Annotated in this window: 32 protein-coding genes and 1 tRNA gene; 15 read left to right on the forward strand and 18 right to left on the reverse strand. The window is 60.2% G+C overall.

From position 1 onward, the window contains the following. The first annotated feature begins 227 nt into the window (after positions 1-227). A complete protein-coding gene (locus BFP93_RS15195) occupies positions 228-662 on the forward strand; it encodes a YkgJ family cysteine cluster protein (protein ID WP_065893725.1) in 435 nt (144 codons plus the stop codon). 192 nt (positions 663-854) lie between these two features. Here the strand turns inward: BFP93_RS15195 and typA are convergent, their stop codons facing one another. Continuing rightward, positions 855-2,675, reverse strand: coding sequence for a translational GTPase TypA (gene typA / locus BFP93_RS15200; protein ID WP_017478180.1), 1,821 nt, complete (start codon positions 2,673-2,675; stop codon positions 855-857). A gap of 139 nt (positions 2,676-2,814) precedes the next feature. Next, positions 2,815-4,269, reverse strand: coding sequence for a tRNA uracil 4-sulfurtransferase ThiI (gene thiI / locus BFP93_RS15205; protein ID WP_065893726.1), 1,455 nt, complete (start codon positions 4,267-4,269; stop codon positions 2,815-2,817). A gap of 333 nt (positions 4,270-4,602) precedes the next feature. Here thiI and glnA point away from each other — a divergent pair, with 333 nt between their 5' ends. Then, positions 4,603-6,009 (forward strand): glutamate--ammonia ligase, encoded by a 1,407-nt coding sequence (glnA, locus tag BFP93_RS15210; protein ID WP_024072899.1) that lies wholly within the window; start codon positions 4,603-4,605, stop codon positions 6,007-6,009. Positions 6,010-6,082: 73 nt separating this feature from the next. Here glnA and BFP93_RS15215 read toward each other — a convergent pair whose 3' ends face one another. Next, the gene (locus tag BFP93_RS15215) at positions 6,083-6,319 is read right to left on the reverse strand and encodes a DUF6124 family protein (RefSeq protein ID WP_065893727.1); all 237 of its coding nucleotides are present in this window, start codon (positions 6,317-6,319) and stop codon (positions 6,083-6,085) included. A 422-nt stretch (positions 6,320-6,741) separates the two neighbouring features. Here BFP93_RS15215 and BFP93_RS15220 point away from each other — a divergent pair, with 422 nt between their 5' ends. The 3 genes from BFP93_RS15220 (at position 6,742) to ntrC (ending at position 10,161) form a co-directional block, all read left to right on the forward strand. Next, positions 6,742-7,278 carry a chorismate mutase gene (locus tag BFP93_RS15220; RefSeq protein ID WP_065893728.1) on the forward strand — a complete coding sequence of 179 codons (537 nt, stop codon included), beginning with the start codon at positions 6,742-6,744 and terminating at the stop codon, positions 7,276-7,278. 364 nt (positions 7,279-7,642) lie between these two features. Further along, entirely contained in the window at positions 7,643-8,728 is a 1,086-nt protein-coding gene (glnL, locus tag BFP93_RS15225; protein WP_057724492.1) for a nitrogen regulation protein NR(II), read from the forward strand. Continuing rightward, positions 8,725-10,161, forward strand: a complete 1,437-nt coding sequence (gene ntrC / locus BFP93_RS15230) for a nitrogen regulation protein NR(I) (protein WP_065885751.1) — start codon at positions 8,725-8,727, stop codon at positions 10,159-10,161. Before glnL ends, ntrC begins: the two co-directional genes overlap by 4 nt. Positions 10,162-10,612: 451 nt before the next feature. Here ntrC and BFP93_RS15235 read toward each other — a convergent pair whose 3' ends face one another. Continuing rightward, on the reverse strand, positions 10,613-11,053 hold the full coding sequence (locus tag BFP93_RS15235; protein WP_065893729.1) for a hypothetical protein: 441 nt from the start codon (positions 11,051-11,053) through the stop codon (positions 10,613-10,615). Between BFP93_RS15235 and BFP93_RS15240 the strand changes: the two genes are divergently transcribed. Continuing rightward, a complete protein-coding gene (locus tag BFP93_RS15240) occupies positions 11,052-11,507 on the forward strand; it encodes a tRNA (cytidine(34)-2'-O)-methyltransferase (RefSeq protein WP_065893730.1) in 456 nt (151 codons plus the stop codon). The two genes, BFP93_RS15235 and BFP93_RS15240, sit on opposite strands and share 2 nt — an antisense overlap. 122 nt (positions 11,508-11,629) lie before the next feature. Here the strand turns inward: BFP93_RS15240 and secB are convergent, their stop codons facing one another. Genes secB through BFP93_RS15255 form a run of 3 tightly spaced genes read right to left on the reverse strand, consistent with a single transcriptional unit; the run spans position 11,630 to position 12,814 of the window. Beyond that, the gene (secB, locus tag BFP93_RS15245) at positions 11,630-12,109 is read right to left on the reverse strand and encodes a protein-export chaperone SecB (protein ID WP_057724496.1); all 480 of its coding nucleotides are present in this window, start codon (positions 12,107-12,109) and stop codon (positions 11,630-11,632) included. Positions 12,110-12,144: 35 nt separating this feature from the next. Beyond that, positions 12,145-12,399, reverse strand: coding sequence for a glutaredoxin 3 (gene grxC / locus BFP93_RS15250; RefSeq protein ID WP_065893731.1), 255 nt, complete (start codon positions 12,397-12,399; stop codon positions 12,145-12,147). A 1-nt stretch (position 12,400) separates the two neighbouring features. Further along, positions 12,401-12,814, reverse strand: coding sequence for a rhodanese-like domain-containing protein (locus BFP93_RS15255; protein WP_057025458.1), 414 nt, complete (start codon positions 12,812-12,814; stop codon positions 12,401-12,403). A gap of 151 nt (positions 12,815-12,965) precedes the next feature. Between BFP93_RS15255 and gpmI the strand changes: the two genes are divergently transcribed. The 4 genes from gpmI to BFP93_RS15275 all read left to right on the forward strand — a co-directional run bounded on the left by gpmI (position 12,966) and on the right by BFP93_RS15275 (position 18,160). Next, positions 12,966-14,492 carry a 2,3-bisphosphoglycerate-independent phosphoglycerate mutase gene (gene gpmI / locus BFP93_RS15260; RefSeq protein ID WP_065893732.1) on the forward strand — a complete coding sequence of 509 codons (1,527 nt, stop codon included), beginning with the start codon at positions 12,966-12,968 and terminating at the stop codon, positions 14,490-14,492. Between the two features lie 259 nt (positions 14,493-14,751). Further along, entirely contained in the window at positions 14,752-16,047 is a 1,296-nt protein-coding gene (locus tag BFP93_RS15265) for a murein hydrolase activator EnvC family protein (RefSeq protein WP_065893733.1), read from the forward strand. Positions 16,048-16,077: 30 nt separating this feature from the next. Next, a complete protein-coding gene (locus BFP93_RS15270) occupies positions 16,078-17,385 on the forward strand; it encodes a S41 family peptidase (RefSeq protein ID WP_065885757.1) in 1,308 nt (435 codons plus the stop codon). Position 17,386: 1 nt separating this feature from the next. After that, the gene (locus BFP93_RS15275; protein WP_065893734.1) at positions 17,387-18,160 is read left to right on the forward strand and encodes a divergent polysaccharide deacetylase family protein; all 774 of its coding nucleotides are present in this window, start codon (positions 17,387-17,389) and stop codon (positions 18,158-18,160) included. 109 nt (positions 18,161-18,269) lie between these two features. Here the strand turns inward: BFP93_RS15275 and BFP93_RS15280 are convergent, their stop codons facing one another. The 7 genes from BFP93_RS15280 to BFP93_RS15310 form a co-directional block, all read right to left on the reverse strand. Then, positions 18,270-19,025, reverse strand: coding sequence for a substrate-binding periplasmic protein (locus BFP93_RS15280; protein WP_065893735.1), 756 nt, complete (start codon positions 19,023-19,025; stop codon positions 18,270-18,272). A 66-nt stretch (positions 19,026-19,091) separates the two neighbouring features. Next, positions 19,092-19,862 (reverse strand): imidazole glycerol phosphate synthase subunit HisF, encoded by a 771-nt coding sequence (gene hisF / locus BFP93_RS15285; RefSeq protein WP_065893736.1) that lies wholly within the window; start codon positions 19,860-19,862, stop codon positions 19,092-19,094. Between the two features lie 9 nt (positions 19,863-19,871). Then, on the reverse strand, positions 19,872-20,609 hold the full coding sequence (gene hisA, locus BFP93_RS15290) for a 1-(5-phosphoribosyl)-5-[(5-phosphoribosylamino)methylideneamino]imidazole-4-carboxamide isomerase (RefSeq protein WP_065885760.1): 738 nt from the start codon (positions 20,607-20,609) through the stop codon (positions 19,872-19,874). Positions 20,610-20,648: 39 nt separating this feature from the next. Continuing rightward, the gene (locus tag BFP93_RS15295; protein WP_058421837.1) at positions 20,649-20,906 is read right to left on the reverse strand and encodes a DUF2164 domain-containing protein; all 258 of its coding nucleotides are present in this window, start codon (positions 20,904-20,906) and stop codon (positions 20,649-20,651) included. After that, positions 20,907-21,545, reverse strand: coding sequence for an imidazole glycerol phosphate synthase subunit HisH (hisH, locus tag BFP93_RS15300; RefSeq protein ID WP_057724503.1), 639 nt, complete (start codon positions 21,543-21,545; stop codon positions 20,907-20,909). Further along, complete coding sequence (gene hisB, locus BFP93_RS15305; protein WP_065885762.1) at positions 21,545-22,138, reverse strand: imidazoleglycerol-phosphate dehydratase HisB; 594 nt, start codon at positions 22,136-22,138, stop codon at positions 21,545-21,547. Before hisB ends, hisH begins: the two co-directional genes overlap by 1 nt. 231 nt (positions 22,139-22,369) lie before the next feature. Further along, entirely contained in the window at positions 22,370-24,031 is a 1,662-nt protein-coding gene (locus tag BFP93_RS15310; protein WP_065885763.1) for an OFA family MFS transporter, read from the reverse strand. Between the two features lie 324 nt (positions 24,032-24,355). Here BFP93_RS15310 and BFP93_RS15315 point away from each other — a divergent pair, with 324 nt between their 5' ends. The 5 genes from BFP93_RS15315 to BFP93_RS15335 all read left to right on the forward strand — a co-directional run bounded on the left by BFP93_RS15315 (position 24,356) and on the right by BFP93_RS15335 (position 28,929). After that, positions 24,356-26,572, forward strand: a complete 2,217-nt coding sequence (locus BFP93_RS15315) for an AsmA family protein (protein ID WP_065893737.1) — start codon at positions 24,356-24,358, stop codon at positions 26,570-26,572. Next, complete coding sequence (mutY, locus tag BFP93_RS15320; protein WP_065885765.1) at positions 26,569-27,636, forward strand: A/G-specific adenine glycosylase; 1,068 nt, start codon at positions 26,569-26,571, stop codon at positions 27,634-27,636. Before BFP93_RS15315 ends, mutY begins: the two co-directional genes overlap by 4 nt. Then, the gene (locus BFP93_RS15325) at positions 27,633-27,905 is read left to right on the forward strand and encodes an oxidative damage protection protein (protein WP_065885766.1); all 273 of its coding nucleotides are present in this window, start codon (positions 27,633-27,635) and stop codon (positions 27,903-27,905) included. The genes mutY and BFP93_RS15325 overlap by 4 nt, the downstream gene beginning before the upstream one ends. A 103-nt stretch (positions 27,906-28,008) precedes the next feature. Next, positions 28,009-28,084, forward strand: a tRNA-Phe gene (locus BFP93_RS15330). A 173-nt stretch (positions 28,085-28,257) separates the two neighbouring features. Further along, a complete protein-coding gene (locus BFP93_RS15335) occupies positions 28,258-28,929 on the forward strand; it encodes a hypothetical protein (protein ID WP_065893738.1) in 672 nt (223 codons plus the stop codon). A gap of 446 nt (positions 28,930-29,375) precedes the next feature. On the opposite strand, the gene BFP93_RS15340 is transcribed toward BFP93_RS15335, so the two are convergent. The 4 genes from BFP93_RS15340 to BFP93_RS15355 all read right to left on the reverse strand — a co-directional run. Next, positions 29,376-29,696 carry a colicin gene (locus tag BFP93_RS15340; protein ID WP_065893739.1) on the reverse strand — a complete coding sequence of 107 codons (321 nt, stop codon included), beginning with the start codon at positions 29,694-29,696 and terminating at the stop codon, positions 29,376-29,378. A 177-nt stretch (positions 29,697-29,873) separates the two neighbouring features. Continuing rightward, positions 29,874-30,398, reverse strand: coding sequence for a hypothetical protein (locus BFP93_RS15345; protein ID WP_065893740.1), 525 nt, complete (start codon positions 30,396-30,398; stop codon positions 29,874-29,876). Further along, positions 30,395-40,672 carry a two-partner secretion domain-containing protein gene (locus BFP93_RS15350; RefSeq protein WP_141687975.1) on the reverse strand — a complete coding sequence of 3,426 codons (10,278 nt, stop codon included), beginning with the start codon at positions 40,670-40,672 and terminating at the stop codon, positions 30,395-30,397. The genes BFP93_RS15345 and BFP93_RS15350 overlap by 4 nt, the downstream gene beginning before the upstream one ends. A 31-nt stretch (positions 40,673-40,703) precedes the next feature. Beyond that, on the reverse strand, positions 40,704-42,217 hold a 1,514-nt coding region (locus tag BFP93_RS15355; protein ID WP_065892896.1), incomplete at its 5' end, for a ShlB/FhaC/HecB family hemolysin secretion/activation protein.

Below are 42,217 nucleotides of genomic sequence, written 5' to 3' on the forward strand. Positions count from 1 at the left end.
AATTGCGACCTCGGGCGAGATAGAAGGAGTTGCTAGAGCCTAGACGGTCTGACAGACGGTAGACGCTCTGGTTCGTCAATTTTTTAACTCATTCACGGTTGCGTGAATTTGATGCAGAGGTCGTGCCCGATCGCCGTTCGCGCAGAAACCCTGAAAAGATTGTTCAAAAAACCACCAATCCCGGTATGATCGCGCGCCCGGATACAGCCCCACCTTTTGGAACCCCGATGAAGCCTCAACTGATCGCCGCCGCGGAACTCGACCGTCTCGAGACCTGGCAGAAATATTCCGCCCACATGTGCGGCGGCTGCGTGTCCAGCTGCTGCACGCTGCCGGTCGAAGTGAAGATCAAGGACCTGATCCGCATCGGCATCGTCGATGAGTTCGAGCGCGGCGACCCGCCGAAGAACATCGCCAAGCGTTTGCAGAAGGAAGGCATCGTCGAGCGCTACAACAATAAATCCGAGATTTTTACCCTGCAGCGCATGAGCAACAATGATTGCTTGTACCTGGATCGTAAGACGCGCTTCTGCACTATTTATGACAAGCGCCCGGATACCTGCCGCAATCACCCCAAGATCGGGCCACGGCCGGGGTATTGCGCGTACAAGCCGAAAGAAGTGGTGCGCGAGACCACGTTCAAGACCCTCGATAAGTTCTGATCCAGGGTTTGTGGGGCTCTCAAGGGCCTCATCGGGGGCAAGCCCCCTCCCACATTTTGATCTGTGAACACATTCAAGTGTGGGAGGGGGCTTGCCCCCGATAGGGCCAGTACAGACACCACACAAACAGCAGGCAAAAAAAACGCCCCCGGCCTTTCGACCGGGGGCGTTTTTCATTCAGCCTGAGTTAACTCAGTTCTTGGCTTTCTTGGCAGCGCGGGTACGCTCGCCTTCGTCCAGGATCTTCTTACGCAGGCGGATCGACTTAGGCGTGACTTCACACAGCTCGTCGTCCTGGATGAATTCCAGGGCCTGTTCCAGGGTGAAGCGAACAGGTGGAACCAGAGCGATGGTTTCGTCTTTGCCCGAAGCACGCATGTTGTCGAGCTTCTTGCCTTTGGTTGGGTTGACGCCCATGTCGTTGTCACGGCTGTTCAGACCAACGATCTGACCGTTGTAGATCTCTTGACCGTGCTCAACGAACAGCTTGCCACGTGCCTGGAGGGTTTCCAGGGAGTAGGTCAGCGCCTTGCCGGTTTCTACCGATACCAGAACACCGTTCTGACGACCGGACATGTCGCCGGACTTCATGGTGTCGTAGCGATCGAAGATCGAGGTCAGGATGCCAGCACCGTTGGTCAGGGTCAGGAACTGGTTACGGAAACCGATCAGACCACGCGCAGGGATGTTGTATTCCAGACGTACACGGCCCTTGCCATCCGGCACCATGTTGGTCAGGTCGCCCTTACGCAGGCCCATCTCTTCCATGACCTTGCCCTGGGATTCTTCAGGGGTGTCGATGGTGACGTTTTCGAACGGTTCCTGCTTCACGCCGTCAACCTGACGGATGATCACTTCCGGACGACCAACACCCATTTCGAAGCCTTCGCGACGCATGGTTTCGATCAGTACCGAAAGGTGCAGCTCACCACGGCCGGAGACCTTGAACTTGTCGGCCGAGTCGCCTTCTTCAACGCGCAGTGCAACGTTGTACAGCAGCTCTTTGTCCAGACGCTCCTTGATGTTACGGGAGGTCACGAACTTGCCTTCCTTACCGCAGAACGGCGAGTCGTTCACCTGGAAGGTCATGGAAACGGTTGGCTCGTCAACGGTCAGAGGCTTCATCGCCTCGACGGTGTCCGGCTGGCACAGGGTGTCGGAGATGAACAGCGAGTCCATACCGCTGACGCACACGATGTCGCCGGCGAAGGCTTCTTCAACGTCGATGCGGTGCAGGCCGTGGTGACCCATCAGCTTCAGGATACGACCGTTACGCTTCTTGCCGTCGGCGCCGATAGCGACAACCGGGGTGTTCGGCTTGACGCTGCCACGCGCGATACGGCCAACGCCGATAACACCCAGGAAGCTGTTGTAGTCCAGTGCCGAGATTTGCATCTGGAACGGACCTTCACGGTCAACCTTCGGTGGTGGAACGTGGTCAACGATGGCCTGGTACAGCGGGGTCATGTCTTCCGCCATGGCGGTGTGTTCCAGACCGGCAATACCGTTCAGGGCCGAAGCGTAGATGACTTGGAAGTCCAGCTGTTCTTCGGTAGCACCCAGGTTGTCGAACAGGTCGAAAATCTGGTCCAGAACCCAGTCCGGACGCGCGCCTGGACGGTCAACCTTGTTGATGCACACGATCGGACGCAGGCCGGCTTCGAACGCCTTCTTGGTCACGAAACGGGTTTGCGGCATAGGGCCGTCTTGAGCGTCAACCAGCAGCAGAACGGAGTCAACCATCGACATTACGCGTTCTACTTCGCCGCCGAAGTCGGCGTGGCCCGGGGTGTCCACGATGTTGATGTGGTAGCCGTTCCAGTTGATGGCGGTGTTTTTCGCCAGGATGGTAATACCGCGCTCTTTTTCCTGGTCGTTGGAGTCCATCACGCGCTCGTCGTTGAGCTCGTTGCGCTCCAGGGTGCCGGATTGACGCAGGAGTTTGTCTACCAGGGTGGTTTTACCATGGTCAACGTGAGCAATGATGGCGATGTTACGTAGATTTTCGATCACTTGTGTATCTCGATCAGAGGATTCGGTGTGCTGACAGGTCGTGGCAGCGATTAACAGTAGAGTCAGGCCTTGCCGTTACAGCTTGACGGCAGAGTCGGGGGGCCGGTGACGCAGGCCACAGGCAAACAGCCCCGGGCTCTTAGCTCGGTCGATAAACGCGCACATTGGCATGCCCCTCACTGAGCAAATGGTGGGCATGCAGGCGACTCATCACGCCTTTGTCGCAATACAGCAGGTACTGACGGCTGTCATCCAGTTCCTTGAAACGCGCGTTCAATGCATAAAACGGCAGCGTTTGTACGTCGATGCCAGGAATCTCCAGGGGCTCGTCTTCGGCGGCATCCGGGTGACGGATGTCGACGATGATCTGGCCGGCCAGGGCTTCGCTGACTTCTTCGATCTGCACATCCTGGCCCAGCTCGTCGATGACGCGATCGATCGGGACCAGTTTGGCGTTCTCGAGCGCACGCTCCAGAATCGCCATGTCGAACTGTTGTTCTTCATACTCCACGCGGTTGCGCTTGGCGTGGGTCTTGGGGTTCACCGAAATGACCCCGCAATACTCGGGCATATGCTTGGCAAAGTCGGCGGTGCCGATTTCTTCTGCCAGGTCGATGATGTCCTGCTTGTGGCTGGCGATCAGCGGGCGCAGCACCAGCTTCTCGGTCACGCAGTCGATCAACGACAGGTTCGGCAACGTCTGGCTGGATACCTGGGAGATCGCTTCACCGGTCACCAGCGCATCGATCTGCAACTGGTCGGCGATCCGGGACGCGGCGCGCAACATCATACGCTTCAAAACTACGCCCATATGACTGTTATCGACTTTGCCGAGAATTTCGCCCAGCACTTCTTCGAACGGCACGCTTACAAATAGCACGCGCTGGGAGCTGCCGTACTTCTTCCAGATAAAGTGCGCCACTTCCATCACGCCCAATTCGTGTGCACGACCGCCCAGGTTAAAGAAGCAGAAGTGGCTCATCAGGCCGCGCCGCATGATCTGGTAGGCCGCGACCGTGGAATCGAAACCGCCGGACATCAACACCAGGGTCTGTTCCAGGGCGCCCAGCGGGTAGCCGCCGATGCTGTCGTGCTGGCTGTGGATCACAAACAACCGTTGGTCGCGAATTTCCATGCGCACTTCGATTTGCGGCGCTTTGAGGGAGATTCCGGCCGCACCGCACTCGCGACGCAGCTTGCTGCCGACGTATTTCTCTACATCCATGGAGCTGAACGGATGCTTGCCGGCGCGCTTGCAACGCACCGAAAAAATCTTGCCGGCAAGCTCATCACCAAAGTGCAGCCGGCACTTCTCGGTGATGTCGTCGAAGTCGCCCAGCGGGTACTCGTCCACTTGCAGGAAATGCGCGATACCCGGCATGCAGCTCAGGCGCTCGGTCATGTCCTTCAAGGCTTTGGCGTCGGTCAGGCGGGTTTCCAGCTCGAGATTGTCCCACACGCCGTTCACCACCACAGCCGGGTCCAGATCGCGGAGCACGGCACGGATGTTCTTGGCCAACTGACGGATGAAACGCATCCGTACCGGTCGGCTCTTGATGGTGATCTCGGGGAAGACTTTTACGATTAATTTCATGGAAACAGCGCGCGCCGGGCCTGCTGAAAAAGGGGGGCGCGGATTATAGCGGAAATCGCTCAAGGTTTAACCAGTTAATATGCATCGCATGTACAGCGCACCAAAACAGGTCATTTTCACCCAATAACGCTACATTGCGGTGCGCCATTTATCGCCCGCTGGCCGTTTGCACCGTTATAGGGGCCATTTTGAAGCAAAAAGACCATGTTGGCGCACTGGCATGCAATTTGCTCTCTTGTGAGGCAGGTTGCCTTGGCGGAGTATCCGCGCCGGCATCACCCAAATTCTAAGGGCTAACTCCACTACCAAGCCCGAAGCCACCCGGAGGACACCATGTCGAAGTCGGTTCAACTCATCAAAGATCATGACGTTAAATGGATTGATCTGCGCTTCACGGACACCAAAGGTACTCAGCACCACGTGACCATGCCGGCTCGCGACGCGCTGGATGATGCTTTCTTCGAAGAAGGCAAGATGTTCGACGGTTCCTCCATCGCCGGCTGGAAAGGCATCGAAGCCTCCGACATGATCCTGATGCCGGACGACAGCACTGCCGTCCTCGACCCGTTCACCGAAGACCCAACCCTGATCATCGTCTGCGACGTGATCGAGCCTTCGACCATGCAAGGCTACGACCGCGACCCACGTGCGATCGCCAAGCGTGCCGAGGAATACCTGAAGTCGACCGGTATCGGCGACACCGTATTCGTAGGCCCGGAGCCTGAATTCTTCATCTTCGATTCGGTCAAGTTCAAGTCCGACATCTCCGGTTCGATGTTCAAGATTTTCTCCGAACAAGGTTCGTGGATGTCCGACCAGGACGTGGAAGGCGGCAACAAAGGCCACCGTCCAGGCATCAAGGGCGGCTACTTCCCGGTCCCGCCATTCGACCACGACCACGAAATCCGTACCTCCATGTGCAACGCCATGGAAGAGATGGGCCTGGTCATCGAAGTTCACCACCACGAAGTGGCGACTGCCGGCCAGAACGAAATCGGTGTGAAGTTCAACACCCTGGTCGCCAAGGCTGACGAAGTCCAGACCCTGAAGTACTGCGTACACAACGTGGCGGATGCCTACGGCCGTACCGCTACCTTCATGCCCAAGCCGCTATACGGCGATAACGGTTCGGGTATGCACGTTCACCTGTCCATCGCCAAAGAAGGCAAGAACACCTTCGCCGGCGAAGGTTATGCCGGCCTGTCCGACACCGCCCTGTACTTCATCGGCGGCATCATCAAGCACGGTAAGGCCCTGAACGGCTTCACCAACCCGTCGACCAACTCCTACAAGCGTCTGGTACCAGGTTTCGAAGCACCGGTAATGCTGGCCTACTCGGCCCGTAACCGTTCCGCCTCGATCCGTATTCCTTACGTGTCCAGCCCGCGCGCTCGCCGTATCGAAGCCCGCTTCCCGGACCCGGCAGCCAACCCGTACCTGGCCTTCGCTGCGCTGGTCATGGCCGGCCTGGACGGTATCCAGAACAAGATCCACCCTGGCGACGCCGCCGACAAAAACTTGTACGACCTGCCGCCTGAAGAGGCCAAAGAGATCCCACAAGTGTGCGGCAGCCTGAAAGAAGCCCTGGAAGAACTGGACAAGGGCCGTGCGTTCCTGACCAAGGGCGGCGTGTTCAGCGACGACTTCATCGATGCCTACATCGAGCTCAAAAGCGAAGAAGAAATCAAGGTTCGCACCTTCGTACACCCACTGGAATACGAGCTGTACTACAGCTGCTGATCCGGTAGCGCTACTTAACGTGGCGTGATGAAAAAAGACCTCCTTCGGGAGGTCTTTTTTTGCCTGTGGATTGTCAGATGGCCGCTTGGCGGTCGAGCATACGGCTGACCATCAGCGTCCCCATGGCGCTCAATTGGTGAATGGCCAGTGCGATATCGCGGTGCTTGCCATCCAGGTCTTCGCAAAGGTCCAGCAACAAGGTGCTGACCGAGGAGAAGGTTTCGAAGCTGTTGATCATCAAGGCTTCGTCGTCGATATCGGCGGCAATGGTGAAGACGGATGGGGGTGGATTTGGGGTTGGCTTGAACATTGTCTACATTCCTCAAATGAGGCCGCTTTCATTTCGCTACTAAACGAAATGGAGGCAGCTGTGCGCAGGTTAGTAGACCGGTGAATGTAGAAGCCCGGCGCATCCGAAGATGCCCTGCGCACAACCGCCATCAAGCATGGAGACTGCACGACCTACAATTCAAATCCAGGCTACTAAACCCGATCGCTGATGAGCAGCGACCGAGTAACCTTAGAGACGACAAGCCAGCCGTACAAGCCGGCGGATTCTGGCGCACCTGTAGGCAACCGCGCAAGCTAAGGTAGCCTGCGCCTGACGCCCTACGCAGCCACTGTAGGAGCGAGCTTGCTCGCGAAAAACGCCAGGACACCACATTTCTTCAACATTTACGCGTTATCGTTAACGACCTTCGCGAGCAAGCTCGCTCCTACAGGGGATTTCCTTTGAAACGTCGATTTGTGTTCGCTCTGTTATTTGTCAGCGCCAGTGCAAGCGCCGCGCCGCCCACGCTTGAGCCGTTGCTCAACAGCATCGCTGAACGCCTGGAGATCGCCGACCAGGTGGCCTTGAGCAAATGGGACAGCCACAAGCCCGTTGAAGACAAAAAACGCGAGCAGGAAGTGATCGCCAGCGTCGTCGCCCAAGCCCCGAGCTACAAACTGGAACCCGCCGCCGCCGAGCAGTTTTTCTCGGCGCAGATCGAGGCGAACAAACTGGTGCAATACACCCACCTGTCCGACTGGCAGTTCCAGGGCAAGGCGCCGGACGATCCGCGCCCGGACCTGGTCAAGCAGATTCGCCCGCGGCTGGATGAATTGCAAAAACGCCTGCTGCAACAACTGGCCGACTTCACGCCGCAGCGTACCGACCCGCAGTGCCCGCAGTGGCTGGCCGCGGCGGTGCATGAACCGTTGAACGATCCGCTGCGCCAGCTGGCGATGATCCGCGCCACCGCCGAGCTGTGCCTATACAAAGGCTAGCCCTGTAAACCCAATTAAAAATGTGGGAGGGGGCTTGCCCCCGATTGCGGTGGTTCAGTTGATAGATAGGCTGACTGACACCCTGCTATCGGGGGCAAGCCCCCTCCCACATTTGAATCGCATCCATCCCTGACAGCCCACCCCAAGTCGCACTATATTGGTGCGATAGGTTGCACCCTCACTCCAGCCCCAGCCCATTTTGGTTCGATTCTTCCCGAGCAGACTGGCAGAACGCCACAGTTTCGCGCCTGAACCGCCTATTTCACGGGTTTAACGCTTCTTTTCGGAGCCTTGGTTTGGTTTTTGCATTTTCCTTGTATCAGCGTGTGCCTCAAGCCTGCGCCTTGCTCCAAAAGAGGTCCCGATGACCATCAGCGATGCACTGCACCGTTTGTTACTCGACAACCTGACCACCGCGACCATCCTGCTCAATGCCGACTTGCGCCTTGAGTACATGAACCCGGCGGCGGAGATGCTCCTGGCCATCAGCGGCCAGCGCAGCCATGGGCAGTTCATCAGCGAATTGTTCACCGAGTCCGCCGAGGCCCTGAGCTCGTTGCGCCAGGCCGTGGAGCAGGCGCACCCGTTCACCAAGCGCGAAGCAATGCTCACGGCCCTGACCGGGCAGACGCTGACCGTCGACTACGCGGTGACACCAATCCTGAGCAATGGCGCCACCCTGCTGCTGCTCGAAGTGCATCCTCGCGACCGCCTGCTGCGCATCACCAAGGAAGAGGCGCAACTGTCCAAGCAGGAAACCAGCAAGATGCTGGTGCGCGGCCTGGCCCATGAGATCAAGAACCCCCTGGGCGGCATTCGCGGCGCGGCGCAGTTGCTGGCCCGCGAGCTGCCGGAGGAGCATCTCAAGGACTACACCAACGTCATCATCGAAGAGGCCGACCGCCTGCGTAACCTGGTGGACCGCATGCTCGGCTCCAACAAGCTGCCGTCCCTGGCCATGACCAACGTGCACGAAGTGCTGGAGCGCGTCTGCCAACTGGTCGACGCCGAAAGCCAGGGCTGCATCACCCTGGTGCGCGACTACGACCCAAGCATTCCCGACGTCTTGATCGACCGCGAGCAGATGATCCAGGCGGTGCTCAACATCGTGCGCAACGCCATGCAGGCCATCAGCAGCCAGAACGAGTTGCGCCTGGGCCGCATCAGCCTGCGCACCCGCGCGCTGCGCCAGTTCACCATTGGCCATGTACGCCATCGCCTGGTGACCAAGGTCGAGATCATCGACAACGGCCCGGGCATTCCGGCCGAACTGCAGGAAACCATCTTCTTCCCCATGGTCAGCGGCCGCCCGGACGGTACCGGGCTGGGCCTGGCCATTACCCAGAACATCATCAGCCAGCACCAGGGCCTGATCGAATGTGAGAGCCATCCCGGCCACACCACGTTCTCGATCTTCCTGCCATTGGAACAAGGAGCCCCCACGACATGAGCCGTAGTGAAACTGTCTGGATCGTCGATGACGACCGTTCTATCCGCTGGGTCCTGGAGAAAGCCTTGCAACAGGAAGGCATGACCACCCAGAGCTTCGACAGCGCCGACGGCGTGATGAGCCGCCTGGCTCGCCAGCAGCCGGACGTGATCATCTCCGATATCCGCATGCCCGGCGCCAGCGGCCTGGACTTGCTGGCGCGCATTCGCGAGCAGCACCCGCGCCTGCCAGTGATCATCATGACCGCGCACTCGGACCTGGACAGCGCTGTCGCGTCCTACCAGGGCGGCGCCTTTGAGTACCTGCCCAAGCCGTTCGATGTGGATGAGGCGGTGGCGCTGGTCAAGCGCGCCAACCAGCACGCCCAGGAGCAACAGAATCAGGAAGCCCCGCCGGCCCTGACCCGCACCCCGGAAATCATCGGTGAAGCGCCGGCGATGCAGGAAGTGTTTCGCGCCATCGGGCGCTTGAGTCACTCCAACATCACCGTGCTGATCAACGGCGAATCGGGCACCGGTAAAGAGCTGGTGGCCCACGCCCTGCACCGTCACAGCCCTCGGGCAGCCTCGCCGTTCATTGCACTGAACATGGCCGCAATCCCGAAGGACTTGATGGAGTCCGAGCTGTTCGGCCATGAAAAAGGCGCGTTCACCGGCGCGGCCAATCTGCGCCGTGGACGTTTTGAACAGGCCGACGGCGGCACCCTGTTCCTCGATGAAATCGGCGACATGCCGGCCGATACCCAGACCCGCCTGCTGCGGGTGCTGGCCGACGGCGAGTTCTATCGGGTGGGCGGGCACACGCCGGTCAAGGTGGATGTACGCATCATCGCGGCCACCCACCAGAACCTGGAAACCCTGGTGCACGCCGGCAAGTTCCGTGAAGACTTGTTCCACCGCCTCAACGTGATCCGCATCCACATTCCGCGCATGTCGGACCGCCGCGAAGACATCCCCACCCTCGCCCGCCACTTCCTCAGCCGCGCCGCCCTGGAACTGGCCGTGGAGCCGAAGCTGCTCAAAAGCGAGACCGAGGAATACCTGAAAAACCTGCCATGGCCCGGCAACGTACGCCAGCTGGAGAACACCTGCCGCTGGATCACGGTAATGGCGTCCGGGCGCGAAGTGCACATCAGCGACCTGCCGCCGGAGCTGTTGAGCCTGCCCCAGGACTCGGCCCCGGTGACCAACTGGGAACAGGCGCTGCGCCAATGGGCCGACCAGGCCCTGGCACGCGGCCAGTCGAACCTGCTCGACAGCGCCGTACCGGCGTTCGAGCGGATCATGATCGAGACCGCGCTCAAGCACACCGCCGGCCGCCGCCGCGATGCCGCTGTGCTGCTGGGTTGGGGCCGCAATACCCTGACGCGCAAGATCAAGGAACTGGGGATGAAGGTGGATGGCGCAGATGACGACGACAGCGACGACGCCTGATCACCGCTCTCTGCTCCACTGAAAATCCAATGTGGGAGGGGGCTTGCCCCCGATTGCGGTAGGTCAGCTACAGATAGGCTGGCTGATACACCGCTATCGGGGGCAAGCCCCCTCCCACATTTGGATCGTCACAAGATTTGAAGGTTGTGCACTGCTTCAATGCACCATGAACCGGCATTGGGCACTGACTTGAGACCTGAAAGATCGCTATCGCTCAAAAATTCTTGAACGCTGAAACCACCAAAGCCCCGGATTCCGGGGCTTTGCGCTTTCTTGCAATCATTTACCGCGCCAATTGCAAACTTTGGCACGCGCCCTGCAATAACCCTGGTACTACCCAGTTTCGGGGACCTTGGTACAGGCAGGCCGAGAATCCCCTCTTTAACACCGAAGCCTCTGGCTTCACCCCGTTTTGGGAGCCCTGGTACAGGCAGGCCGGGAACTCCCTCTTTTATTGCTCCTGGAGATGGATCTCCAGCCGCCAGCGGTCATCGACCTCCTGGCCGTTCCACTCCCCACGCAATGGCCGCGCCGCCACCAGGTTGAGCAGCAAACCGCCGTCGGTCTTGCGCACGCGCCAGTTCACATCCTTGTCATTGACCTTCAGTTGCCCATTGGCAGCCTTGCCCTGTGCGTCGAACAACAGCGCCACGGCGCCGTCGATATGTTCGCCGTGCAGCTTGGGCTCGCGGTTGAACCACACCAGCAGACCGTCCGCCACAGGTTCTATCTGTTGCAGTTCGACCGGTTCCGGGGTGGTCAGGCGCCCAATCATCAAGCCCACCATCAGGCCGACAATCGCCAGCGAGCCGAGTACCCTGGGCAATAGCTTCGGCCTTGGATCGTCTTCAGGGGTAGAATGCAGCGCATCTTTGCCTTCGGAGCCGTGCATGTTTCACGTCATCCTTTTTCAACCAGAAATTCCGCCGAATACCGGCAACGTTATCAGGCTGTGCGCCAACAGTGGCTGCCACCTGCATTTGATCGAACCGCTGGGCTTCGACATGGACGATAAACGCCTGCGCCGCGCCGGGCTGGATTACCACGAGTACGCCACCCTCCAGCGCCATGCCGACCTGGCAAGCTGCCTGGAAAGCCTGGGCCAGCCACGTGTGTTCGCGTTCACCACCAAGGGCTCGCGACCGTTTCATGATGCCAGCTTTGCCGAGGGCGACGCGTTTCTGTTTGGCCCGGAGAGCCGCGGCCTGCCGGCCGACGTGCTCGACGCCCTGCCTGATGGCCACCGCCTGCGCTTGCCGATGCGCGAGGGCTGCCGCAGCCTGAACCTGTCCAACACCGTCGCCGTCGCCGTCTACGAAGGCTGGCGCCAACTCGGTTTCAAGTAACACCGCATAGCAAATGTGGGAGGGGGCTTGCCCCCGATTGCGGTGGGTCAGCTACAGATATGCTGGCTGATACACCGCTATCGGGGGCAAGCCCCCTCCCACATTTTTTTTACCGCGTCGACTTATTGAACCGTCGACGAGCCTTCCTGTTGCATGCGCTGCAGCTCCTGGGCGTACAGGGCATCGAAGTTCACCGGTGCCAGCATCAACGCCGGGAACGAGCCACGGGTGACCAGGCTGTCCAGGGTCTCACGGGCGTACGGGAACAGGATGTTCGGGCAGAACGCGCCCAGGGTGTGGCTCATGGACGCTTCGTCCAGGCCCTGGATCAGGAAGATACCCGCCTGTTGCACTTCAGCGATGAAGGCCACTTCTTCGCCGTTCTTGACGGTGACCGACAGGGTCAGCACGACTTCGTGGAAATCACCTTCCAGGGCTTTCTGGCGGGTGTTCAGGTCCAGCGCGACGCTTGGGGTCCACTCCTGGCGGAAGATGGCCGGGCTTTTCGGCGCTTCGAACGACAGGTCACGCACGTAGATGCGCTGCAGCGAAAACTGTGGGCCTTGGTCTTGCGCTGCTTCGGTGTTCGGTTGATCAGTCATCGCAGATCCTTCTTTATCTTGGGGTCTTTTAGGGGTTAGGCGGACAGCAGCGCATCGAGTTTACCGGCGCGCTCCAAAGCGAACAGGTCATCGCAACCACCGATATGCCGGCTGCCGATCCAGATCTGCGGGACCGACGTGCGGCCAGCCTTCTGGGTCATTTCGGCGCGCACTTGAGGCTTGCCGTCGACCTTGATTTCTTCGAAGGCGACCTTCTTGCTCTGGAGCAACTGCTTGGCTCGAATGCAATAAGGGCAATAATCGCTGGAATACACGACAACCTGGCTCATATCACTTCACCAACGGCAGGTTATCGCCACGCCAGCTGCTGATACCACCGGACAGCTTGGCGGCGGTAAAGCCGGACTTGAGCATCTCGCGGGCATGCGTGCCGGAGTGCTGGCCTTGGGCGTCGACCAGGATAATGGTCTTGGCCTTGTATTTCTCCAGTTCGGCCAAGCGCGCGATCAGCTTGTCCTGGGGAATGTTCAGGGCGCCGACGATGTGGCCGGCGGCGAAATCCTTGGCCGGGCGAATATCCACGACAACGGCCTCATCCTTGTTGACCAGGGCGGTCAGCTCCGATGTGCTCAGGCTGCGGCCACCACGGCTCAATTCGTGAGCGATCAGCAGCGCCAGCAGGATGACGAAGGCACCCACGAGCAGATAGTGGGCAGTGGCAAATGCAATCAGGTGATCAACCATCAAGGAGGTTCCAGGGCGTTAAAATGGCGGTAAGTATACACAGCCGTCGGGGGCGGCCAACCCCCGTAAAGCGGTGACGCGGTTGGAACTTCGCTTTAAACTGCCACTCACTTTTCCATTGCCTTCCTTTATTACCGCCGCGAGAGGATCTATGACTACCACGCCTAAACCTTTGGTCCTGATAATTCTCGATGGCTTCGGACACAGTGAAAGCCACCACGACAACGCGGTGTACGCCGCCCGCAAGCCTGTGCTGGATCGTCTCACCGCCACTGTGCCCAACGGTTTGATCTCAGGCTCCGGCATGGACGTGGGCCTGCCGGACGGCCAGATGGGCAACTCGGAAGTCGGTCACATGAATCTCGGCGCCGGACGAGTGGTCTATCAAGACTTCACCCGCGTGACCAAAGCGATCCGCGATGGCGAGTTCTTCGAAAACCCGACCATCTGCGCAGCGGTGGACAAAGCCGTGGCCGCCGGCAAGGCCGTGCACTTCATGGGCCTGCTGTCCGATGGCGGCGTACACAGCCATCAGGACCACCTGATCGCCATGGCCGAACTGGCCTTCAAGCGCGGCGCCGACAAGATCTACCTGCATGCCTTCCTTGACGGTCGCGACACCCCGCCCAAAAGCGCGCAGTCGTCCATCGAACTGCTGGACGCCACCTTCGCCGCCCTGGGCAAAGGCCGCATCGCCAGCCTGGTAGGCCGTTACTTTGCCATGGACCGCGACAACCGCTGGGACCGTGTGGCCCAGGCCTACAACCTGATCGTCGATGGCCAGGCCGAATTCAACGCCGCCACCGCCCAGCAAGGCCTGGAAGCCGCCTACGCCCGTGGCGAGAGCGATGAATTCGTCAAGGCCACCACCATCGGCGAGCCGGTGAAAGTCGAAGACGGCGACGCCATGGTGTTCATGAACTTCCGCGCCGACCGTGCCCGTGAGCTGAGCCATGTGTTTGTCGACGACGGTTTCAAAGACTTCGAACGCGCACGCCAGCCGAAAGTCGAGTTCCTCATGCTCACCCAATACGCCGCCAACATCCCGGCCCCGTCGGCTTTTGCGCCGGGCAGCCTGGAAAACGTGCTGGGTGATTACCTGGCGAAAAACGGCAAGACTCAACTGCGCATCGCCGAAACCGAAAAATATGCCCACGTGACCTTCTTCTTCTCCGGCGGACGTGAAGAACCTTTCCCTGGCGAAGAGCGCATCCTGATCCCATCGCCAAAAGTCGCGACCTACGACCTGCAGCCGGAAATGAGCGCACCGGAAGTCACCGACAAGATCGTCGACGCCATCGAGCATCAGCGTTATGACGTCATCGTGGTCAACTACGCCAACGGCGACATGGTCGGCCACAGCGGCAACCTGGAGGCTGCCACTAAGGCCGTGGAATGCCTGGACCTGTGCGTGGGCCGCATCGTCGATGCCCTGGACAAAGTCGGTGGCGAAGCGCTGATCACCGCCGACCACGGCAACTGCGAGCAGATGTCCGACGAGTCCACCGGCCAGGCCCACACAGCCCACACCACCGAGCCGGTGCCGTTCATCTACGTCGGCAAGCGCGATTTCAAAGTGCGTAACGGCGGCGTACTGGCGGATGTGGCGCCGACCATGCTGATGCTGATGGGGCTGGAAAAGCCGAAGGAAATGACCGGGACCTCAATCCTGGTCTGATCTAAACAACACTGTAGATCCAATGTGGGAGGGGGCTTGCCCCCGATGACGGAGTGTCAGTCAACACTTATGTGACTGGTCCACTGCTATCGGGGGCAAGCCCCCTCCCACATTGGCCCTTCGGTGTTTGGAAGATATCTTTTTGCCATACCACCACCACTCGGCACCTATCTTGCCCGCCCGCCCCAATTGGACGTTTTTTTTGCGGCGCTTGGCGGGCATACTAGAGCGTCCCTTTCCCCTGGTGTCGCCCGCCTCTATGCTTCGCGCCTTGATTACCCTCGCTCTTGTCTGCCTGCTCCAACCGGCATTTGCCGATGAGCGTGCACAAACCCAACAACAGTTGGACGCTACGCGTCAGGACATTACCGAGCTGAAAAAACTGCTCGGCAAGCTCCAGGAAGAAAAGTCCGGGGTGCAGAAAGACCTGCGCGGCACGGAAACCGAAATGGGCAAGCTGGAGAAGCAGGTCCAGGAGCTGCAAAAAGAATTAAAGAAGAGCGAGTCGGAACTGGAGCGACTCGACGCTGAGAAAAAAAAACTCCAGAGCGCACGCGTTGAACAGCAACGCCTGATCGCGATCCAGGCCCGCGCCGCCTACCAGAGCGGCCGCCAGGAATATCTCAAGCTGCTGCTCAACCAGCAGAACCCGGAAAAGTTCGCCCGCACCCTCACCTATTACGATTACCTGAGCCAGGCGCGCCTGGCGCAGTTGAAGGGCTTTAACGAAACGCTGCGCCAGTTGGCCAATGTCGAGCAGGAGATCAATGATCAGCAGGCCCAACTGCTCGATCAGAAGACCGCGCTCGACACCCAGCGCAACGAATTGGACAAGGTCCGCAAGGAACGCCAGCAAGCCCTGGCCAAGCTCAACAATGACGTAAAAGCCCGCGACGCCAAGCTCCAGGCCCGCGAGCAGGACCAGGCCGACCTGGCCAAAGTGCTCAAGACTATCGAAGAAACCCTGGCGCGCCAGGCACGCGAGGCCGAGGAGGCGCGGCAAAAAGCGCTGATCGCCCAGCAGGAAGCCGAAAAAAAGCGCCAGCGTGAGGCCGAACTGGCAGCCACTACCGATGCGCCGGCCCCGCGCAAACCGGCGCACGCAGCGCCTGGCCCACTGGTTTCCAGCAGCGGCGAGTCGTTCGGCGGGCCTTTTGCTGCAGCGCGCGGCAAACTTCCATGGCCGGTTGATGGTCGACTGTTGGCACGCTTCGGCGAAACCCGTGGCGATGACACCCGTGCCAAATGGGATGGTGTGATGATCAGCGCCTCTGCAGGCAGCCAGGTCCACGCCGTCCACGGCGGGCGCGTGGTGTTTGCCGATTGGCTGCGCGGGGCCGGCCTGCTGGTAATTCTTGACCACGGTAATGGCTATTTGAGCCTTTACGGCCACAATCAGACGTTACTCAAGTCGGCAGGTGATGTGGTAAAAGCCGGTGAATCCATCTCCACTGTCGGTAACAGTGGTGGCCAGGACACCCCGGCGCTGTACTTCGCTATTCGTCAGCAGGGCCGCCCGAGCGACCCTGCACAATGGTGCAGATCCCAAGGATAGGGTCTCATCTACATTAGGAGTTCGTTCGACATGCTGCATTTGTCCCGCCTCACTTCGCTGGCCCTGACGATCGCCCTGGTGATCGGCGCGCCTCTGGCTTTTGCCGACCAGGCTGTTCCCGCCGCGACCGCTGCGACCACCAAGGCGCCGTTGCCGCTGGACGAGCTGCGCACCTTTGCCGAGGTCATGGACCGGATCAAGGCAGCCTATGTCGAACCCGTAGACGACAAGACCCTGCTGGAAAACGCCATCAAGGGCATGCTCAGCAACCTCGACCCGCATTCGGCCTACCTGGGCCCGGAAGACTTCGCTGAACTGCAGGAAAGCACCAGCGGTGAATTTGGTGGCCTGGGCATTGAGGTCGGTTCCGAAGACGGCAACATCAAGGTGGTCTCGCCCATCGACGACACCCCGGCATCCAAGGCCGGCATCCAGGCGGGTGACTTTATCGTCAAGATCAACGGCCAGCCAACCCGCGGCCAGACCATGACCGAAGCCGTCGACAAGATGCGCGGCAAGATCGGCCAGAAAATCACCCTGACCCTGGTGCGCGACGGCGGCAATCCGTTCGACGTCACCCTGACCCGCTCCACCATCGTGGTCAAGAGCGTGAAGAGCCAGTTGCTGGAGTCGGGCTACGGTTACATCCGCATCACCCAATTCCAGGTCAAGACCGGCGACGAAGTGGCCAAGGCCCTGGCCAAGCTGCGCAAGGACAACGGCAAGAAGCTCAACGGCATCGTACTCGACCTGCGTAACAACCCGGGCGGCGTGTTGCAGTCGGCGGTGGAAGTGGTCGACCACTTCATCACCAAGGGCCTGATCGTCTACACCAAGGGCCGCATCGCCAATTCCGAGCTGCGCTTCTCGGCCACCGGCAATGATCTGAGCGAAAACGTGCCGCTGGCCGTGCTGATCAACGGCGGCAGCGCCTCGGCCTCGGAGATCGTCGCCGGCGCCCTGCAGGACCAGAAGCGCGGTGTGCTGATGGGCACCACGACCTTCGGTAAAGGCTCGGTGCAAACCGTATTGCCGCTCAATAACGAGCGTGCGCTGAAGATCACCACGGCGCTGTACTACACGCCCAATGGTCGCTCGATCCAGGCCCAGGGCATCGTGCCGGACATTGAGGTGCGCAAGGCCAAGATCACCAACGAGATCGACAGCGAGTACTACAAAGAGGCGGACCTGCAAGGCCACCTGGGCAATGGCAACGGCGGCGCCGACCAGCCGACCGGCAGCGGCGCCAAAGCCAAACCGATGCCGCAGGACGACGATTACCAGTTGGCCCAGGCGCTGAGCCTGCTCAAGGGCCTGAGCATCACGCGCAGCCGTTGATATGCGCGTTGCCCTGATCATCGCCTTGCTGTGCAGCCTGGCCGGATTCGCGCAAGCGACGCCGGCCGGCGAGCCGCACAAAGCCTATCTCACCCTGATCATCGACGACCTGGGGCAGAACCTGCCCAGGGATCGTCGCGTGCTGGCCCTGCCCGGGCCGGTCACCACCGCGATCATGCCTGACACCCCTCACGCCGCCCAATTCGCCCGCGAGGCCCACAAGGCCGGCAAGATCGTCATCCTGCATATGCCCATGGACCCGGCCACCGGTCCGTTTGCCTGGCACCCCGAGCTGTCGATCGAAGAACTGGCCAAGCGCCTGGACGCCGCCTTCGCGGCCGTGCCCTACACCGCCGGCATCAATAACCATATGGGCAGCCGCATGACGGCGCAGCCGCAGGCAATGGCGTGGTTAATGGGCGAGCTGCAGCGGCGCCACAAGTTCTTTGTGGACAGCCGCACCAGCGCACAGACTGTCGCCGCCGCCGAGGCGCAGAAGATTGGACTGGCGCATGTTTCGCGGGATGTGTTCCTGGATGACGAACGCACCGAGGCCGCGATCACCACGCAACTGCAAACCGCAATCAAGCTGGCGCACAAGCAAGGCTCGGCGGTGATGATCGGGCACCCTTACCCCCAGACCCTGGCGGTGCTGGAGCGCGAATTGCCCAAGCTCAAGGCGCAGGGTGTGGAGTGGATCGATATCAAGTTGATGATCAGCGTACGCAGTAATCGGGCCATGGCCGGGCACGGCAAAAACGGCATCTATCGCTGACGATCGCCCCATCCTGTAGGAGCGAGCTCGCTCGCGAAAAACCTGAGAACGCCGCGCGTCTCCAGGATGCTCGCGTTATCGTTGACGTCTTTCGCGAGCAAGCTCGCTCCTACAAATAGTTGGCCATGATCTGGTCGATACGGCCTTCTTTGCGCAACTCATCCAGCGCAGCCTGGAGCCTGGCAACCACCTCGTCCGGCACATCCTTGTTCAACGCCAGGTAAAGCTGCGCACTGTTGAAACGCAGTACCGTCTTGAGCCCGTTCACCCCCACCTGGCGCGCCAGGTAACGGCCAGCAGGGTCGCCGGTGGCCCACAGGTCGATCTGGCCCTCCATGAGCTTTTGCGCATTGTCCTGGTCTCGCAAGGCGACAACCGGCTTGAGCCCCTGCTTGTCCAGGCTCTGGGCAATGGCATCACCTTTGTAAGCGCCAATCCTGTAGCGTCGCGCCTGTTCAAGGCCTTCCAACTGGATTTTGCTGTCAGCCTTGGCCAACAGCACCCAATCGTCCGGGCCGATGGGGCCGACCCATTTGAACAACGCTTCACGGTCCGGCAAACGCGCCGTGACGAACACACCATAGCCGGGTTTTTCCAGGGCGAGTTTGTAGATTCGCTCCCAGGGGAAACGCAGGGTGAGGTTGTAGGAAATGCCGGCACGCTTGAAGGTCTCGCGCATGATGTCCACGGCGATGCCTTCGATGTTCTCGTCCCTGGCGAAGTTCTTGCCGTTTTTCGCCATGTTGTAAGGCGGGAAATTTTCCGTCAGCAGCACCAGGGAGGTGTCAGACGATTCGTCGGCGTGCACCGTAGCCGCCATGAGCATGGAGGAACTGGCAAGGGCGAGCAGCAGGTGTTTGAACATGAAGGCTACCGGAATCCATGGCAAGCGCAGAGAGTGCCGCGCGCCTGCCATGCTGTCCAGCGGCGTTTAGCGCACGACGATACCGCGCGCGGCCATGTAGGCCTTGGCCTCGGGGACGGTGTATTCGCCGAAGTGGAAAATACTCGCCGCCAGCACCGCGCTGGCATGCCCTTCGATGACGCCATCGGCCAAGTGCTGCAGGTTGCCGACGCCGCCGGAGGCGATGACCGGGATGCCCAGGGCATCGCTGATGGCGCGGGTTACACCCAGGTCAAAGCCGTTTTTCATGCCGTCCTGGTCCATGCTGGTCAGCAGGATTTCACCGGCGCCGAGGGCTTCCATCTTCATCGCCCACTCCACCGCGTCCAGCCCGGTCGGTTTGCGCCCGCCGTGGGTGAAGATCTCCCAGCGCGGAGTTTCACCAGGGCCCGAGACTTTCTTGGCGTCGATGGCGACCACGATGCATTGCGAGCCGAAGTGCTGCGCGGCTTCGCCGACGAACTCCGGATTGAACACGGCGGCGGTGTTGATCGAGACCTTGTCCGCGCCGGCATTGAGCAGGTTGCGGATGTCTTGCACGGTGCGCACGCCGCCGCCCACGGTCAGCGGGATAAACACCTGGCTGGCCATGCGCTCGACCGTGTGCAAGGTGGTGGCGCGGCCGTCGACGCTGGCGGTGATGTCGAGAAAGGTAATTTCGTCGGCGCCCTGTTCATCGTAGCGACGGGCGATTTCCACCGGGTCGCCGGCATCACGGATGTTCTCGAACTTGACGCCCTTGACCACGCGACCGTTGTCGACGTCCAGGCAAGGGATGATGCGTTTGGCCAGCGCCATGGTCAGTCCTCAGCCGTTGTAGGCATCGCAGTAAGCCTGGGCTTCGGCGACGTCCAGGGTGCCCTCATAAATCGCACGGCCGGTGATGGCGCCGATGATGCCAGGCGCCTTGGCGTCCAGCAGCGACTTGATGTCGCCCAGGTTGTGGATACCGCCAGAGGCGATCACCGGGATTTTCGTCGCAGCGGCCAGCGCGGCGGTGAACGGTACGTTGCAGCCCTGCATCATGCCGTCTTTGGCGATGTCGGTATAAACGATGGCGGACACACCGTCGGCTTCGAACTGTTTAGCCAGGTCGATCACCTGCACAGTGCTGATTTCAGCCCAACCGTCGGTGGCGACAAAACCGTCCTTGGCATCCAGGCCGACGATAACCTTGCCTGGGAATGCGCGGCAGGCTTCGGCGACAAAGGCCGGGTCTTTTACAGCCTTGGTGCCGATGATCACGTAGCTCACGCCGGCCTTGACGTAATGCTCGATGGTTTCCAGCGAGCGGATGCCACCGCCGATCTGGATCGGCAGGTTGGGGTAGCGTCGGGCGATCGCGGTGACCACCTCGCCGTTGACCGGCTGGCCTTCGAACGCGCCGTTCAAGTCCACCAGATGCAGACGACGGCAGCCCCCCTCCACCCATTTGGCGGCCATGCTCACCGGGTCATCGGAGAACACCGTGGAATCTTCCATACGGCCCTGGCGCAGACGGACGCAGGCGCCGTCCTTGAGATCGATAGCGGGGATAATCAGCATCTGGCAAACCTTATTCGATATTCAGCAATGCTTGGGAAATCAGGGTTTCTCAAGCGACCACAAGTCGCTTTCGATGCTTTCGAACCTTTCCTTAAGGAGCGTCTGCGTGTCGAAAATCGCCCTGTTGTAATAATGCGGCGCCACTTCGGTGGTGAACAGCTCAAGAATCTCGGCCACTTCGAACGAACCCAGCTTGAGTTCGAAGCGATCCTCCATGAAACGCTTGATCTTGTCGGTAGCCTCACGCTCCTGCTCGGGCGCAAGGTTCAAGATTGGCGGCTTCGGCTTCTTGGCCATTTACCAGCGACCATCCCACGCGGCGAAGTTCTGCAGCAATTGCAGGCCATGGGTATGGCTCTTCTCCGGGTGAAACTGCACGGCAAAGCGCGAACCGTCGGCCAGCGCGGCGGCGAAGTCGACGCCGTAGTGCCCGCCCCCCACCACCTGGCGCGGGTTACCGGCGGCGATGTAATAGCTGTGCACAAAGTAGAAACGCGCCATGTCCGGAATTTCGTGCCACAGCGGGTGATCCACCGCGCGACGCACTTCGTTCCAGCCCATGTGCGGCACCTTGAGGTGCTCGCCGTCTTCATGCAGGTCTTTGCCGAAGAACTTCACCTGGCCGGGAAACAGACCGATGCAGTCGACACCGCCGTTCTCTTCACTGCTGTCGAGCAAGGCTTGCATGCCCACGCAGATACCGAGGAACGGACGGTCCTGGCTGACTTCGCGCACCAGGCTGTCAAAGCCCAGGCGGCGGATCTCGGCCATACAATCGCGAATCGCGCCAACGCCTGGAAACACCACGCGGTCGGCTTCACGAATCACATTGGCATCGCTGGTGATCAGCACCTTGCCGGCACCCACGTGCTCGAGGGCCTTGGCCACCGAGTGCAGGTTGCCCATGCCGTAATCGATAACCGCGACCGTCTGCATTACAGAACGCCCTTGGTCGAAGGCATTTGCCCGGCCATGCGCTCATCCAGCTCAACGGCCATGCGCAGCGCGCGGCCGAAAGCCTTGAACACGGTTTCGATCTGGTGGTGGGTGTTGGTGCCGCGCAGGTTGTCGATGTGCAGGCTGACCAGGGCGTGGTTGACGAAACCCTGGAAGAATTCCTGGAACAGGTCGACGTCAAAGCCGCCCACGGTGGCGCGGGTGTAGGGCACGTGCATCTGCAGGCCTGGGCGGCCGGAGAAGTCGATGACTACGCGCGACAGCGCTTCGTCCAGCGGGACATAGGCGTGGCCGTAGCGACGGATGCCTTTTTTGTCGCCGATGGCCTTGGCAAAGGCCTGGCCGAGGGTGATGCCCACGTCTTCCACCGTGTGGTGGTCGTCGATATGCAGGTCGCCCTTGCTGACGATATCCAGGTCGATCAGCCCATGACGGGCGATCTGGTCCAGCATGTGCTCAAGAAAAGGTACACCGATATCAAATCGGGCCTTTCCGGTGCCATCCAGGTTGATCGAGGCTTTGATCTGGGTTTCCAGAGTGTCGCGCTCGACGGACGCCATACGTTCGACCATCACCAGCTCCGCAAATCATTGGGCGAAAAAGGCAGCCATTATAGGGGCGCGGGCGCTAAACAGAAACATCGAAGGGGATAAGACTGATGGAGTGTCGGGGATAGACATGTGCGTACATGCATAACCAATGTGGGAGGGGGCTTGCCCCCGATAGCAGTGGTTCAGTCAACAATGCATTGACTGATGCGCCGCCATCGGGGGCAAGCCCCCTCCCACAAGGGTTTTGCAGTGTTAGTGGAACAGTACTGCGGTCTTCTGCAGCGTCACCCACACACCCCACGCCAACGGAATGCCCACCACCAGCCAGGCGGCGACCGCCAATGGCTTGCTGCCAGGGGAGGCTTTCCACTCCAGCACGGTGCTGGCATCAGCGCCTTTGTCATGCCCCAGCGCCTGCTCGGCGGCCAGTTCGGCGTCGGTCATGAAGTATTTGTCGGCTACCGGACGCACCAGCAGGTTGCAGATAAAGCCCAGCACCAGCAGGCCAGCGAGGATGTACAAGGTGATGTCGTAGGCCGCAGCGCGTTCAACGCCGATGCTCAACTGATATTCACGCAGGTAGTTCACCAGCACCGGGCCCAATACGCCGGCAGCGGCCCAGGCGGTCAGCAGGCGACCGTGGATGGCGCCGACCATTTGCGTACCGAACAGGTCGGCCAGGTAAGCCGGGACCGTGGCAAAACCACCGCCGTACATCGACAGGATGATGCAGAACGCCGCCACGAACAGTGCCACGTTGCCCAGGTGCCCCAGGTTCGGGATCAGCGCGTACAGGGCGAAGCCCAGGGCGAAGAACACGAAGTAGGTATTTTTGCGCCCCAGGTAGTCGGAGAACGACGCCCAGAAGAACCGGCCACCGATGTTGAACAGGCTCAACAGGCCGGTGAAGCCTGCCGCAATGGCGGCGATCGATGCAAGTTGCCCGGCATCCAGTTGACCAAACGGTACATCCAGCCCCAGCAATTTGCCGCCGAACACTTCCTGCAACAGCGGCGAAGCCATGCCGAGGATGCCGATACCGGCTGACACGTTCAGGCACAGCACCAGCCACACCAGACGAAATTGCGGGGTCTTCCACGCCACGTTCACATGCACATGACGGTGCGTGATCATCGCGTTGCTGGCTTTTTTCGCCGGCGCGGTCCAGCCCTCAGGCTTCCAGCCGGTCGGCGGAACGCGATAGGACAAGGCGCCGCCGATCATGAACACGAAGTAGATCGCAGCCATCACCAGGAAGCTCTGCCATACGCCCACGCTGGTCGGCGAGGCGAAGTGGCCCATCAGTGCTGCCGCCAGCGGTGCACCGACCATCGCGCCGCCGCCGAAGCCCATGATCGCCATGCCGGTCGCCATGCCGCGCTTGTCCGGGAACCACTTGATCAGGGTCGATACGGGCGAGATATAGCCCAGGCCCAGGCCGATACCGCCGATGACCCCGGAGCCGATCCACATCAGCCAGATCTGGTGGGTATAGATACCCAACGCCGAGATCAGCAGGCCGCCGCACCAGCACAACGCCGAGACGACACCGGCCTTGCGCGGCCCGGCATGTTCCAGCCAGCCGCCCCAGATCGCTGCCGAGCAGCCCAGGAAGATGAAGAACAGGGTGTAGATCCAGCCCAGCATGGAGATGGGCCAGTCGCATTGGGACGAGAAGACCTGGGCGATAAAGCTCATGTCCGGCGCACAGGCCACCGGCGCAGTGATGCCCAGCGCCTTGGACAGCGGCAGCCAGAACACCGAGAAGCCGTAGGCCATGCCGATGCACAGATGGATGGCCAGTGCGGCCGGTGGAACCAGCCAGCGGTTGAAGCCGGGCTTGGCGATAATGCGTTCCTTGGACAGGAACGCAGGCGGTGCGGCATTGGTACCGGCCGCAGTGCTAGTGCTCATTGGTGTTTCCCCCAGTTATTGGTATGCATCCGTCAGGCGCGCTTCCCCTCGGCCTTGCACGCAATGCGTGGCCGTTTTTGTGAGTGAAGCTCCATTTTGGCGCGACGATACGTCGCAGAAGGCGGACGAACGCGCAGAGATTAGCACCTGCAGATACGAGAAAAACCAAATTGACATCACTTTTTTCAACCTATCTGTTTTATTTGACGCCAAAATCCCGTTTCGCTGGTCGTAGATACAATGTAACGATCCACGAACTGATGCAGGCCTTCGGGCGTTATACTCTGCGGCTAAATTTTGAAATCGACATACAAGGACTCGCCCATGAAAGCGTTCGGCAAAATCCTGGGTCTGGTATTTCTCGGGCTGTTGCTGATCATTGTGGCTCTCGGCTTTGCCCTGACCCATCTCTTCGATCCCAACGACTACAAAGAAGAAATTCGCCAGATAGCCCGCGACAAGGCCCACATCGAGCTGACGCTCAATGGCGACATCGGCTGGAGCCTGTTCCCCTGGCTGGGCCTGGAGCTGCACGAAGCCGGCGTGGCAACCCTGACCAATCCGACCCAACCGTTTGCCGACCTGCAGATGCTCGGTCTGTCGGTACGTGTGCTGCCGCTGCTGCGCCGCGAAGTGCAGATGAGCGATGTGCGGGTCGAAGGCCTGAACCTGCGCCTGAACCGCGACAAGAACGGCCACGGCAACTGGGAAGACATCGGCAAGAACCTGCCCGACGAAACCCCGGGTGCCGCCACCCCGGCTCCGGCCGAACCGGTGGCTGAAGCCAAGCCGGAAAAACCGCCGCAGCCGATCCGCCTGGACATCGACAGCCTGACCATCAACAACGCCCGCGTTGAATACAACGATGAACAGACTGGCAAGCAATTGAGCGCCGAAAGCATCCAGCTCAGTGCCGGCGCCATCCACGAAGGCGCCAATATTCCGCTGAAACTCACCGCTTTCCTGGGCAGCAACCAGCCGGTCATGCGCCTCAAGACCGAGCTGAACGGCAACTTGCGCATCCAGCGCGCCCTCAAGCGCTACCAGTTCGAAGACATGCGCCTGAGCGGCGAAGCCACTGGCGAACCCTTGCAGGGCAAGACGCTGACCTTCTCCACCCAGGGTCAATTGCTGGTCGATCTTGCCGCCAACATCGCCGAATGGACCAACCTGAAACTCTCGGCCAACCAATTGCGCGCACTGGGCGAACTGCGGGCCACTGACCTGAACAACACCCCGCAGATCAGCGGCGCGCTGTCGGTCGCGCAGTTTGACCTGGCCAAGTTTCTCGAGAGCGTCGGCCACCCTCTGCCGGCCATGGCACCGGGCAGCCTGAGCAAAGTCGAACTGGTCAGCCGCCTCACAGGCACGCCGACCAATGTCGCGCTGGAGGGCCTGAACCTGAAACTCGATGGCAGCACCTTCACCGGTCGCGTTGCCGTGGATGATTTCGCCAAGCAGTCACTGCGCGTGCAGCTCAAGGGCGACACCTTCAATGCCGACAATTACCTGCCGGCCAAATCCGAAGCCGCCAAAGGCACGGCGGCCGCACGCCAGGCCGAAGTGCAAGGCAGCGAGGCCGGTGCAATGGCCGCCGGCGGTAACAGCCCACTGCCGGAAGCGCCGACCAAAGCCGCCTGGAGCAGTGACAAACTGCTGCCACTGACCCGCCTGCGCAGCCTGGATATCAACGCGGACCTTGCGTTCGGCCAACTCACCTTGAGCCAGCTGCCGATCCAGAACGCGGTACTGAAAGCCTCGGGCGTCGATGGCCAGCTCAGCCTCGACGCGCTGAGCGGTGGCCTCTACAACGGCACGTTCCAGGCCAACGGCACCCTCGATGTACGCCAGGACACCCCGCTCCTGGCGCTGCAAACCCATATCAAGCAGGTACCGGTAGAAAAAATCCTGCAGGCCCAGGGGAAAACCCCACCAGTCAAAGGCCTGGTCACCCTGGACAGCAACCTGACCGGGCGTGGCAACAGCCAGAAGGCCTTGATCGACAGCCTCAACGGCACCGTCGGCATCGTCATCAACAACGGTGTGCTGCTCAACGCCAACATCGAGCAACAACTGTGTACCGGTATCGCCCTGCTCAACCGCAAAACATTGAGCACCACGCCGCAAGGCAAGGACACGCCCTTCCAGGAACTGCGCGGCAACCTGACGTTGCGCAACGGCGTGGCCAGCAACCCTGACCTGAAAGTGCGCATTCCGGGGCTGACCCTCAACGGCAATGGCGATGTCGACCTGCGCGTACTGGGCATGGACTACCGGGTGGGCATCATCGTCGAAGGCGACCAGCGCGACGTGCCGGACCCGGCCTGCCAGGTCGGCGCCAACTTCCAGGGTATCGAAGTGCCGCTGCGTTGCCGTGGCCCGCTGGAACTGGGCGCCAAGGCCTGCCGCCTGGACAAGGACGGCCTCGGCCAGGTCGCCATCAAAGCGGCGGGCAACCGTCTCAACGATAAGCTCGAAGAGAAGCTCGACAAGGTCAACCCCAAGCTTAAAGACGCATTGAAAGGCCTGTTCAACCGATGAGAAACGAGCAGTTTTCACAGGCGGTGCTGGACTGGTACGACCGCCACGGTCGCCACGACCTGCCCTGGCAACAGGGCATCACGCCATATCGGGTGTGGGTGTCGGAGATCATGCTGCAACAGACCCAGGTCAGCACCGTGCTCAATTACTTCGACCGGTTCATGGCGTCCTTGCCGACGGTCCAGGCACTGGCCGCCGCGCCGGAAGACGAAGTGCTGCACCTGTGGACCGGCCTGGGTTACTACACCCGGGCGCGCAACCTGCAAAAGACTGCAAAGATCGTGGTCGCCGAATACGGCGGCGAGTTTCCCAGGGATGTCGAAAAACTCACCGAACTGCCCGGCATCGGCCTGTCCACTGCCGGCGCAATTGCCAGCCTGAGCATGGGCCTGCGCGCGCCGATCCTCGACGGCAACGTCAAGCGCGTGCTGGCACGCTTTACCGCGCAAGAGGGCTACCCGGGCGAACCCAAGGTCGCCAAGCAGCTGTGGGCGACCGCAGAGCGCTTTACGCCACACGACCGCGTCAACGCCTACACCCAGGCGATGATGGACATGGGCGCCACACTCTGTACCCGCAGCAAACCCAGCTGCCTGCTGTGCCCGCTGGAAAAAGGCTGCGAAGCCCACATGCTTGGCCTGGAGACGCGCTACCCGATCCCCAAGCCACGCAAGACCATCCCCCAGAAGCGCACGCTGATGCCGATGCTCGCCAATGCCGAGGGCGCGATCCTGCTTTACCGTCGCCCCTCCACGGGCCTGTGGGGCGGTTTATGGAGCCTGCCGGAGCTGGACGACCTGGAAGACCTGGATCATCTGGCCAACCAGCACGCGCTGGCCTTGGGCAAACATCAGGAACTGCCGGGGCTGATCCACACCTTCAGCCACTTCCAGCTGGCCATCGAACCCTGGCTGGTCCAGGTCGAGGAAAGCGCCCATCACGTGGCCGAGGCCGACTGGCTCTGGTATAACCTCGCCACCCCACCGCGCCTGGGCCTTGCCGCCCCGGTGAAAAAACTGCTGAAGCGCGCGGCTGAAGTATTGAACGCAGGAGAGTCGTCATGACCCGCACCATCATGTGCCGCAAGTACCACGAAGAACTGCCCGCCCTCGAACGCGCCCCTTTTCCGGGTGCCAAAGGCCAGGACATCTACGATAACGTCTCCGCCAAGGCGTGGGCCGACTGGCAAAAACACCAGACCCTGCTCATCAACGAAAAACGCTTGAACATGATGAACGCCGAAGACCGCAAATACCTGCAGGGCGAAATGGACAAGTTCTTTTCCGGCGAGGATTACGCCAAGGCCGACGGCTACGTACCACCTGCTCAATAATTGATCAAAAACCGGGGTCTGCACGTAAGCGACGGTAATAATTAAATATTTTTTGAAAACTTGCTTGACGACCCCCTGAAAAACCCGTTTAATGCGCCCCGTTGCCCAGATAGCTCAGTCGGTAGAGCAGGGGATTGAAAATCCCCGTGTCGGCGGTTCGATTCCGTCTCTGGGCACCAAAATACCGAGAAACCCCAAGGAACAATGTGTTCCTTGGGGTTTTTTATTGCCTGCGATTTAATGGCGGCCGGCTGCGTGCGGTCACGATGTCGCAGCAGCACGATTGAGGGTTGTTTTTCGCTGGACTCAATCGTCCAGCCTTTACCCAATTCCCAGTTGTAAGGTTTTTTCCATGACCCGCTTCTTGCTCTGCACGCTCTTGCTACTGACCGCAATGCTCAGTGGATGCGCCACGCAAATGGACGTAGCAATCAACGCAACGCCTGACCCCGACTACCACTTCGACCGCCAGGCCACCGTACTGGTGACGTCCACCGGCGGCAGCGACGAAAACGCGCTCAACGCCCGCTACTACCTGCGCGACATGGTCAGCGCCATGAAGGACCAGGGCTTTCGCAATGTCTTCACCGACACCACCCTGCCCAAAGACCATGCACCGATCAAAATGACCGTCACCCTGGACGTCGACAGCAAGCAAGTCACCTACCGCTATACCGCCACCGAATACGGCCAGGTGGCAAACAGCACCACCACGCAGTGCAAGAAGAACAAAAAGAAAACCGACCAGCTGACCTGCACCAGCACCCCAAACACCACCTACGGCCCCGTAGGCACCTCTGAGCGCACCGGTTACACCACCCTCACCACGTTCAGGGCCACCGCCCGGGATGAGGCGAGCAAGCGCGCGGTGTACGTGCTGCGGGCATCGTCCTACAACGACGACTGCCAGGCCGCGAAGGTGGAAGCCTTTTTGGTGGAACAGGGGCTGCGCAATCTGAATTTCCAGGATCGGGTGCAGCGTAATTACACGGTTACGATGCCGGAGGGGTTTCGTTGTAAATAAGTGCTACGTGGCCTGGAGCAGAGCTTTTCTCCAACGCTTTTCACTTATCTGAGCCGTGTTTTTGAGATGACGTAGGCCCTCTTGAGGCCCTTAGCTCCTATAAAACGGGCATCAGGCCGCTCACTTTTCGAGATAATCGAAAGCCTGCTAGAGATAATTTCCGATAAGGCCGAGTTTGCTCATCAAAGTGGACGGAACAGCGCAAGGCGCTGACCCATTGCGAGAAATCTCGAATATCGAAAGGGCGATGGACTAAAAACAGGAAAAACAGGGGTCAGACCACGTTTAGTGCTCCGCCAGAAGAATAGTGGTCTGACCCCATTTTTCCCCGCTTTACTATTTCGCGCACCAATCTGGGTGTTATGACCGAGGACCGACTCGCCAAAGGTCTTCGGAAGTGTAGAAGCTGCTTGACCTCCAATCGTGGCAGTGCCTTTTGGACCATTTTATTCGTGCTCTCGCCTAGAGTATACAAATCCACTAATCGGATCTAAATCTCGCTTAGCATCCGCCGCATGCACGCACTGGATATCAATTTTGTTGATCGCCTGCTCTTTCCCTCCCAGTGCATCTAAATTTGTAGCTACAACCTCCAGGCTCTCCAAATCAAAGGCTGTTGGCTGACGATCAAGATAGTATCGAATTAACACAAAACCACCATCATGATATCCGGCGGCGATGGCTCTAATATTAGGGTATATCTCGCCAAGTAGCGCAATGCGGAAGCACGCCACGAGCCAATCCGGCAATTTTTTCGCGAATAGCATCTTAGTTCCTCGCATCTGGAAAAATAGGGGTCAGACCACTATTCTTCCTAACTGGATAAGAATTTACGGCTTAGCCGTCTATCAACAGGCCAAAACAAATAGAGTGAAAAAAAATAAATCATATTTTTAAAGAGCAGCTCTGCTGAACTATAAAAACCCAAAAATTTGATCTGCCCCCTATTTCCCCAAAACTTTTAGCTGCTTAGCTATTTTTCTGGCCGAGTGACGTATTTTTTGAGTCTCTCCATCTTTACTCAACGCCTCCAGCTCCGCCTCTAAGCTATTAGATCTCGGGACGAATAAAGCCCATTTCAACGCCAAACCAGACCAGTACTCACTCTGACTTCTAAGACCTGCCAAAACAATTTGCTCAAATGGAAATAAGTCTATGAACTCCTCGGAAAGCCCATAACCTTTAAGCCCATCGATCATCTTGCAACGAACCACTTCTGGTAGATCTTCTAACACTGGCAGAAAAAATACACACGTAGTTTCGTCGCTGACTGTCTGAACAACAGACTCTGTCGATCTAGCCCAAAGCCCCTTGGAAGTAAGCCCCAAAAGAAAACGCCCCCCACACAACTTTGCTACAGGAAGCCAACTCAAATTAGCCCCTTCAGAGTTGTACTCAATTTTTTTTATCCATGGAGCATCTAGTTTACCGAGCTCCATCAATAGCTTTTTTTTCAGATCATCTATCATCTAGATATCCCGGGAGTATGGGTAACATCCACCCCATGGCTGCTCATAAAGGACTTGAACTGCTCACGAAGCTCGGGAGTCCAGTTCATCCCGTAATGTCCGCTCCATTCATAGGTTCGAAGAACTCCATTTTCCTTCCAGATCCCCCCGCCGACGATAGCGTCAGATGAAGGGATTTTTCCAGCATCCAATATCCCATCATGCCCAAATTGATTCCGCCCCATGATGAAGCGCTGACTAGCCGGATCGTAAATAAAGTCAATAGGTTTTGAATTACTCAACCCTTGTACAGCTTTAGAGGACGAATATGCATCACTGACTTCTAAGAAGCCCTTAGCTGGCCCACTTCCATTTGCCGCAGCTTTTGCAACCGTTTTTACACCACCCGCAACAGCCAGCGCCCCGCCACCAAACACACCAAACGCCGTCCCCCCGAGAGTAGCATTCCCGCCCGCCACTTCCGCAGCGGCTATTGCAGCCTGGTTGCAGGCCAGCGGAGCAAACGCGCACCCCATCAACAGTTCAGGTGTAGCCACTGCCAGCCCGAGAGCACCAGGTATATAGACCCAGCCAGCAACATAATCATGGCCCGGCCCCTCATACCCATCGCTTCTGGCCAAGGATCTGAACGCCTCAGAGATCTCATCAGGTGTCTTGCCTTGCTCGATCATTTCAGCGCCGAGACTGGTCGCAGCAGCTCCCCAATTACCGCCCATATGTACGAAATCGTTGTAGCGCTGAGCATTCCCCGCCACCCAACTGGCTGTCTCGGGATCACCATTACCCAGAGCGCCCGCCAACACCCCAATAACTTGAGCGGTGGCCACTTTAAACTGAGGATTCGTAGCAAGCTGAGAATCCAGGTATTTACCAAGATTCTCTGTCGCAATAGTCGTCAATCCTTCCGCAGCAGCCCCTGCAAGTGCGCCTGTTTTAAAATCACCGCCCTTGGCAGATGAAAGTGCTCCGCCCAAGACAGCATGCATGAACACTTTTGAGGCTGTGCCAGGGCTGACTTCCAGATAATCCGCTAAATCACCGACTTGTTTATTTCCAAAAGCGGCTGTGAGATCGAGACCTTCCGAAATGGCCGCAGCACCGAGATTATCTTTTAAACTACCGCCGTTGATCGCAGTGTTAACGCTGCCTGTGACTAATGCATGTGTGCTGCTTCGAAGTACGTTCTCACTAACCGTGTTCCAATCCAGCATGTTTGAGGAATAGCCTGGATTGTTGACACCATTGGCATTCAGAATCAAAGGACCGTCGGGATTCCAACCCGCCACAGCGGTATCTATGCCGGCCAAGATACCGCTTGTAACCATCTGGGTTGCATAGCCTTTAATCGCATTTTTATTGGTTGCGGCTTTCAAGCCCGCACCAATGTCTCCGCCGCCATTGATAGTGCCCACAGCGAAGTTGCTGGCCATGGCTCCGGCGAGAGGCCCCAGATAGAAGCTTGCGACAATCGAGATAATCAGCGCGGGTGCAGCACCTAAACCTGAGTGCTTGTAATCCCAACTGTCATGAATCTCCTTCACAACTCGCCAATCAACTTGACCGTTGGCTTCGGCTTGCTTGATCCACGCTAATTGAGGTTCAGCTTGAACCATCGCATCAATCGTTTGGCTGACTGTTTTTTGATCAATTTGTTTAATGTCGATATTGATCTTGCCAGCAGCACGGATAGCTAACTCACCCTGAGCCACCATCTGTGTCTGACGCAGTGTCTCGTCTGTAGCGCCCTTCCCCTTGGCACTGTTCCACGCCAAGTCGCTTTTGCTCTTCTCATGACTCTCCTGATGCAGATCCTTCACCGCCTCAAACGTCACCGCCCCACCACTGACAATCGCAATATCCCCGCCACTGTCGAGCTTCGCCGCTTGATACTTCTGATCCCCACCACTTTCCAGCGTCAGGTCGCCCCCCGTCTTGATCTCGCTCCCGACATTCTTCACATCGGTCACTTCATCCCGCTGGGTCTTCTTGCTGCCCCAATTGCCCTTCTTGCTCATGTCATACAGCGAATAGTGACTGTCTTGCGCGGCCAGCAGTTGCAGTTCGTTATCGGCATGCACGTACGCTTCGTTGCCTGCGCTGATTTTGCTCGCGACCAGGGTCAGGTCGGTGCCGGCCACGGCGATCAGGTCGCCGCCGGCTTTGAGTTCGGCGCTTTGTTGGGTGACGCTGTCCAGTTGGGTGGTGGTTTTGGTCTGGCCTTTTTTGCCTTTGGAGTAGTCGTGCTGTTCGTTGGCGGCAGCGGCCAGGGTCAGGTTTTCGCCGGCTTTGACGCTCAGGTCTTTGGCCGCGCTGACGGTGCTGGCGACCACGGCGATGTCGCGGCGGGCGTCGATGGCGAGGTTGCCGCCCACCTCCACGCTGGAGCCGTGTTGCAGCAGGGTTTGTTCAGTGCTTTTGACCCGGCGGCGCTGGTAGGCGGCGCTGTCTTCTTCGGTCTGGCTGGCGATCACTACGTCGCGGCCCGCGGTCACACTGGCGTTGCCGCCCGCTTTCAGCGTGCTGCCTACGTTGAGCACATCCCGGCCGGCGTTAAGCCTCAAGGTATCGGTAGCTTCGAAGCGCGAAGCATCGCTGGCCACGTCGTCGCGCAGTTGGAATCGCTCGCCGTCACGCTTGAAGGTGGTGACGGTGCGCTCGTTGATGATGTCGCCGGTCACGGCCGTGGCGCTGATGTCGCGGCCGGTGATGATGCCGCCACGGCTGTTGCGGATCGAGTCGGTGGCGAGCATTTCCAGGCGGTTGCCGGCTTGCATCAGGCCGCTGTTGTCGATGTTGCCCGCGACCATGCTCAGGTTGTTGGTGGCGCGCAGGGTGCCGCTGTTGTGAAGGTCGCCACCGCTGATCAGGCTCACGTCCTGGCCCTGGATCAGCGCGCCGTTGGGGGCCAGGCGGTTGTTGGCCTGGGCCAGGTAAAGCACGGGGGTCAGGACTTTCTCGCCGTTGACCTCGGCCTCTTCCATCCAGACGATGTCGTGGGTCAGCGCCGCCACTTGCTCGGCGGTCAGCGACACGCCCAGTTGCAGGTTGAGCGAGTCCTTGTAGGAGATGGCGTTGTCCATCAGGTAGCGGAACAGCGCGTCGTCGCTGGCGAGGCCGTTGATGTAGCGCTGGCCGGTGCGGGCGACCACGGCTTCGCGGATCAGGCGCTGCTCGTAGAGGCCGTCGCCCAGGCGCTTCCAGCTGGCGTCAGGGTTGTAGCCGAGTTTGCCGAGCAGGTAGTCGGAGCTCATGAACTGCTTGAGGTCAGTGAGCGCCGGGTTGGTTTCGATCAGGTATTTGTGGCTGTTATCCACCGGGGCAATGTCCGGCACACCCTGTACGCGGGTGACCGAAGGCGCGCGGCTGTCCAGCACCCGCGGGCCCTGGCCAGTGACCGCGCCGCTGACCGGCTGGCCATCGAGGCTGAAGCCGCGTTCTTGCACGGCGCTGTAGTCGAGGGTTTTCTCGCGCTCGGCGGCGCTGACCACTCGCCCGTTCACGCTGAAGTCAGCGCTGCCGGTGGCGGTTTTACCCGCTGCGCCGGCCTTTGCGGCCTGGCCGCTGAGGCGGAACAAGCCGTTCTGAGTGGTCGGCAAACTGAAGCCAGGCAAGGTCACCGGATTGACCTGACGCTGGGCCAGGTCCGGCGGCAGTTGCGCGGTGATCGCCGGTTTGACCGTGGAGGCAAACACGTCGGAGTTGGTGTTGCGGTTTTGCGCCGGCGTATTGATATCCGTGGCGTTGGCGCGGATCACGCTGTTGTTGATTTGCTGCGTGGCGTTAACGGTGACGGAACCGGCCGCCTGAATAACAGCGGGGGCAATCACACGTCCGGCGGTGGCGACGACATAACTGGAGTCGTTGTAGAAGTTACCGATCCCGTCTCTCAGCTTGGCGATGGTCATTTCGCCGGGACGGTAGTCGGCCGAGTTGGGGTTGTTGTAGAGGTTGAACTGATCCCTGCGAGTGATAAACGTGTTGTAGACGCTGTCGTTGCGGGTATAGAACTCCGAGTCGAAGTGGCGATCTTCGCCACCTGCTGCGCCTGTGTTGTTCAGTACACCAGTATCGATCTGGATATTGCCCGCAGCCGAGATTGAGCTGTAGAGGTTGTCGACGGTTTGCGCGCCAACGGTCAGGCCTGCACCCGATGAGATATACGCCGTGGGGGAACTGCCGGTGACGACGTCCTCGTAGCGCTCAACCGAGCGGAAGTGCACTTCACAGCCCTTGCCGTCACAGAAGTCGTCGTAGTAGGTGTCGAAGCTGCCCGACACCAGTTTCATTTCGGTGCTGAATTGGTCGCGGCGGTTGCTCAGGGTGTCGGCCAGCAAACGCATGTTGCCGGTGCTTTCCAGGGTGCCGGAGACGTTTTCGATCAGGACGCTGCGCCCGTTGGCGTCGTCGCGGGCGATGTCCAGGCCGCCCAGGCTGTAGACGTCGCCATAGCGGTTGCTGAAATCATTGACGCGCAACGTCATGTCGCTGCCGCTGAAGACCAGGCCCTTTTCGTTGAGCAGGTGAGTGGCGTTCAGGCGGACCTTTCCAGCGCCGCCCAGGGTGCCGTAGTTGTTCAAGGTGGTGGCGTTGACGGTCAGGTCGCCGATGGCGGTCAGGCGCCCGCGATTGTTCAGGGTGGTGCTGTTGATCCGGGTAAGTGCACCGCCGGCAATGCGTGCGTTATCGCCCAGGTCCATGCGGGCGCTGGTGAGGCTCATGGCGCCCAGGCTGCTGACGCGGCCGTTGCCGCTGTAGCCACCGGTCAGTGTCAGGTTGAGGGTGCCATCGCTGGCCAGCAGGCCTTCGTTGGTCCAGGTGCCGCCGACGCCGGTCAGGCTTTGTGCGCCCAGCAACTGGCCGCTGGCGGTCTGGGTGAACTCGCCGATGTCGAGGTTCAGGCGTGCGGCCTGAATTACGCTGCTGTTGGTCCACTTGGCGGCCGTGATGTCCAGTTGGCCGCTGGTGATGAAGCTGCCGCCGGCACGGGTGACCTGGTCGGACGTCAGGTCGAATGTGCCGCTGCCGGTATGCACGATGCGCCCGCCGTTGTTGTCCAGGCTGGCCGCTTGCAGGTCGAGCGCTTCATTGGCGCTTTCCAGCGCACCGAGGCGGTTATCGAACAGCCCCTGTGTGCTGATGCGGGTGGAACCGGTGCGGCCCATGGCCCGCAGCGTACCGCCCACGTTGCTGACGGTTTGCGCGGTGAGGCCCAGGGTGTCGTCGCTTTCGATCAGGCCAAAGCGGTTGCTCAGGGCGCCTGTCAGGCCGAAGTCGATGGTGCGCGCGCCGACCTTGCCGCCATTGCCGGCAGCCGTGCCCTGGTTATCGAAATCCTGGGCCGTGACCTTGAGCAAGGTGTCGGCATACACACCGCCACCCTGGTTATTCAAGGTGCTGGTGACGATACGGTTTTCACCGCCCAGGGCCGAGAGGTGCCCCAGTTGGTTGAGCAAGCCGCCGTTGGCGGTGATGTCCAGCGATTGCGCCTGGGTGATCCCGCTGCCGTTGTCGAACAGGCCGCTGACCAGTTTGATCCAGCCCTTGCTGCTGTTGAGTATGCCGCCGGCGCTGTTGACCACACTGGCGGTTTGCAGGTCCAGGTTGCCACTGAGGCTGTCGACCCGGCCGCCCTGGTTGTTCAGGGCGCCACTCAAACGTAGCCGGTTATCGACTTGGCTTTGCAGCGTGCCTTTCTGGTTATTCAGGGTTCGGGCGGCCAGATCGAGCTTGCCCTTCTGGCTGAAAATCAGGCCGTCCTGCTGGTTGTTGATGTCACCGGCCAACAGCTTGATCACCAGGTCTTTCTGGCTGGCGAGGGTGCCTTTGTCGCGGTTATCCAGATCGTCGGCGAGGGTCAGGTCGAGCCGGTCCTGGCTGACCAGTTGGCCGCCCCGGTTGTCCAGGCTCGACGCGTTCAGCAGCAAGGCTGCGCCACTGGCCAGACGGGCGTTGTTGGCGTTGATCAGCGCACCGCTGAGGGTGCCTTCCAGGGTGCCCTGGCTGATCAGTTGACCGGCGCTGTTGTCCAGGCTTTGGCCAACCAGGGTGATGTTGGCAGCACTGATCTGGCCGCCACGGTTGAGGATTTCACTCTGGGCATGGTTGAAACCCAGGTGCTGACCGGCGGAAATCAAGCCGCCGTTGCTGTTGTCCAGGCGCCCGGCGACGGTGAGGTTGACATCCGCCTGGCCTGAGATGATCCCTTGATCATTGTTCAGGCTGGCCGCGCTGATGGTTTGCGTGCCCTGACTGACCAGGGCACCTGCCGCGTGGTTATCCAGCGTGCCGGTGAGCGTGGTGAGCAGGGTACCGCTCTTGCTCGACAACGTGCCCTCGGCGCTGTTGTCCAGGCTGCCCCCGACGACCGTCAGGCCATTCCAGCCGGAGATCAAACCCTTGTCAGCATTGACCACGGCATCCGCTTCGAGACGCAATTGATCGGCACTGAGGATGACCCCGCGATCACCGTTATCAATGCGCTTGGCGGCCACGCTGAACGCCGCCTGGCTGGAGATTTCGCCTTGTTCACGGTTGGTCAGGTTGGCCAGGCGCGCGAAGGTCAACGGTCCATTGGCGCTGATCAAGCCCGCGCTGTTGTCCAGATCGCCGCCTTGCAGGTCGAGGCTCACGGCGCGTTCGCCGATCAAGCGGCCCTGGCGCTGGATCAGCTTCTGGACCGTGAGTTTCAAGTCGCCCTTGGACGAGATTTCTCCGCCCTGGCTTGAGTCCACACGCTGGCCTGCCAAGGTGAGATCGCTTTGGCTATTGATCAGGCCCGCACTGTTGTCGAGATTGGCGACGGTCAGGTTCAAGGCGTGCTGGCTGCCAATCACGCCGCTGCGGTTATCCACATCGGCAGCGGTCACCGTCAGGCTGCCATCGCTGACCAGTTGCCCGCCCTGGCGGTTATCCAGCGCGCCGGTGTTGAGCGTCTGCAGCGTGCCGGCCGAGAGACGGCCCTTGTCGCTGTTGTTCAATGAGCCGGAGGTTGTAGTCAGCGCAGTGGCAGCAGAAATCAGCCCCTGGTTATGGTTGTCCAGAAGGCCTGTGACCTTCAGGTCCAGCGCGCCACGGCTGGCGAGGGCGCCACCGGCCTGGTTATCCAGGCTATCGGCATCCACCTGCAAGAGGTGCTTGGCTGACAACACACCTTCGACGCTGTTATCCAGCGCCTTGGCGATGCGCACCTGAAGGCTGTCGCCACTGATGACTTTGCCGCCCCGGTTGTTCAGCGCGTCGGCCGTCAACAGGAAGGATTGGGTGCTGGAAATCTCGCCGCCCTGGCTGTTGTCGACGCTGCCCAGGTTGCTCAGCAGTAATTGGCCGGGGGTCGCAATCAGCCCGTGATCGCGGTTGATCAGCTGCCCATGGCTCAAGTCCAGATCGATGTGGGTATCGCTGACCAATTCGCCACGATCATGTTGGTCCAGCCCGGTCAGGGTGGCCTTGACCGTGGACTTGGCAAAGATCGAACCTTGCTGGCTGTTGTCCAGTTGCCCGGCATTGAGGGTGATGCCGGCGTCACTGCTGATGCTGCCGCGCTGGCTGTTGTCCAGACCCGCGCTGCGCACGTCAACCTGTTGCTTGGCGCTGATCACACCGCCCTGGCTGTTGTTCAGCGCCGCGCTCACCAAGGTGGCCTTGCCATCGGCCAGCAGCTTGCCCGCCTGATTGTTCAGTTGGCCGTCCGTTGTGATCGACAGCGCGTTGGCGGCGGACAGAATGCCGCCCTGGCGGTTGTCCAGCGTGCCAGCCTTCACCGTTAACGCGCCTTCACTGAGCAAGGTGCCTTGGTCATGGTTGAGCAGGTCACCGGTCAGGTTGATATTCAGGCCTTTCTGGCTGGTGATGCGGCCGCCCAAGCTGTTATCCAGTTGACCGCCGTTCAGTACGAGGCCCTCGCGTCCCGCCAGCAGGCCTTTGCTCTGGTTGAGCAGGCGTTGCACGGTCAGGCTCAAGCCGCTGTCACCAATCACCTTGCCGGCGTTGTTGTTCAACTGGTCGGCCACCAGCAGCACCTTGGCCTGGCTGGAGATCTCGCCTTGCTGGTTGAGCACGGCTTGGCTGCGCAAATCAACGCCGTTGGTGGCGGCAATGAGACCGCCGTTGCGGTTGTCCACCGAGGTGCCAGTAAGGCTCAGCACGCCTTCACTGACCAACTCACCCGCTTGCTGGTTGAGCACGCCGACGGTGGCCTGCAGATCGCCCTTGGCACTGATTCGACCGGCGCCGTTTTCCAGATGGTTGGCATTGAGCGTCAACCGGCTATCACTGCTCAGTTGGCCGCCATTGCTGTTGTCGACGCTGCCACCGGTCAGGGTCAATGCCCCATCAGCGATCACCAGGCCGCCCTGGTTGGCCAGGGTATCGCCGTGCAGCGCCAGGGTGGTTTTACTCGATACCAGCCCAGCCTGGGCGTTGTTCAGTTGACCGACCCGAACCTGCTGGGCCGCTTGGCTGACCAGGTTGCCTTGATTGTGATTGTCGAGCAGCCCGGCGATGGTCGCGATCAGGTTGCCCTGGCTGGCGACGGAGCCTTGGTCGCTATTATCCAGGCTTGCGGCTTGCACCGTCAGCAGGCTGGTGGCGGAGAAAATCCCCAGGCGGTTATCAATGGCGCCGCTGGCGGTCACGTTGAGTTCGCTGCCCAGCAGTTTGCCGGAACGGTTATCCAGCGACGTGGCGCTAAGGGTGGTTTGCTGGGCGGAAATTTCGCCCGCCCGGTTGCTCAACGCCCCGGCCGTTACCTGGGTCTGTTCCTGGCTTGCGACCAAGCCGTTATCGTTGGTCAATTGCCCGGCGTTGAGCGTCAGGTTCTTGAGGCCTATTACTCGGCCGTTCCGGTTATCCAGAGCAGCCGTCACTGTGACGTCGGTGCTGTTATCACTGTGCACCAGGCCAGCCGCTCGGTTATCCAGGCCGGTGGCATTGACCTTGAGCGCGTCGGCCCCCAGAACCCGGCCGCCCCGGTTATCGAACTGGCCTGCGCTGGCCACGGTTTTCACACCGCTCAAGGTGCCGCCCTGGTTATCCAGGGTTTGTGCAGCGGCGACCGTCAGGGTGCGACTGGCAACCACGCTTTGGCTGTTTTTCAGGCTCGCCGCCGTCAGGTTGACGTCGCCGTTGGTATTGCGGCTTTCATCGGCATTCACGCCGGCCTCGATGATGCCGTTGTTGATCACCTGCCCGCTGCTGGTCAGGCTGATGCTGTCGCGCGCGGCGAAGCTTTTCTGGTTGCTCAAGCCTGTGGTGGTTTGCGCATCGATTCGGGTACCGGCATACACCGCGCCCGTGGCATCAAGCTGGTCGGCCTTGATCACCACCGCTTCGCTGGCCTTGGCATTGACCATGCTCAAGCGCCCGTTGGCATCAAGCTGGATATCCCCACCACTGGCCGCCAGGGTGCCATCGAGCTTCACGCCCACACCGGCTTCGGTGCCCACCAGTTTGATCGCGCCGGCGTACATGCCGCCCAGGGCCGACGAGTCGATCGCAAGCTCGGGTTTGGCGCTGCCGTCATCGGCGCGGGCGGTGGTTTTCAGGCTTTGTGCATCGACGTCGTTGCGCCCGGCGATGACGTTGAGTTCGCGGGCGTTGATTTGTGCATTGATCTTGGCCGAGCGGGTGATGATGTCGAAGCGGTCGACGTTGCTGGCGTTCAGGCCTTCGCCATCGATGGTCACGGCGCCGCCATCGACCTGGTAGCTTTTCAGCTGGCCGGTGGGGTCGATGATGGGTTTGCCGGTGGTGAGGGTGACGTTGGGCGTGTTGATGAAGCCGCAACCGGCGCAGGTCACGCCGTACGGGTTGGCCACGATGACCTTGGCCGACTGCCCCGCCACTTCGGTATAACCGCGCAACTGACTGGCGCTGCCGCCGTTGACTTCGTTAAGAATGACGCTGGCCGCGCCGCCCTTGAGGTTGGGGTTGCCGACAATGATCCCGCCCAGTTGGGTGTTTTGCAGCGCGCCGTTGGCGTTGTTGAGAATCACGCCGTTGGGGCCGACGTTGTACTGCTGGAACTGGTTATGGGACAAGCCTGCGCCGTTGGGCGTGGCGATGTTCACCACCGGCACGCCATTGCCCGCCGCGCCCACAGTGGTACCCGGCGCACTGACCACGATGCCCTCGGCCTGGGCCAGCAGCGGTTGCCAGAACAGTGCGTTGGCGAGGATCAACGCCAGCCCGCGTTTGGGCAGGCCGAAGAACGCGTTTCGCGGTTTCAGGGTGGCGGAAGGTTGGCGGGCCAGGAAGGCAAATTGTCGAACGTCCATTTTCAGTTTCTCGCTGCGGCGCAACGTTGAATTACAGGAAGAAATCCAGGCGGAAGTAGATCGGCGCTTCGCGCTCGGTGACGACTCCGGGTCTTTCCAGCGAGTTGGCAAAGGTCACGCTGGTGCTGACGTTCTTGCCTCGGGCGAACAGCTCCAGGGAGTTGCTGGACACGCGGCCATGAACGTTGTCGTTGTAGCGGTCGTTGCGGATCACGCCCTGGTCGTAGCCGACGCTGGCGCCGTATTCGAAGAAGGCCGGGCGCATCCAGTCGAGGGTCACCGGGCGCGCCCAGCGCACTTCGTTGCGCCAGTAGCCGCCGCTGTCGCCGGTCAGCAACTGGTCCTTGAAACCGCGCACCGAAGCCGAGCCGCCGAGGCTCATGCGCTGGGGCGAGAACAGCGGGTCTTCACTGCGTTGACCGGTGGCCAGGCTGCTGAAGCTGAACGACTCGCCCCACAGACTGAACGGTTGCAGGTAGCTGACGGTGGCGGTGTATTTGCGGTAGCGCGAGTTCGGCTGGCGGCGGCCGAAGGCGTCGCGCTCTTCCTGGGACTGGGCGTCGAGCAGGCCGATGCCGTTTTGCATGCCCAGGTCCAGGTTGACGAAGGCCGTGCCGATACGCCGACCGTGGTTGACGCCCAATTGCAGTTCGCTGAGGCGGTTGCTGCTGGGCGCAGTGCGCACGTCGAGGATGTAGTTGTTGGTGCGCAGGTGCGCGAGGCCGACGTTGACCGAGGTCTTGCTCACGTCGTCGCGGTGGATCACTCGTTCGGCGCGCAGTTGGTGGTTCTGGTTGTCGCCGTCCTGCTTGTATTTGAAGTCGTCGGTCACGCCGAAGGTGCGGTAGTCGCTCTCGCTGTAGGTGTAGCTGAAGTTCCACCAGCCCCAAGGCACGTTGTAATAGAGCATGGTGTTTTTCGAGGTTTTTTGGTGGTCGCTGATGGCGTCATGGCCGCCGCGCAGAATCAACTGGTCGCCCAGGCCCAGCGGGCTGTCCCATTCAAGGCCGGCGCCCCATTGCTGTTCGCCGGTGCTTTTCTGGCCGTCGTTATTGCGCGACAGGCTGGCGCGCCAGGGCTTTTGCGCGGTGTTCTTGACCACCACGTCGCTGCCGCCGACTTGCTTGCCGGGGGTCAGTTCCATTTGCGCCTGTTTGGACGGCAGGCGGTTGAGCTGGTCCACCAGTTGCTCGATTTCACGCAGGTTCAGCGCTTCGCCGACCTTGCCGGGAAACGCCATGGCCAGTTCGCGTTCGGTCACGGTGCTGCCTTCGGCGCTGCGCAAGGCTTCGAGCTTGCCTTCCACCACCAGCACTTGCAGGTGGCCAGTGGACAGGTCCTGCTGCGGCAGGTAGGCGCGGCTGGTGACGCGGCCTTTGCCGAGGTAGTAGTCGGTGATGGCCTTGAGCAGGTCGTTGAGCTGGGACACGCCCAGGCATTGGCCGACGTAGGGCTTGAGCAGGCGCTCGCGCTCGGAGGCCGGCAGGCTGTCGGCGCCTTTGAGTTCGATGTCTTTGATCGGGAAGCAACGGGTGTCGGCGGGCG

It is taken from the genome of Pseudomonas sp. 44 R 15 (assembly GCF_900004965.1).
GTDB classification, from domain to species: domain Bacteria; phylum Pseudomonadota; class Gammaproteobacteria; order Pseudomonadales; family Pseudomonadaceae; genus Aquipseudomonas; species Aquipseudomonas orientalis_A.

Excerpts from the sequence above, each read along its gene's own strand:
- glnA (WP_024072899.1), top strand. The coding sequence starts at position 4,603 with ATGTCGAAGTCGGTTCAACTCATCAAAGATCATGACGTTAAATGGATT.
- BFP93_RS15270 (WP_065885757.1), top strand. The coding sequence starts at position 16,078 with ATGCTGCATTTGTCCCGCCTCACTTCGCTGGCCCTGACGATCGCCCTG.
- hisF (WP_065893736.1), bottom strand. The coding sequence starts at position 19,862 with ATGGCGCTGGCCAAACGCATCATCCCTTGCCTGGACGTCGACAACGGT.
- BFP93_RS15195 (WP_065893725.1), top strand. The coding sequence starts at position 228 with ATGAAGCCTCAACTGATCGCCGCCGCGGAACTCGACCGTCTCGAGACC.
- BFP93_RS15350 (WP_141687975.1), bottom strand. The coding sequence starts at position 40,672 with ATGGACGTTCGACAATTTGCCTTCCTGGCCCGCCAACCTTCCGCCACC.
- BFP93_RS15345 (WP_065893740.1), bottom strand. The coding sequence starts at position 30,398 with ATGATAGATGATCTGAAAAAAAAGCTATTGATGGAGCTCGGTAAACTA.
- hisA (WP_065885760.1), bottom strand. The coding sequence starts at position 20,609 with ATGCTGATTATCCCCGCTATCGATCTCAAGGACGGCGCCTGCGTCCGT.
- hisB (WP_065885762.1), bottom strand. The coding sequence starts at position 22,138 with ATGGTCGAACGTATGGCGTCCGTCGAGCGCGACACTCTGGAAACCCAG.
- BFP93_RS15235 (WP_065893729.1), bottom strand. The coding sequence starts at position 11,053 with ATGCACGGCTCCGAAGGCAAAGATGCGCTGCATTCTACCCCTGAAGAC.
- BFP93_RS15240 (WP_065893730.1), top strand. The coding sequence starts at position 11,052 with ATGTTTCACGTCATCCTTTTTCAACCAGAAATTCCGCCGAATACCGGC.
- mutY (WP_065885765.1), top strand. The coding sequence starts at position 26,569 with ATGAGAAACGAGCAGTTTTCACAGGCGGTGCTGGACTGGTACGACCGC.
- BFP93_RS15340 (WP_065893739.1), bottom strand. The coding sequence starts at position 29,696 with ATGCTATTCGCGAAAAAATTGCCGGATTGGCTCGTGGCGTGCTTCCGC.
- BFP93_RS15265 (WP_065893733.1), top strand. The coding sequence starts at position 14,752 with ATGCTTCGCGCCTTGATTACCCTCGCTCTTGTCTGCCTGCTCCAACCG.
- BFP93_RS15255 (WP_057025458.1), bottom strand. The coding sequence starts at position 12,814 with ATGGTTGATCACCTGATTGCATTTGCCACTGCCCACTATCTGCTCGTG.
- BFP93_RS15315 (WP_065893737.1), top strand. The coding sequence starts at position 24,356 with ATGAAAGCGTTCGGCAAAATCCTGGGTCTGGTATTTCTCGGGCTGTTG.
- hisH (WP_057724503.1), bottom strand. The coding sequence starts at position 21,545 with ATGCAGACGGTCGCGGTTATCGATTACGGCATGGGCAACCTGCACTCG.
- BFP93_RS15280 (WP_065893735.1), bottom strand. The coding sequence starts at position 19,025 with ATGTTCAAACACCTGCTGCTCGCCCTTGCCAGTTCCTCCATGCTCATG.
- BFP93_RS15335 (WP_065893738.1), top strand. The coding sequence starts at position 28,258 with ATGACCCGCTTCTTGCTCTGCACGCTCTTGCTACTGACCGCAATGCTC.
- BFP93_RS15275 (WP_065893734.1), top strand. The coding sequence starts at position 17,387 with ATGCGCGTTGCCCTGATCATCGCCTTGCTGTGCAGCCTGGCCGGATTC.
- gpmI (WP_065893732.1), top strand. The coding sequence starts at position 12,966 with ATGACTACCACGCCTAAACCTTTGGTCCTGATAATTCTCGATGGCTTC.
- BFP93_RS15215 (WP_065893727.1), bottom strand. The coding sequence starts at position 6,319 with ATGTTCAAGCCAACCCCAAATCCACCCCCATCCGTCTTCACCATTGCC.
- thiI (WP_065893726.1), bottom strand. The coding sequence starts at position 4,269 with ATGAAATTAATCGTAAAAGTCTTCCCCGAGATCACCATCAAGAGCCGA.
- BFP93_RS15310 (WP_065885763.1), bottom strand. The coding sequence starts at position 24,031 with ATGAGCACTAGCACTGCGGCCGGTACCAATGCCGCACCGCCTGCGTTC.
- ntrC (WP_065885751.1), top strand. The coding sequence starts at position 8,725 with ATGAGCCGTAGTGAAACTGTCTGGATCGTCGATGACGACCGTTCTATC.
- BFP93_RS15325 (WP_065885766.1), top strand. The coding sequence starts at position 27,633 with ATGACCCGCACCATCATGTGCCGCAAGTACCACGAAGAACTGCCCGCC.
- BFP93_RS15295 (WP_058421837.1), bottom strand. The coding sequence starts at position 20,906 with ATGGCCAAGAAGCCGAAGCCGCCAATCTTGAACCTTGCGCCCGAGCAG.
- grxC (WP_065893731.1), bottom strand. The coding sequence starts at position 12,399 with ATGAGCCAGGTTGTCGTGTATTCCAGCGATTATTGCCCTTATTGCATT.
- glnL (WP_057724492.1), top strand. The coding sequence starts at position 7,643 with ATGACCATCAGCGATGCACTGCACCGTTTGTTACTCGACAACCTGACC.
- secB (WP_057724496.1), bottom strand. The coding sequence starts at position 12,109 with ATGACTGATCAACCGAACACCGAAGCAGCGCAAGACCAAGGCCCACAG.